The sequence below is a fragment of the Streptomyces sp. NPDC048606 genome, assembly GCF_040650855.1.
In the GTDB taxonomy this organism is placed as follows: Bacteria; Actinomycetota; Actinomycetes; order Streptomycetales; family Streptomycetaceae; genus Streptomyces.
Map to the genome: position 1 here is coordinate 114,571 of NZ_JBEZIB010000009.1, position 57,321 is coordinate 171,891.

A 57,321-nucleotide genomic window follows, 5' to 3' on the forward strand; every position below is an offset into this window, starting at 1 on the left:
CTGATGATCGCCCCGATGGTGTTCATGCCGACGTACGCGCAGACCGTGCTCGGCCTCGGACCCGTCGGCGCGGGCCTGCTGATGGCGCTCATGACCCTGAGCTGGCCCGTCTCGGCCGCCCTGTGCCAACACGTCTACCGGCGCATCGGCTTCCGCGACACCGCCGTCCTCGGCATGTCCCTGGCCGCCGTCGTCCTCTTCTCCTTCACCCTGCTGCCCCACCCCGCACGGGCCTGGCAGCCCGCGCTGGTCATGCTGCTGCTGGGCGCGGCCCTCGGACTGTTCCAACTGCCGCTCATCGTCGGGGTGCAGTCCACCGTGGGCTGGGCCGAGCGGGGCACCACCACCGCCTCGGTGCTGTTCTGCCGCACCGTCGGGCAGAGCGTGGGGGCCGCGCTGCTCGGCGCCGTGGCCAACGCCACCGTCGCGGCCCGGCTGGCGGGCGCCCCGGGGGCGGGGCTGCCCACGACGCTGGACGACGTGTCGCGGGCCCTGGCCGCGCCGGGCGAGCTGTCCCCCGCCGCGACCCGACACCTGCGCGACGCGGTGGCCGCCGCGGTGGACCACATCTTCCTCGGCGCGACCGCCGCCGCGCTCGCGGCCCTGCTGGCGCTCCTGCTGATCGCCCCGCGTCGCTTCCCGGTCCTCCCCGAACAGCGCTGAAGCCCGTCACGCCTGCCGCGCTCGCTCGTCACGCTTGCTTGTCATGCTTGTCATGCACGGAGCCGGTGGGTGACCCTCTACCCACGGACCGCACCGGGGGGACCCCATGACAGCCACGCTCTTCGCCCTGGCGTTACTCGCCGCCCTGACCCTGCCGGTCGGCCTGCGCCTGCGCCGCTCCCCGGGGTTCGTCACCGGCCGCGACGGCCGCCTGTCGACCTCCACCACCCTCGCGCTCGCCTGGACCGTCATCCTGGTCTGGCTGCTCCTCGCGATCCTCGCCCACGGGCTGACGGCGGGCGGCGGCGTCTCCTGGTTCCGGGGCCCCGACGGCCCCCTGTCCCCCCTGACCTCGGTGTACCTGCCGCTGCTCGGCGGCCCTTACCTGGCCCTGATCGGGGCGAAGGCCGTCGTGGGCCTGCGGGTGGAACACGGCAGCATGGCCAAGCCCGCCCCGAAGCCCTCCGCCGACGGGCGCCGCCCCCTGCGGGAACTCATCGCGGGCGACGGCGGGCGCGTGGACCTCGTCGACCTCCAGTACGTCGCCCTGAGCGCGGTCACCATGCTCTACGTGGTGCTGTTCTTCCTCGCGGACCCGACCGCCGGGCTGCCCCGACTGCCCTCCGAGATCTGGGCCCTGACGGGCGCGCCGGCCGGCGCCTACCTCGTCAACAAGATGGCCACCCGCGCCAATCCGGTCATCACCCGCGTCGGCGCCGCCGGCGGCCTGCTCACCGTCGAGGGCGGCGGTTTCACCGAACCCCGCCTCACCGTCGACGACACCCCCCTGGTCGCGGACGTCGACCCCGCGACCGGCGCCCTGACCGCCGCGCTGCCGCCCTCGCTCCGCCCCCCGTTCACGGTGGTCGTCACCTCGCGCGGTCTGCGCAGCGACCCGTACGCCTACGCGGGCCCGGCCGACGCCGCGCCCCTGCCCGCGCCCGCGCCCGTGTCGGTGTCCGTACCGGTGCCCGCGCCCGGGAGCCCCGCACCCGCGACCCCTTCGGCCGGACCGGCTCCCGCCCCGCCCGCACCCGACCGACCGGCCGACGACCCCCGGCCGTGACCCCGGCCCCCTCCCCGGCGGCGGCCCGGACGCGGGCCCGCGGCGCGGCTCAGGACCGGAAGCCGACGATCCCGTACCCCGCACCGCGCGGCACCCGCCGCAGCCAACCGACGACCTGCTCGACCGCCTCGGCCACGTCCCGATCCGCCACGGGGGCCAGGCCGAGGCGCCGACCCTCCTCGAACTGCACCAGCGCCCGCTCGCACTCCTCGGGCGACCACGCGCCGCAGCCCGGGACGTGCGTGTACGGCAGACCCGACGGCAGCCCGCAGGAGTCGAAGGCCGCCACGCGGACGGCGGTGACGTTCACGGCGCGCAGCCCCTCGTCCACCATCGACAGCCAGTCGCCGCGGTAGGGGCTGAAGGAGGAGTTGTCGAGGAAGGGGCCGCCCATCGCGCAGATCCGCCGGTAGGCGTAGCCGTACTGGAAGGCGTGTTCCGCCTCGTACGGCCCCCCGTTGACCACCGCCTCCAGCGCCTGTGCGGCGGTCGGGGCGCCGGCGGCTATCGCGTCGGCGAACCAGTCGTCGTCATCGGCGATCTCCGCCGCGAACTCGGCGCGGATCGCGCGCAGGAACCCCTGGTCCCCCGACCCGACCCACGCCCGGGTCCGCTCCGTCTCCAGCAGGTACAGGCTCAACGCGGTGCTCATGCCGCGATCCTAGGATCCGCCGGTGACAGCCGCCCCGGTCAGCCCTCCGCCGGCGCCCGGCCCGTCAACGCCGCCAGGCTGGAGCGGACGTGGTTCATGTGCGCCCGCATCTCCTCCTGCGCCTCCTCGTGCTCGCGCAGGATCCGGTCCGTCTCCCGGCCCGTGCGCTCCTCGCGCACCCGTGCCTGCGCGAGGAGTTCGGCGGCCCGCGCCTCCGCGTCCTCCTGGCCGTGCCGCGCCGACTCCTCGGCCTCCGCGAAGCCGCGCCGGGCCTCCGACAACCGGGCCTGCGCGTACCGTTCCAGTTCGGCCTGCCGGGCCTCCTGCTCGGCCTCGCGCGCCGCCGCCTCGCGTTCGGCGGCGTCCCACCGCTCCGTGTGCTCCTGCTCCCGCTCCGCCAGCAACGCCTCCGCGCGCCGCCGCGTCTCGACGAGGCCCGCCTGGGCCTCCGAGCGCCAACCGGCCGCGTCGGAGCGGGCCTCGGCCCGCGCCTCGTCCGCCTCCCGCTGCGCCCGCAGCAGGCCCTGCCGGGCCCGCACCTCGGTCTGCTCGCGCACGGCCTCCCCGTCGTGGCGCGCCGACTCCGCCACCCGGTCCGCGTACGCCTCGGCCGCGCCCGCCGCCTCGACGGCGTCGGCCCGCGCGTCCGCGCGCAGCACCTCGGCCTCCTCCTGGGCCAACGCCAGGATCCGCCGGGCCCGTTCGCTCAGCTCGTCGTAGGTCTGGGGGGCCAGCGCGGCCACGGCCTCCCGCAGCCGGTCCGCCTCCGCCTCCAGCTGCTTGGCCAGGACCGTCAGCCGTGCCACGCGTTCCCAGGCCTCGTCGCGGCTGCCGGCCAGCCGTGCGAGGTACCGGTCGACGTCCTCCATCCGGTAACCGCGACCGCGTACGGTCGAGAAACCCTGAGGTCCGTGAGGTGACATGGGTGCACTCATCCTGGAAGCGCCTCTCTCGCGGGGATTCCCGTCAAGGATGCGTCATTTGCTCCCCGAAGCCGGAATGGCCGGGCCGCGACCCCGTTCGGGGGCACCGGCCCGGCCAATGATCCGATCACCTGATCAGAGCAGTCCGTCCCACATCTGCTCCAGCAGCACCGACCACCAGCTCTCGGGGGAGGCCAGCGCCGCGCTGTCGAGGCCCGCCAGATTCGCCTGGAAATCGACGGTCCACCGGCCGGCCTGCTCCGGCGTCAAGTGCTGTCGCAGCCGCCACATGTGACCCAGCATCGCCAGCGAGCGCGCGAACTGCGGCAGGCTCGAATTGACGAACTGCGGCGCCACGGGCGTCCCGCCGGGCCCGGCCTCGACCGGCACCGCCACGATGTGCGCGGTGCCGTACTGCACGCACAGCGCCTTGCCGAAGTCGCTGCCGACGACCAGGTACGAGCCCGCGTCGGAGGCCGGCTGCACCCCCCGCTGCGCGGCCAGTTCGGCCAGGGTCGGCACCGGCTGCCCGGGGACGGCCTGCGCCCAGAAGAACGGCCCGAAGTCGACCGGCAGGCCGGCCCACATCAGCGTCTGCGCCACGATCTCCGGTACGCCCTGGCGGGACACCGCCCGCTGGTCGAACCGGAACACCCCCTGCGGCCCGAAGGCGCCGGCCAGCTCCTGCGCGATGGCGTCCATCGGGATCGCCGGCTGGAGCGGGACCTGGGGCAGCGGCGCCCGCACCGGCGCGGGGCGCGCCGGTCCGTCCGCCACCTGGTGCAGCTCACCCTGATGGGTGAGCAGGTGCCGCATGCCCTGCTGACGTCCCGCGTGGTCGGTCCCGTACGGGGCCACGCTCGTGATCCGCACCTGCGGCCACGTCTCCCGGATCATCCGGGCGCAGTAGCCGCCCGGCAGCTCGCAGGAGGCCAGCTCGGTGTGCAGCTCCAGCACCTGCTGCGGCGGCACGTTCATCGCGCGCAGCTCGTACAGGATCTGCCACTCCGGGTGCGGCGTGCCGGGCGCCGAGCGGCGGATCAGCTGCTGCTCGGAGCCGTCGGGGGCGCGGTAGCGGAGCACGGCCTGGTAGCCGGGGCCGACGGTGGGCACGCCGGAGGGCGCCGGGGGCTGCGCGGGACCACCGCGCGGCGGCGCCGGCGCCGCGCCCGGCGGACCGGGCGGAGCCGGAGGCTGCTGCCCACCCGGGCCGGCCAGCATCGTGGCGGCGTGCTGGGGCGCGCCACCACCCGGAGCACCGGGAGCGCCGGGGGCACCGGGCGGGCCGGGAGGGCCCACCACGGCGGGACCGGCCAACATCGTCGCGGCATGGTCGAGACCGCCGCCGGCGGCACCGGGCGCGGGGGACGTCGCGGGAGCACCGGGCGGGCCGGGCGGAGCGGGCGGAGCGGGCGGAGCGGGCGGAGCGGGCGGCGGCACCGCACCCGGGCCGGCCAGCATCGTCGCGGCGTGCTGCGGCGCGCCACCACCCGGAGCACCGGGAGCGCCGGGGGCACCGGGCGGGCCGGGAGGGCCCACCACGGCGGGACCGGCCAACATCGTCGCGGCGTGGTCGAGGCCACCGCCGGGAGCGCCGGGCGCGGGCGCGGGCGGCGCCACGGGAGCACCGGGAGGGCCGGGCGGAGCGGGCGGCGGCACCGCACCGGGACCGGCGAGCATCGTGGCGGCGTGCTGCGCCGCCCCGCCGGCGCCGCCGGGAGCACCCGCAGGCGTCGGCGCACCGGGGACGCCGGGCGCGCCCGGGACCCCGGGGCCGGCCGGCGCACCCGTACCCGGATCCGCGCCCGGACCGGCGGGACGCGACACCCGGGCCCGGCTCGTCGGCGCCTCGGCGATCTCCGCCGCCCCGGACGACGGGGCGAGCGCCGGGTGGACGGCGGTGCGCGGCAGTTGGCTGCCGCCCTCCATCAGCGTGGTCTTCGCCTCGGCGCCCACCCCGGACGGCGCCGAGGGGCGGTCGTCCAGGTCGGAGCCCGAGAGCGGCGGCGCGAACACGGTGGCGGGCAGCGGTACGGAGGCACCGTCGTCCCCGCCGGGGTTGACGTCGGTCCCGGCCCACGGCGTGGACCCGACCGGCACCCCGTCGTTCGCCGGCTCCGGCTCGCGGCGCAGCGGCATCGGCTCGGGCGCGGCGGAAGGCGCGGCCGAGGGCGCGGCGGACGGCGCCCCGGCGGCCGGGGGCGTCGCGGACGCGGGCCGGCCCGGGATGCCGGCGCGGTCGGCCGCCTCCTGGAGCCACTCCGGCGGGCTCAGCATGAAGGAGGTCTGCTCGGAGTCGATCCGCGGCGGCGGGACCGAGGCCTCCGCGGCGGCGGGGGACGCCCCGTACTCCTCCTCGTAACGGCGGATCACCTCGCCCACGGGCAGCCCGGGCCACAGCGTGACCTCACCGCTGTCCCGCGCGATGACGAGCCGCTGCCGGCCGCCACCGGAGACGGGACCGGCCGCGCGGTCCTCCGCCCACAGCACGAAACCGAGTCCGAACTCCCGTACGCGCACCTCACGGTGCTGGTACGCGGGCACGTCCCCGTTGATCCATTCCTCGGCGCGCTCCTGCGCCTGCGCGAAAGTCACCACAGCGCGATCAACCCTCCACCACGACCGGAACCGATCGCGCGAATCCGCCGTCCACCATCAGACCGGCCACCGTCTCCAGCTCCGGCGGGTTGCCCGCCAAGCGCTCCAGGAAGGCATCGAAATCGGCACCGCACGGCAGCAAGAGCCGCTCCACCCGGTCCTGCACCGACCAGCCGTCCCGGTCGCGCGCGTCGTCGTACGGGGAGAACCAGACGGAGCCGACGCCCTCGCCCCTGACCTTCACCGCGAGCAGCCCGCCCTGGACGAAGGCCACGGACAGGTAGTCCTTCGTCAGGTGGTCCCGCAGACACTTGTTGATGTAGACGAGGTCGTTGACCGCCGCCTCCTCGCGCACCGTGAAGAACGGCTGGTCCACGAGCAGGCCCAGCTCGACGAGGAGCCCCGCGCCCACCGGCGCGCAGCCGCCGGCCGCCTTCAGGAAGGCGCGGTAGGCCTCGGGCAGTCGGTAGCCGAGGTCCTCCTCCACCCCCTGGAGCTGCGTCTCCGTCACCGAGACCACCGTCTTCGGCAGTCCCAGGTGGACCGGGCGCGCCTCCTGGAGGGGCCGCGTCCCGCGCTTGTCGTGGTCGACCGGGGCCGTCACCAGTCCGGCGTGGTGCCGCAGCAGCGCCTTGACCTCGACGGGCACCAGTTCCATCCGGCGCGTGCCGGCCACGTGGTGCCAGGTCCAGCCGTGCGGGGTCGCCACCGCCCCGACCGTGTCCCACAGCGGGTGCCCGCCGGCCCGCATCGCCGCGTTCGCGGTGACGCAGTCCGTCAGGCGCAGCTCGTCGACGCCGAAGCCCTCCGGGGGCTCCGCGATCTCCACGGCCGCGCGCGCGTACCGGGAGAAGTCGGGATGGCCGTTCGCGTCCATCCGCACGCCGTGGGGATGGCGGGCGGCCCGGACCGGGTCCGGGAAGTGCACGACCTGCCCCGAGTAAGCGGCGTTGGGTGGCGCGGCCTGCTGCCCGAGCCGACCTGTCGTCATGGCGGTAGCCCCCTGCTGGATCTGGCTGGTTCACCACAGCCTGGTTCACCACAGCCTATGTGGTCCGGCAAGACCCTCCTCCGCCCCCGACACCGGTACACGCGGACAGGGCGGGAACATCCGAATTGATACGAATATTCGACCCCGCTTCCACACGGCAGCCGACATTTGACAGGCTGTCCCGCAGCACGGGGGCGTGCGCGACACCGGACACCACCGCCGCCACGGGAGGGAAGAGAGCATGCACACGGCGACACCACACGGCGCGACACCACACACAGCGGCAGCGACCGCGGCCGAGACCCGCGGCGACCGCGCGGAGGCCGGCGCCGCGGAGGCCGCCGCCGGCGATCCCCGCCTGCGCTGGAGCGGGGCGGGCGACCCGCGCACCCCGCCGGTCCTGCGCTTCCGGCGCGACGGCATCCTGCCCACGGTCGCCGCCGCCCTGTCGGTCCGCGGCGAGACCCTGACCGGCACCGCCGGCAAGGCCGACCGGCCGCCGACCCTGCACCCGCTGGTCCAGGACTTCCTCGACACCCTCACCAGCGGCCAGCGGGAACGCTTCACCGGGCGATGTCCGGAGGCGATCCTGCTCTCCCGCCACCTCACCACCGTCGAGGGCGCCCGCAGCAGGCGCGCCTCCCGCAAGCCGTTGACGGCGAGCGAGGCCCGCCGTTCGCTGAAGCACTCCCGCATCACGGCCCGCCGCATCCGCGAGGACGGCGACCCCCTGCACGGCAGCTACGCGCCCCCCTGCCGTTCCTGCGACGCGCTCCTCACCCACTTCGGCGTACGCCCCGTCGACCTCACCCACCCCGAGTAGCCGCCATGACCCCCTCCTCCGCCTCCTACGACCGCTCCTCGGCCACCCGGTTCACCGGCGCCGTCGACTCCGCGCTGCGCACCGCCGGCTGGGAGCCCGGCCGCTGGGACATCAAGCAGGCCGAGTACTGGGCCGACGCCCTGCGCGACCACACCACGCCCGCCGGGCACCGGCACACGGTCTTCCCCGCGGCCGTCGAGGCCTGGGCGGAGTTCGGGGGGCTGAACCTGACCGCGCCGGGGCCGGGCCGGCAGATAGCGCCCGCCCGGGTCCGCATCGACCCCCTGACGGGCCTGCACCTGGCCCGCACCTTCGCCGACCTCGGCCGCGCGCTGTCCACGCAGCTGTGCCCGCTGGGGGCCGACGCCGACGGCGGCTCCCACCTCGCGATCGACCGCGAGGGCCGCGTGTACGGCATCGACCACACCGGCGACTGGTACCTCGGCGCGGGCCTCGACGACGCCCTGGTGCTGCTGCTGACCGGCCTCCAGCCGGCCCGCCTCACCACGACCCCCTGACACCCGCCCGCGCGAGGCGGCGACCCGCCCCGCGCGAGGCCTACCGCGCGGGCAGCACCGCCGACACCTTGAACCCGCCCGCCTCGGTGGGACCGGACACGAACACCCCGCCGAGGCCGCAGACGCGCTCGCGCATCCCCACGAGCCCGTTCCCCCCGCTCGGCAGGCCGGGTCGCGGCGCGTCCGCGCCCGTGGGCCCGTTCTCCACCTGGGTGGCGACCTCCCCGTCCCGATGGGCGAGGCGTACGACGACCCGTGCGCCGGGAGCGTGCTTGTGGCAGTTGGTGAGCGCCTCCTGCACCACCCTGTACGCCGTCTGCTCCACCTCGGCCGGGTAGGCGCACCTGTCCCCCTGCACCACCACCTCGACGCTCATCCCGGCCGCCCGGGACTGCTCCACCAGCGCGTCCAGCTCGTCCAGCGTGGGTCCCTCCTCGGCGCCGGCCGGCGCGAGCACGACGGCCGCCCCGGCGGCCCCCACGATCCCGGCGGCCCCGACCACGCCGGCCGCCTCGGTGTGCCCGGCCGCCGGCTGCGGCCGGGGCGGCGCGGACCGCAGCACGCCGAGCATCTCCCGCAGCTCGGTCAGCGCCTGCCGCCCCATGTCCCCCACCAGAGCCGCGTTGCGCGCCGCCTTGGCGGGGTCCTTGACCGCCACCGCCTGCAGGGCCGCCGCGTGCACCACCATCAGCGACACCCGGTGCGCCACCACGTCGTGCATCTCGCGCGCGATGCGCGTGCGTTCCTCCGTACGGGCCCACTCGGCGCGTTCCTCGGCCCGGTCGGCGAGCAGCGACAGCTCGCGTTCCAGCGAGTCGGCGCGTTCCTGGAGGCTCTCCATCAGCCGGCGCCGCGCGCCGACGTACATCCCGAGCAGGACGGGCGGCACGGTCAGCGCCACCGCCATGAACCCGGAGAGCACGATCACCAGCGCGCCGTCGGCCTCGACGTCCCCGCGGGTGCGCAGGTAGGTCACCGCGAAGGTCCCGGCGAGCGACATCGAGCCCAGCGTCGCTATGACGCGCCGCGGCACCTCGCACGCGGCCAGGGTGTAGAGGCCGACCACGCCGAGGAGGAAGCCCATCATGGCCGGCGCGACGCCGATGCCGACGATCACCACCGCGACGGGCCACCGCCGGCGCAGCAGCAGCGTGGCCCCCACCACCAGCCCGAACAGCACCCCGACGGCCACCGGGAGCCCCGATTCCCGGGCGAAGGGCACCCCTTCCAGCGCACACTCGGCGGCGGACAGTGCCGCGAGTCCCACGTCCAGGGCGGCCGCCCGCCGCCTCTCCCACCACCAGGGCCCGTCCCGCCCTGCTCCGTCCTTCTCTTCCCCCGTATCGGTCATGCCGTCCAGCGTACGGATCGCGGTCCGGCGAAGCGCCGCTCGATACCGTCGCGCCCGGGGCGGCCGGTGCGGCATAGTAGGGGCTGCAACCGAATCCGATCAACGAAATCGGACTCAAAGGGCGAACCATCCCGGATCGTCTAAGGGCAGGACAAATGGTTTTGGTCCATTGAATGAGGGTTCGAATCCTTCTCCGGGAGCTCACCGAACACGCGCGTTCGGGTTCCGGGTCCTGACCTCCACGGTCGGGACCCGCGTTCGTTGAGCGGTACGGGGCCCCCGCTATCCTTCACGGGTCCACCCCCGAAGCCGAAGGGCACACCCGTGAGCGCAACCCGCCCGGCAGCCGTCGTCGTACTCGCAGCGGGTGAGGGCACCCGCATGAAGTCGGCCACTCCCAAGGTCCTGCACGAGATCTGCGGGCGCTCGCTCGTCGGTCACGTGGTCGCCGCCTCCCGCGAGCTGGACCCCACGCACCTGGTCGTCGTCGTCGGCCACGCCCGCGAGCAGGTCACCGCGCACCTGGCCGGCATCGACGCCGAGGTCCGCACCGCCGTGCAGTACGAGCAGAACGGCACCGGGCACGCCGTCCGCATGGGCCTCGAAGAGCTCGGCGGCGCGGTGACCGGCACGGTCGTCGTCGTGTGCGGGGACACCCCGCTGCTGACCGGCGACACCCTCGCCCGCCTCACCGCGACCCACGAGGCCGACGGCAACGCCGTCACCGTGCTCACCGCCGAGGTCCCCGACTCCACCGGCTACGGGCGGATCGTGCGCGACGAGGCCACCGGCGCGGTGACCGCCATCGTCGAGCACAAGGACGCCACCGACGCCCAGCGCGCCATCTCGGAGATCAACTCCGGGGTGTTCGCCTTCGACGGCGCCCTGCTGACCGAGGCCCTCGGCAAGGTCCGCACCGACAACAGCCAGGGCGAGGAGTACCTCACCGACGTCCTCGGCATCCTGCGCGAGGCCGGCCACCGCGTCGGCGCGGCCGTCGGCCCCGACCACCGCGAGATCCTCGGCATCAACAACCGCGTGCAGCTCGCCGAGGCGCGCGCCCTACTGAACGCGCGCCTGCTGGAGCGGGCGATGCTCGCGGGCGTCACCGTCGTGGACCCGACCGGCACCTTCGTGGACGTCACCGTCACCTTCGGGCAGGACGCCCTGATCCACCCGGGCACCCAGCTGATCGGCGACACCCACATCGGCGAGGGGGCCGAGGTCGGCCCGAACACCCGCCTGAAGGACACCCGGGTGGGCGCCCGCGCCCGCGTGGACAACACGGTGGCGGACGGCGCCGTGATCGGCGAGTCCGCCTCGGTGGGCCCCTTCGCCTACCTGCGGCCCGGCACCAACCTGGGGCTGAAGGCGAAGGCCGGCACCTACGTCGAGATGAAGAACGCGACGATCGGCGAGGGCACCAAGGTCCCCCACCTCTCGTACGTCGGCGACGCGACCATCGGCGAGTACACGAACATCGGCGCGGCCAGCGTGTTCGTGAACTACGACGGCGAGCACAAGCACCACACCACCGTCGGCTCACACTGCAAGACGGGTTCGGACAACATGTTTGTGGCTCCCGTCACCATCGGGGACGGCGCCTACACGGCCGCCGGCTCGGTGATCACCAAGGACGTGCCGCCCGGCGCCCTGGCCGTGGCCCGTGGCCAGCAGCGGAATATCGAGGGTTGGGTGGCCCGCAAGCGCCCCGGCAGCGCGGCCGCCACGGCCGCGCAGTCGTCGGCCGACGAGGACTCCGGACGCCGTTGAGGTGAACTGACCGGAAACAGGTACGCCCGGGACGGCGTACCGTGATAGGTGCACGCAATTCGGCTGGCTCACCGTGTGCGGGACGGACGCACACGGGGGCGAGCAGCTTTCCACACGTCTGAGGAGACAGTGCTGTGACCGGGATCAAGACGACCGGCGAGAAGAAGCTGATGCTCTTCTCCGGCCGCGCCCACCCCGAGCTGGCCGAGGAGGTCGCACACCAGCTGGGAGTCGGCCTCGTGCCGACCAAGGCTTTCGACTTCGCGAACGGTGAGATCTACGTCCGCTTCCAGGAGTCGGCTCGCGGCGCGGACTGCTTCCTGATCCAGAGCCACACGGCTCCGATCAACAAGTGGATCATGGAGCAGCTGATCATGATCGACGCGCTGAAGCGCGCGTCGGCGCGTTCCATCACCGTGATCATCCCCTCCTACGGCTACGCCCGTCAGGACAAGAAGCACAAGGGCCGCGAGCCGATCTCGGCCCGCCTGGTCGCCGACCTGCTGAAGACCTCGGGTGCCGACCGCATCCTCACGGTCGACCTGCACACCGACCAGATCCAGGGCTTCTTCGACGGCCCCGTCGATCACCTCTCGGCCCTGCCGGTCCTCGCGGACTACGTGGGCGCCAAGGTCGACCGCACCAAGCTGACGATCGTCTCCCCGGACGCCGGCCGCGTGCGCGTCGCCGACCGCTGGTGCGACCGCCTGGACGCGCCGCTGGCCATCGTGCACAAGCGCCGCGACAAGGACGTCGCCAACCAGGTGACCGTCCACGAGGTCGTCGGTGAGGTCAAGGGCCGCGTCTGCGTCCTGGTCGACGACATGATCGACACCGGTGGCACCATCTGCGCCGCCGCCGACGCGCTGTTCGCACACGGCGCCGAGGACGTCATCGTCACGGCCACGCACGGCATCCTCTCCGGCCCGGCCGCCGACCGCCTGAAGAACTCCAAGGTCAGCGAGTTCATCTTCACGAACACCCTGCCGGACCCCTCCGACCTGGAGCTCGACAAGATCACGGTCCTGTCGATCGCCCCGATGGTGGCCCGCGCGGTGCGCGAGGTCTTCGAGGACGGTTCGGTCACGAGCCTCTTCGAGGAGCAGGGCTGATCGGCCCCCGGTAGATCCTTTTGGTGCGGCCTCCCCCGCCGGGTACACTCTGTGAGTTGCTCGGCGAGGGAGGCCGTACCTGTTTTCCGGTACGGAGGCTCCGTTATCGACGCGCTCTTCGTAGCAGGCCGTTCAGGCCGGGTGACTTTCGTCCGTTCCGTCACCCCACGAGGAGTGAGCATGTCCGAGATCAAGCTTTCCGCTTCCACGCGCACCAACTTCGGCAAGGGCGCCGCCCGTCAGGCCCGTCGCGACGGCCTGGTCCCCGGTGTCATCTACGGTCACGGCACCGCCCCGAAGCACGTCGACGTCGAGGGCCACGGCCTGATGATGGCCCTGAAGACCCCGAACGCCCTGCTCTCCCTGGACATCGCGGGCGACGGCACCGAGCTGGTCATCCCCAAGGCCGTCCAGCGCCACCCCGTCAAGCGCACCCTGAGCCACGTCGACTTCCTCATCGTCAAGAAGGGCGAGAAGGTCACCGTCGAGGTTCCCGTCGTGACCGAGGGCGACCTGGCCGCCGGCGGCAACCTGCTGGAGACCCTCCTGACGACCGTCTCCGTCGAGGCCGAGGCCACCCACATCCCGACCGAGATCACCGTCTCCATCGCGGGCCTGGAGGCCGGTGCCACCGTGCACGCCTCCGACCTGGTCCTGCCGGCCGGCACCACCCTGGCCGTCGACGGCGAGACCGCCGTCCTGCAGGTCGTCGCCCCGCAGGCCGAGGAGCCGGCCGCCGAGGCCGCCGAGGGCGACGAGGCCTGAGCCTCGCCCCACCCCCTCAGCAGTTGCTGACCGACCGCCGTCCGGCTCCACTGGAGCGGGACGGCGGTCGTTCTCGTTCACGGTATTGAGGAGCTTTTGATGTCGGACGACGCGGCACCCTGGCTGATCGTCGGCCTCGGGAACCCCGGCGCGGAGTACGCGGGCAACCGCCACAACATCGGGTTCATGGTCGCGGACCTGCTGGCCGAGCGCATCGGCGGCCGGTTCAAGGCCCACGGCAAGGCACGGGCCCAGGTCGTCGAGGGCCGCATCGGCCCGCCCGGGCCGGCGAGCCGCCGGATCGTGCTGGCCAAGCCCATGTCGTTCATGAACCTGTCGGGCGGGCCGGTCACGGCGCTGCGCGACTTCTACAAGGTGCCCACCGACCGGATCCTCGCGATCCACGACGAACTCGACATCGACTACCCGACCCTGCGCCTGAAGCTGGGCGGCGGGGACAACGGCCACAACGGGCTGAAGTCGATGACGAAGGCGATGGGCCCCGACTACCACCGCGTGCGCTGCGGCATCGGCCGCCCGCCGGGCCGCATGCAGGTCGCGGACTTCGTGCTGAAGGACTTCTCCTCCACGGAGCGCAAGGACCTCGACTGGTTCGTGGACCGCTCCGCCGACGCGGTGGAGTGCCTCCTCGCGGAGGGCCTGGAACGCGCGCAGTCGACGTACAACTCCTGACCCCACCTCCCCGTACGGCGTACGAAGTACAGTGCACGAAGTACGGCGTACGGAGAGACGCGAAGGCCCCCGCACCCCGGGAGACCGGGTGTGCGGGGGCCTTCGCGCGTACGGGGAGCGTCAGCCGGTGTTGCGCAGACCGGCGGCGACACCGTTGACGGTCAGCAGCAGGGCGCGCCCCAGCAGCGGGTCCGCCTCCTCGCCGCGGGCGGCGGCGGCGCGCTGACGGGCCAGCAGCGAGACCTGGAGGTAGGAGATCGGGTCCAGGTAGGCGTCGCGGACGGCGAACGTCTGCTGGAGGACGGGCTGGGAGTCCAGCAGCTTCTCCCCGCCGGTGATGCGCAGCACCTCGCGGACGGTCAGCTCGTGCTCGGCCTCGATGCGGGCGAACACGTGCTTGAGGTTCTCCGGCACCAGCGTGTCGACGTAGTGGCGGGCGATCCGCAGGTCCGTCTTGGCCAGCGTCATCTCGACGTTGGACAGGAAGTTGCGGAAGAAGTGCCAGCGCTCGCCCATCTCCGCCAGCGCACCGTCCTGACCGGCCTCGCGCAGCGCCTTCAGGCCGGAACCGACGCCGTACCAACCGGGGACGATCTGACGGGACTGGGTCCAGCCGAACACCCACGGGATCGCGCGCAGGCCGTCGAGGCCGGCGCCCGAGTCGGGCCGGCGGGAGGGCCGGGAGCCCAGGTGCAGGTCGGCGAGCTGGTCCACCGGGGTCGCCGCGAAGAAGTACGCCGGCAGGTCCGGGTCCTCGACGAGCGCGCGGTACGCGCCGTGCGCGGCGTCCGAGACGACGTCCATGGCGGCGTCCCAGCGGGCCAGGTCGTCGTCGGACTGGCGGGGGGCCGTGTGCAGGGCGGAGGCCTGGAGGGTGGCCGCGACGGTCAGCTCCAGGTTCTCCCGGGCCAGCGACGGCACCAGGTACTTGTCGGAGATCACCTCGCCCTGCTCGGTGACCTTGATCTCGCCCTCCAGGGTGCCCCAGGGCTGGGCGAGGATCGCGTCGTGCGAGGGGCCGCCACCACGGCCGACGGTGCCGCCGCGACCGTGGAAGAGGCGCAGGCGCACGCCGTAGCGGTGGGCGACGTCGCGCAGCCGGCGCTGGGCGCGGTGGATCTCCCACTGCGAGGTGGTGATGCCGCCGAACTTGGAGGAGTCGGAGTAGCCGAGCATGACCTCCTGCACGTCCCCGCGCAGCGAGACGAGGCGGCGGTAGGACGGGTCCGCGAGCATCTCGTCGAGGATGACGTCGGCGGCGCGCAGCTCGTCGGTGGTCTCCAGGAGCGGGACGATGCCGATCTTGGCCCAGCCGGCGTGCAGGTCGAGCAGACCGGCCTCGCGGGCGAGGACGGCGGCGGCGAACACGTCGTCGGCGCCCTGGCACATCGAGATGATGTACGACTCGATGACCTCGGGGCCGAACTTCTCGAAGGCGTCCTTGATCGCGCCGAAGACGCCGAGGGTCTTGGCGCCGGCGGCGTCGAGCGGGGCCGGGGTGGGGGCCAGCGGGCGGCGCGAGCGCAGCTCCTTCGCCAGCAGCTTCTGCCGGTAGTCGCGCGGCATGTCGGCGTAGCGCCACGACTCCTCGCCGAGCCGGTCGAAGAGCTGGCCGAGGGCGTGGTGGTGGGCGTCGGCGTGCTCGCGCACGTCCATGGTGGCGAGCTGGAGGCCGAAGGCGGCCAGCGTGCGGATGGTGCGGTCCATGCGGCCGTCGGCGAACAGGGCGCCGCGGTGCTCGCGCAGGCTGGTCTGGATCAGCGTGAGGTCGGTGAGCAGCTCGGCGGTGCCGAGGTAGTCGCGACCCTCCTCGTGCGGGATGCCCTTGGCGAGGCGCTCGCGGGTGTTGAGGAGCTTCTGGCGGATGCAGGTGGCCTTGAGCCGGTACGGCTCCTCGGCGTTCAGCCGCTTGTAGCGGGGGCTGATCTCCGGGAGGCGCTCCAGGTCCGCCTGGAGGGAGGTGAGGAGCTCCTCGGTGGCGCCGGTGTAGCGGATCGAGTTCGACAGCAGGCCGCGCAGGAAGTCGACCAGTTCGAGGGCGTCGGTGATGCCGTGCTCGTGCTGGAGGATCAGGACGTCGCGGGTGACCTCGGGGGTGACGTTCGGGTTGCCGTCGCGGTCACCGCCGATCCAGGTGCCGAAGGTCAGCGGACGGGTGCCCGCGGGCAGCTCGACGCCGACGCGCTGGAGCTCGGCGGCGAGGTCCTCCAGGACGTCGCCGACGGCGCCCGCGTGCAGCTCGTCGAGGTAGTAGATGGCGTTGCGGGCCTCGTCGGCCGGCTCGGGGCGCACGACGCGCAGCTCGTCGGTCTGCCAGACGAGGTCGATGTTCTCGGCGAGCCGCAGGTCGTGGCGGCGGCGCTCGCCGGCGCCGGAGACGGGCTCCTCCAGCAGGGCGGCGATGCGGCGCAGCTTGTTCAGGACGCTGCGGCGCGCGGCCTCGGTGGGGTGCGCGGTGAAGACGGGCCGGACGTTGAGGTTGCGGACCGTGTCGCGCAGGTGCTCGGGGTCGGCGTCCTTCAGCATGTCCGCGGTGCGGGCCAGGAGGCCGCCCTCGGCGGCGCGGTGGGCGCGCAGCTCCTTGCCGCGGTGCACCTGCTCGGTGACGTTGGCGAGGTGGAAGTAGGTGGAGAAGGCGCGCACCAGCTTGGCGGCGGTCTCCAGGTCGGTGTCGCCGAGCAGCGCCGCAGCGGCTTCGCCGTCGGTGCGGGTCAGGGCGCGTACTTGCTCGACGAGGTCGAGGAGGTCCTGCCCCTCCTGGCGTACGAGCGTCTCGCCGAGGAGGTCGCCGAGGCGACGGATGTCCGCGCGCAGCTCCGCGTTGGCGTTCTCGGCGGAGGTCGTCGGCGCCGACGGGGCGGCGGGGGTGGCGGGGACCTGGTCAGCACTGCTCACAGGTGCGGCTCCTTGCAGTGTTCGAGCGCTACTGGGCGGTGGGTTCCCGGCTGCGCGCGGCGGCGCCGCTTCGATGTGCAGCCCGGACTACCCGTGCGGACCGCGCTGTCCGACGACACCAGGATAGGTGTCCCGTACCTGTGCCCCGGCAGAGCCCGCCCGTCCGGGCCCGGCGCGGGTCGCGACGGGGGTGCGGCGCGGCGCCTGCGCGGGTCGTGGCAGGGGGGTGGTGCGGGGGCGGGTCCTCTTGCCGGGTGCCGGAGCTTTGCCATACTTACGATGCCGTAGGTTACGGATCCGTAGGGTCCGTGGGCCCGGCACCTGCCGACTCTCACCCCCCAGGGGACCCCCATGACCATCAGTCCCGATCTCATCGAGGACGCCTCGTCGTCCTCCCCGACCCCGGGCGCGGCGGACGACGCCTCCGCGACCCGCGGCGGTGAGCAGAAGCGGTCCGTCGAGCAGATCGCGCTGCTGCTGTTCATCACCGTGCCCTTCCTGGCGTTGCTGGCGGCGATCCCGCTGGCCTGGGGCTGGGGGGTGAGCTGGCTGGACGTCGGCCTGATGGTGTTCATGTACTTCCTGGCCTGCCACGGCATCACCATCGGCTTCCACCGCTACTTCACGCACGGTTCCTTCAAGGCGAAGCGGCCGCTGCGGATCGCGCTGGCGATCATGGGGTCGATGGCGGTGGAGGGGCCGCTGGTGCGCTGGGTGGCGGACCACCGCAAGCACCACAAGTACTCCGACCACGAGGGTGACCCGCACTCGCCGTGGCGGTTCGGCGAGACCGTGCCGGCGCTGATGAAGGGCCTGTGGTGGGCGCACATCGGCTGGCTGTTCGACGAGGAGCAGACCAACCAGCAGAAGTACGCGCCCGACCTGATCAAGGACCCGGCGATCCGGCGGATCTCGCGCGACTTCGTGTTCTGGACGATCTTCTCGCTGGCGATCCCGCCGGTGGTCGGCGGTCTGGTGACGATGTCGTGGTGGGGCGCGTTCACCGCCTTCTTCTGGGGCTCGCTGGTGCGCGTGGCGCTGCTGCACCACGTGACGTGGTCCATCAACTCGATCTGTCACGCGGTGGGCAAGCGGCCGTTCAAGTCCCGCGACCGCTCCGGCAACGTGTGGTGGCTGGCGGTGCTCTCCTGCGGCGAGTCCTGGCACAACCTGCACCACGCCGACCCGACTTCGGCACGGCACGGGGTGCTGCGCGGTCAGGTCGACTCCAGCGCACGGCTGATCCGCTGGTTCGAACAGCTGGGCTGGGCCACGGACGTGCGGTGGCCGTCCGAGGCGCGCATCGACGCCCGGCGCAAGGAAAAGACGTCGAACGCGGCATGATGGGGGACGTGGCGATCGACGGCAGCAGTTCCAGCAGCGACAAGCCCCGGCGGGGCCGCCGGGTCCGGATGACGGGCGCCGAGCGGCGCCAGCAACTGCTGGACATCGGCCGCACCCTGTTCGCGGAGAAGGGGTTCGAAGGCACCTCGGTGGAGGAGATCGCGGCGAAGGCCGGGGTGTCCAAGCCGGTGGTGTACGAGCACTTCGGCGGCAAGGAGGGCCTCTACGCGGTGGTCGTGGACCGCGAGATGCGCCAGTTGCTGGACGGCGTGACCGGGGCGCTGACGGCGGGGCACCCGCGTGAGCTGCTGGAGCAGGCGGCGTTCGCACTGCTCGACTACATCGAGAACTACACGGACGGCTTCCGGATCCTGGTCCGGGACTCGCCCGTGGCCCAGTCGACGGGTACGTTCGCCTCGCTGATCAGCGACATCGCCACGCAGGTGGAGGACATCCTCGGGCTGGAGTTCAAGGCCCGGGGCTTCGACCCCAAGCTGGCCCCGCTCTACGCGCAGGCGCTGGTCGGGATGGTGGCACTGACCGGGCAGTGGTGGCTGGAGACGCGGCGGCCGAAGAAGGCCGAGGTCGCGGCGCACCTGGTGAACCTGGCCTGGCACGGGCTGGAGAACCTGGAGGCCAAGCCCCGCCTGGTGGGCCACCGCAAGAGCTGAGCGCACGCGAGGGCGGCGGCGCGCACGCCCCGAACGCGACGGCGCCCCGTCACCGGAGGTCCGGTGGCGGGGCGCCGTCGCGTCGGGCGGCGGTCAGATCGCGACCGCCTCCAGGAACTCCAGCCGGTTGCCGACGGGGTCCTCGGTGTGGAACCGGCGCTCACCCGGGAGGTTGTCGTCCCACAGCACCTCGACGCCGGCTTCCCGGAGTCTGCGCGCGATCCCCTCGATGTCGACGACCCTCAACCCGGGGTGCGCCTTGCGGGCCGGCCTGAAGTCCTCTTCCACCCCCAGGTGCAGCCGGACGTCGCCCGCGGCGAACCAGCAGCCCCCGCGCGCGGCGAGGACGGGCGGTTTGGAGACCTCGGTCATGCCCAGGACGTCGCGGTAGTAGGCGCGCAGCCTCTCCTCGGACCCCGGTGGCGCGGCGAGTTGGACGTGGTCGACGGCGATCAGCACGGTCAGGCCTCCTTGCGGGCGACGGCGAAGATCCGCCGGAACGGGAAAACGGTGCCGCGCGGCCCCGTCGGGTAGGCCTGGCGCAGCAGGTCCCGGTACTCGGACAGGAAGCCCTCCACGGCCTCGTGGTCCTCGCCGAGGGCGGTGAGCACGGGCCGCAGCGCCGTCCCCTTGACCCAGTCGAGCACCGGGTCGGCGCCCTGGAGGAGCTGGTGGTAGGTGGTCTCCCAGACGTCCACGGCGCATCCCAGCTCGGTGAACCGGGCGAGGTACTCGGCCGGTTCGAGGAGGTGGACGTAGCGGGCGCCGTGCCCGGCGAGCCGGTCGCGCCACCTGGGCGTGTCGCACAGTTCGGCGAGCAGCCGGTGGCTGGGGGCGGTGAAGTTGCCGGGGATCTGGAAGGCGAAGGTCCCGCCGGGGCGCAGCCCGTTGATCCAGGCGGCGAAGGAGCCGGGGTGGCTGGGCACCCACTGGAGGGCGGCGTTGGAGACGATGAGGTCGTAGGTCTCCTCGGGCATCCAGTGCGCGAGGTCGGCGTGGCGGAAGTCGAGCCGGCCCCCGCCGGGGGTGGGGCCCCCGTACTCGGCGCCGGCGCGGTGGAGCATCTCCGGGGAGAGGTCGAAGCCGGTGATGTGGGCGTCGGGCCAGCGCTCGGCGAGCAGGGCCGTGACGTTGCCGGGGCCGCAGCCGAGGTCGGCGATGCGCGCGGAGCGGTCGGCGCCCGCGGCGGCGTGGGGGAGCTCGGGTATCCGGGTCAGCAGGTCGAGGAAGGGGCGGGTCCGGTGACCCGCGTGCCGCAGGTACTGCTGGGGGTCCCAGACGGGCGCGGAAGGGCCGGAGTCCTGGAATGCCGTGGGGTGCGGCACGGCCGGCGCGATGTCGGAATGCATGTTCGAGCCTCCCTACTGGTGGGGCGGTCGGAAGCGGAAGCGTTTCCGGCACCCTCCATGCCCCATGGTCGCCCAGACTATATCTCGATGTCAAGATTCTCGACTTCAAGAGACTTCACATCGACAGACCCCTTACACTGATCGGCATGGAGGACGAGGTCGACCGACTGGTCGCGGCATGGCGGCGAGAGCGCCCTGACCTCGACGTGGAACCGCTCGAAGTGCTCAGCCGGGTCAGTCGGCTCGCGCGCCACCTCGACCGCGCCCGCAGGCTGGCCTTCTCCGAGCACGGCCTGGAACCGTGGGAGTTCGACGTCCTGACCTCGCTGAGGCGCGCGGGAGCGCCCTACCAGCTCTCCCCCGGCCAATTGCTGACGCAGACGCTCGTCACCTCGGGCACCATGACGAACCGCATCGACCGGCTCGCCAAGAAGGGCCTGGTCGAGCGCCTGCCCGACCCCAGTGACCGGCGCGGGGTACTCGTGCGGCTCACCCCCGAGGGGCGCGACCGCGCCGACCAGTCGCTCGCCGGGCTGCTGGCCCAGGAACGCGCGATCCTGGCCCAGCTCTCCACGGCCCAACGGGTCGACCTCGCGGGACTGCTACGCCAGTTGACCGCTCCGTTCGACAACATCCCCGGCTAGCTCCGCCGGCCGCACGCCCGCCCTGCGGGCCAGCGCCACGGCGGCGAGCGTCGAGTGCACGCCGAGCTTGCCCAGCACGTTCTGCATGTGGGTGCGGACGGTGTGCGGGGACAGGAACAGGCGCGCGGCCACGTCCTTGCGCCCCAGCCCGGCCACCATGCAGCGCAGCACCTCGTGTTCGCGCGGCGTGAGGGACTCCACGAGCCGTTCGCTGTCGCTGCGGTGCTTGCGCGCGGCCGTCAACTCCCGCAGCACCCCGGTGAGCAGCGCGGGCGGCAGGTGCGTCTCCTCCCGCAGCACCCCGCGTACGACGGCCAGCAGGCGGGACAGCGAACAGTCCTTGGCGACCCAGCCGGAGGCCCCCGCCTGGAGGGCGAGCGCCGCCCGCCGGGGATCGTCGCGCTCGGCGAGGACCACCGTACGGACGCCCGGATGGGCCGCGCGCACGCCCGCGACCAGCGCGATCCCGTCGGACGGCGGCGCGGGCCCCGGACCCGGCACGGGACCGGAGCCGGGCGCGCGCTGGATCGGCAGGCCGACGGCGGCCACGCCCGCGCCGAGGTCGGCGTCGACGAGCAGCACGTCGAAGCGGCGCCCTTCGGCCGCTGCGCGATCCAGGCAGCGCGAGGCGGCGGGACCGCTGCCCGCCGCGGACACGTCCACGTCGGGCTCGGCCGCGAGCGCGGCTGCCAGAGACTCGGCGAAGATGCGGTGGTCGTCGACCACCAGGACCCGGATACGAACCACAAAACCCCCAAGGGTCGGGGAACGGACGACTACGGGTACGACGCCCGGACCAGGTGGCCCACAAGGAGTCGCGGCCGCCGCCGAGACATCTGTGCAACTACCCCGGACCGGACGCCGTACCCGGCGTGTCTCGACCCCTGAATCAACACCGGCCCCCACCGGTGTCACGCATCAGCGTAGAGCCGCCCGCGCCTCGCGGTTGGCCGAATAGCAGAAGTTTTTCCAGCGATTTTCCCGTGGGTGGGTACGCAACGGCCGCCCGGGTGGCCGGATTTCGCCGGTCAGGCGAATACCGGGGGCGATACGTCGACCGGCGCGTGCCGCGGGCAGTTGCACGGAGGTCGATTCACCCGGCGTACGCACGCCGGGCGCCCGCGCACGGCGCCCGACCACCGCGCCCGCCGCACGCACGCGCGCCCCCCGTACCGCAGTACGAGGGGCGCGGGGCGCGGAGCCGTTCGCGGTCAGCGCCGGCGGCGGGCGAACTCCCAGGCGTCGGTGACGATGCGGGTGAGGTCGGAACGGGTGGGCGTCCAGCCGAGGCGCTCGTGGGCGGCGCGCGCGGAGGCGACGAGGACCGCCGGGTCGCCGGCCCGGCGCGGGGCGACGACCTCCGGGATCTCCCGGCCGGTGACCTTGCGGACGGTCTCGATGACCTCCCGGACCGAGAAGCCGTTGCCGTTGCCGAGGTTGCAGACCAGGTGCTCGCCCGGGGCCGCGACGCGCAGCGCGGACAGGTGGGCCTCCGCGAGGTCGGCGACGTGGATGTAGTCGCGTACGCAGGTGCCGTCGGGGGTCGGGTAGTCGTCGCCGAACACCGAGATCGACTCGCGCTCGCCCAGCGCGACCTGGAGGACCAGCGGGATCAGGTGGGTCTCGGGGTCGTGGCGTTCGCCGAACGCGCCGTACGCGCCGGCCACGTTGAAGTAGCGCAGGGAGACGGCGGCGAGGCCGTGCGCCGCGCACTCCCCCGCGATCATGTGGTCGACGGCCAGCTTCGAGGCGCCGTAGGGGTTGGTGGGGGCGGTGACGGATTCCTCGGTCAGCACGCCGTCGACGGGCTCGCCGTAGGTGGCCGCGGTGGAGGAGAAGACGAGCGTGCCCACGCCGGCCTCCCGCATCGCGGTGAGCAGCGCCAGGGTGCCGCCGACGTTGTTGTCCCAGTACTTGCCGGGGTTGACCACGGACTCGCCGACCTGCGAGGAGGCGGCGAAGTGCAGCACCGCGTCGTAGGAGGGGTCCAGGTGGGCCGCGGCGTCCTGGACGCGCCCGTTGACCAGGCGGGCGCCGGGGGGCACGCCCTCGCCGAAGCCGGTGGACAGGTCGTCGAGGACGGTGACCTCGTGGCCGGCCTGCAGGAGGTGGGCCGCGACGACGCCGCCCACGTAACCGGCGCCGCCTGTGACCAGGTACTTGCTCACTCGCACTCCCACTGTTCGCGGACGCACGCGGACGCGCGTGCACGCACTGGCTTACCGGATGACGCGCCTCCGGGGAAATTCGCGGTCGGGGCGTCTCACACGCCCGAGGGCCGCGCCTGCCGCGGCACGCCGTCGCGCGCCGGCAGACCGTCCCGTGCCGGTACGCCGTCCCGCGCCGGCTCGGCGCTCTGCTCCCGCCCCGGCAGCACCGCCCGTTCCAGCAGCCCCGTACGGGCGGCGAGTGCGGCGGCCTCCAGGCGCGATCCCACGCCCAGCTTCATCAGGACCCGCTGGACGTGCGTACGGGCCGTGCTCGGCGCGATCTCCATCCCGGCGGCGATGAGTCGGGTGTCCTCGCCCTCCGCGACCCGTACCAGCACCTCCACCTCGCGCGGGGTGAGCAGCCGCAGCAGCCGGCTGCCCTCGTCGTCGGGCTGGGCGGAGGGGTTGAGCAGTTCGGCGAAGGCCGCCTGCAGGAGCGGCGGGGAGATGGCCACCTCTCCGCCCCGCGCCTTGGCCAGGGCCCGCTCGACGCCCTCGATGCGCTCGTCCTGGCGTACGTAGCCGCAGGCCCCGGCGGCGAAGGCGGCCGCGATCCCGCGCGGGCTCGGGACGGGTCCCAGGACGACGACGGCGATCTGCGGGCGTTCGCGTCTGATGCGGACGACGGGCTCGAACACCCCCGGTTCGGCGGGGGTCGCGGTGCCGAACAGACAGACCTCGGGGGCCCGGCTGATGACCAGTTCGGCCGCGCCCGCGGCCGGTGCCGCGGCGGCGAGCACCCGGTGCCCGCGCAGTTTCAGGGCCGAGGCGAGCGCCTCGGCCAGCAGCCGGTGCTCGTCGACCACCATGACCCGTACGCCCATCAAGGCTCCCACCCCAGATCCTTCTGACCCGGCAAGCTACACGCTTGTTCGACGGAGCGTGCCCGATACCGCGCGAAAGCCCCCGGAAGGGCTGACCTTCCGGGGGCTTCGTGGCGCGTGTTCGACGGTGCTCCGTCAGCTGGCGGTGAAGGAGATGAAGAGGAACTCCGGATCGCCGTTGTCGGAGTACGGCTTGCGCACGTTGGTGCGCGAGATGAAGAACTTGCCGTTGTGGTAGCGGAACTCCGAGTGGTTCAGGGAGAAGCCGGACTCGGCCCGCTGGCTGGCCTTGTCGGCCGGGTTCTGCATCAGCAGGGTCTGCTTCATCGTCACCGGGTCGATGCTGACGACCTGACCGCCCGCGTTGTAGGGGGCGAGCTTGTGGGCGATGATCTGCGACCCGTCCATGCGCAACGGGTACATGGTGTACCGCTCGCCGGCGTCGGCTCGGTCGGTGGTGGCCTTGCCGGTCTCCAGGTCGAAGGAGACGATCTCGTTGGTGCGGCCGGAGGAGGTCGCGCCCTGGTGCTCGTACGAGGGCAGGTAGACCTTGCCGTTGCCGACGACGATGTTGCGGCACTGCTCGACCTCGGTGGCCGGGCACTCGGGGGCGTAGTTGCCCTCGGACAGGCCGATGCGGGTCTTCAGCTGACCGGCGTCGTCGACGACGAACAGGTCGCTGACGCCGGTGGCGTTCTTGGCGGTCTTGCCGACGTCGGCCGCGACGATGAGCGGCTTGGTGGAGATGATGCTCGCCCACTCGATGCCCGGGGACAGCTTGTAGGAGGACTTCGGGGCGCCGCTGGTCGGGTCGAGGACCTGAGCCAGCAGGCTCTGGTTGGGCGAGCGGCCGCACTTGCGCAGGACGGCGAGGGCCTCGCCGCCCGCGTAGCCCATGTCGTAGCAGCCTTCGCCGTCGACCTTGGGCAGCCACAGGGACTTGCCGTCGGCGAGGTTCCAGGCGGCGCCGCCGCTGGTGCCGGCGGCGGCGACGGTCTGGCCGCTGATGGTGACCTCGGAGAGCCGCACCGGCTTGTCGCCGCCGGTGGCCGACTTCGCGGAGGCGGACCACAGCAGCTTGCCGGTGTTCAGGTCGATGACGCCGACCTGGGTGCACTGGGGGTACTTCTGCTGCTCGGTCGCCGGGCCCTCCTCGAAGAGGATGGCCGACTTGTTGTCGCTGATGTGCTTGGTCGCGCCGCAGACGTTGGCGGGAAGCGGGGTCTCCCACTTCTTGCCGCCGTCGACGAGGTTGTAGCCGACGACCTTGCCGATGTCCGACTTGATGTAGGTGGTGTCGGTCAGCCAGGAGCCGTCCACGGAGATCACTTCGGCCGGCGTCGGGCTCGGCACGTTGACCAGCGTCTTCGACTTGGGGTTCGCCGGGACCTTCTCGGTGCCGGGCGCGCCGGCCGGGGGCTTGTCCCCGTCGGGCGAGCCGCTCGGGCCGCCGTCGGCGGAGGGCCGGTCGGCGCCGGACTCGTCGCCGGAGACGTACCAGAAGCCGGCGCCGACGATCAGGACCATGGACAGCAGGGCCGCGCCGACGATCATCAGCTGGGTGCGCTTGTCACCGCCGCCGCCCGACGTACCGCCGCCGACCGGCGGCACCGGCGGGGCCTGCACCGTGGCCGGCTGCTGCGGGTAGCCGTAGCCGGGCTGGTCCTGCGGGTAGCCGTACGCGGGCTGCGCCGTCGGCTGCGGGACCGTCGGCGGGACGGGCGGCGCGGCCGGCGGCATGGGCGGCTGCGCGGGCGGCGTCGGGGTGGGGCCGCCGAAGCCACCGGCGGGCGGCGCCGGCGGGGGCCCGCCGAAACCGCCGGAGGGCGGCTGGTTCGGGGGCTGCCCGGGGGGCGGCGGGGTGCTCGGGGTACTCATCGGGGGGTGTACTGCCTCTCGGTGGGCGGCGCGGTGGGCGGCTGGGTCGACTCGGTGGACTCGTTCACTTGCCGAAGGCCATGAGGAGCTTCTCGTCCTTGCCGTTGGCGGTCAGATCGGTGACGGACAGGAAGAAGCGCCCGTCCACGTAGGCCCGCCGGGAGAACATGAAGGAGCTCTCGATCTTCGCGGCCGGTCCCGAGGGCAGCTTCAGGAGCGTCTTGGGCGCGCCCCCGGCCGCCGCCAGGGAGACGATCTCGCCGGGTTCGTTGTAGGCGCCCAGGCGGTAGGCGGTCACCTGGCCGTTGCCGGCGCTCAGGTTGAAGATGCTCTTCTTCTCACCGGCCGCGTGGCGCCACTTGACCTTGCCGGAGCCGATGTCGAAGGCGACGACCTCGTTGTTCTTGCCGTTGTCCGTGGTGGTGTTGAGGTAGAGCGTGTCCCCGTCGACGGCGGAGGTGCCGCAGGCCTGGAGGTCCTCGCTGCTGCCCACACCGCAGTTGATCTCGAAGGAGCCCTGGGCGTCCATGCTGGCGCGCTTCTGCCCCGTGTCGGTCAGCGCGAGGACGGCGCGCTTGTTGGCGTCGCGGTCGCGCAGGTCGAGGACGGGCGGGGAGACGGAGTAGACGCCCGCGACGTCGTAGCCCTTGGGCAGCTTGTAGGACCAGGTCTTCTTGCCGGTGACCGGGTCGGCGTCCTGGATCTCGACGGTGCGGTCCGCGTCGGCGCAGTAGGAGAAGCCGAGCATCCGGCCGTTGCCGGCGGCGTACCGGTCCGGGCGGCAGCCCTCCTTGACGTCCTTGCCGGCGAACAGCTTGTCGCCGGTGCTGATCCGGTAGGCGCTGGTGCCGCCCATCCGGTTGAAGGCGACGGTGTCACCGGTGAGGGTGACGTCGGCGTTGATGTCGCCGTCGAAGATGCCTTCCTTCTCCAGCGGCTTCGTCCAGATCTCCTTGCCGGCCTTCAGGTCGACGAGCTTGATCTGGTTGCAGTTGGCGTTGGCGCCCTCGCCGCCGTCCTGGACCATGACGACGGTCCTGCCGTCGGGCGTGATCTGGTCGGTGAAGCCGCAGATCTCCGCCTTGAGGTCGAGCTTCCACTTCTCCTTGGCGTCGGTGACCGCGTAACCGACGATCGATTTGTCGACCGTCTTGATGACGGTGTCGCCGAGCACCCACATGCCCTTGGTCGGGATGCCGGCGCCGGGGCCCTGGAGCGCGGCCGTCTTCAGCCACAGCACCTTGTCCTCGCCGGGCTTGCGGCCGGCGTTGAGGTCGGTCTGCTCGACGGAGCCGTTGCCGCCCTTGCCGTCGCCCTTGTCGACGCTCGCGGAGGCGGACGGCTGCGGGTCGGCGGAGGCCGGACCCTGCGCGACCGGCTTGTCGGAGCCGGAGTCGCCGAACGCGAACCAGGCCCCGGTGCCCAGGACGAGGACGCCCGCGACGGCCGCGGCGATCACGACGGCGGTCTTGCGCCGGCCGGCGCCCGGAGCGCCGGGACCGCCCGGAGCGCCGGGAACCGGCGGACCCGGGGGCATGCCGGGCGGCGTACCGGGAGGCGGGAAGCCGTAGCCGCCCTGCTGCTGGGCCATCGGCACCGTCGGCGGCTGCGGCTGCGCGTACGGGTTGGCGCCCTGCGGCGGGAAGCCGTAACCCTGCTGGGGCGGACCCGGCAGGTGGCCGTAACCGGAAGGCGTGGGCGGCTGGTTCGGCGGCTGGGGCGGCTCGGTCATCAGCGCATACCTTCGGCTTCGGCGTGATCGGAAAGGACACGGGGGTCGAGAAGAACCGAACCTTTCTATCACTGGTGGCCGACATGCGACGGGCCGGTCGCACCCCTGTTCCCAAGGTCGGACCGGCCCGTGACGCGGCCGTTATCACGCCCCCGGGCGTCCTCGCGGACGCTCCGGGGCGCCGGAAATCAGGCCTCCTCGGCCAGTTCCAGCCAGCGCATCTCCAATTCGTCCCGCTCCGCGATGAGTTCGCGCAGCTCCGCGTCGAGCTTGGCGACCTTGTCGTAGTCGGTGGAGTTCTCGGCGATCTGCGCGTGCAGGTTCGACTCCCGGTCCGACATCTTGTTGAGCTGCCGCTCGATCTTCTGGAGCTCCTTCTTCGCGGCGCGCGAGTCGCCCGAGGAGGAGGTCTTCGCGGCGGCCGGGGCGGGCGCCGGGGCGGCCGCCTCGATCATCCGCTGCCGGCGCTCCAGGTACTCGTCGAGACCGCGCGGCAGCATCCGCAGGGTGGCGTCCCCGAGGAGCGCCATCACCGTGTCGGTGGTGCGCTCGATGAAGAACCGGTCGTGGGAGATCACGATCATCGAGCCGGGCCAGCCGTCGAGGAGGTCCTCCAGCTGGGTCAGGGTCTCGATGTCGAGGTCGTTGGTGGGCTCGTCGAGGAACAGGACGTTCGGCTCGTCCATCAGCAGGCGCAGGATCTGCAGCCGGCGCCGCTCGCCGCCGGAGAGGTCGCCGACGGGCGTCCACTGCTTCTCCTTGGTGAAGCCGAACTGCTCGCACAGCTGGCCCGCCGTCATCTCGCGGCCCTTGCCGAGGTCGACCCGGTCGCGGACGCGCTGGACGGCCTCCAGGACGCGCAGCGAGGGGTCGAGTTCGCCGACCTCCTGCGAGAGGTAGGCGAGCCTGACGGTCTTGCCGACGGTGATCTCGCCGGCCGCCGGCTGGGTCTCGCCCTGGGTGCGGGCGGCCTCGGCGAGGGCCCGCAGCAGGGAGGTCTTGCCCGCGCCGTTGACGCCGACGAGACCGACGCGGTCACCGGGGCCCAGGTGCCAGGTGAGGTGCTTGAGGAGGGTCTTGGGCCCGGCCTGGACGGTCACGTCCTCCAGGTCGAAGACCGTCTTGCCCAGGCGGGCGTTGGCGAAGCGCATCAGCTCGGACTTGTCGCGCGGCGGCGGCACGTCGGCGATCAGCTCGTTCGCCGCCTCGATGCGGTAGCGCGGCTTGGAGGTGCGGGCCGGGGCGCCGCGGCGCAGCCAGGCCAGCTCCTTGCGCATCAGGTTCTGCCGCTTGACCTCTTCGGTGGCGGCGATCCGCTCGCGTTCGGCGCGGGCGAAGACGTAGTCGCTGTAGCCGCCCTCGTACTCGAAGACGTCACCCCTCTGGACGTCCCACATACGGGTGCAGACCTGGTCGAGGAACCAGCGGTCGTGGGTGACGCACACCAGGGCCGAGCGACGGGTCTGCAGGTGGCCGGCCAGCCAGGAGATGCCCTCGACGTCGAGGTGGTTGGTGGGCTCGTCGAGGACGAGGAGGTCCTGGTCGGCGATGAGGAGCTTGGCCAGGGCGATGCGGCGGCGCTCGCCACCGGACAGCGGGCCGATGACGGTGTCGAGGCCCTGGCCGAAGCCGGGCAGGTCGAGGCCGCCGAAGAGACCGGTGAGCACGTCACGGATCTTGGAGTTGCCGGCCCACTCGTGGTCGGCCATGTCGCCGATGATCTCGTGGCGGATCGTGGCCCGGGGGTCGAGGGAGTCGTGCTGGGTGAGCACGCCCATGCGCAGGCCGCCGTTCTGGGTGACCCGGCCCGTGTCGGGTTCCTCCAGCTTGGCCAGCATGCGGATCAGGGTGGTCTTGCCGTCGCCGTTGCGGCCGACGACACCGATCCGGTCCCCCTCGGACACGCCGAGGGAGATGCCGTCGAGCAGGGTACGGGTTCCGTACACCTTGCTGACTGCCTCGACATTGACCAGATTGACGGCCATCAGACGCGCTCCAGGGAAGGGGTGTGGATCAGCCCCTCAGCCTAACCCTCCGCGCGGGGCCCCGACCGTTCCACCAGGAGCCGGCCGCCGACCGCCATCGCGATCGCCACCGGCGCGGTGATCGGGAAGGCGATCAGGGTGGCGCTGTGCCCCTCCAGCAGGCCGCCGAGTCCGGTCATGGACAGTCCCAGGACCCCCAGCAGGCACAGGGTCACCCCGACGGCGGCGACGGGACCGCGACCCGACCCGCGACCGGGGGCGGGGGCGGAGGTGCGCCCGTCCCGGTGGACGGGGTTCTCGAAGCGGCGGAAGCAGGCCACCAGCAGCGCGGTCAGGGCGGCGGCGAGCAGGATCCGTACGGGCACCTGCGCCCACCAGCCGGCGGTGGCCGGCTCGGGCAGGGCCAGACCCAGGGCGAGCTGGGCGGCGTACACGCCCAGCATGGCGGTGAGGTGCCACAGGAAGCCGGTCATCGCGACCCCGTTCGCGGCGACGACGCCCCGCCACACCCGCGGCCGCTCCAGCCACGCCCCGGCGGGCCGGGCGAGGAGCTGCACCGCGCCCACGAGCCACACGCCGTGGCACAGCAGGACCAGCGTGGGCGGGGCCATGTTGGAGACCTTCTCCCCCGGCATCCCGACCATGGACAGCGGATACGGGCCGAGGGCGACGAGCGCCACGGCGCCGGCGAGACCGGCGACCGCCAGGAGCGCGGGCCGGCGCAGGCGCCCGTCGGCGCGCAGGAAGCCGAGCTGGTGCACGGCGAGCCACACCAGGGCGAAGTTCAGGAACTCCACGTACGGGACCCCGTAGGCGAACCGCAGGACGTCGACCAGCGCGGCCGCGCCCGCCAGGGCCGCGAAGGCCGCCCAGCCGTGGCGGGCGTGCAGCCTCAGCATCGGCGGCGTGAGGGCGACCATCGCCAGGTAGATCCCGATGAACCACAGCGGTTGGGTGACCATCCGCAGCGCGGCCCCGGCCAGCCGGCCGTCGTCCGCGCCGGCGAGCTGCACGAGGAGCGCGCCGGCCGTCCAGACGAGGACGAAGACCAGCGTGGGCCCCAGCAGTCGGCGCAGCCGCGCCCGCAGGAAGGCGGCGTAGACGGGCCGGCCCTCGGCGCGACGCTCCGTCGAGCGGTACGACAGGGCGTGCGAGAACCCGCCGACGAAGAAGAACACCGGCATGACCTGCAGCCCCCAGGTGAGGACCTGGAGCGGCGGGACGAGCGCGAGCAGGTTCCCTATGCCGTCGGCGCCGACCGCGGCCATCAGCCAGTGACCGAGCACGACCGTGGCGAGGGAGAGGACCCGCAGCAGGTCGACGTAGCGGTCCCGGGAGGCGGGCGTGGCCGCGGCCATGGCGCGTGCGCTGACTGTCATGGCGCCACGATCGCCCCGGGCGCCCTCCCGCCGACAGGGCGCTCGTACTCATTTCCGCCTGGGTACCCCTCAGGCCAGGACGGTCGCCCCCGGGGCGGGCGAGGACGTGACGCGGGTGGCCCGGCAGGTGCCGGAGGCCTCCAACGCCGCCGCGACCTTCGCCGCGGACTCGGCGTCGCGCACCAGGAACGCCGTCGTGGGCCCGGAACCGGACACCAGCGCGGCCAGCGCGCCCTCGGCCGTGCCCGCGGCCAGCGTGTCGGCGAGCCGCGGGCGCAGCGAGACGGCGGCCGGCTGAAGGTCGTTGGCCAGGGTGGCGGCGAGGGCGTCCGGGTCGCCGGAGGCCAGGGCCGCCAGCAGCGCCGGGGAGGCCTCGGGGGCGGGGACGGCGGTGCCTTCGGTCAGCCGGTCGAACTCGCGGAACACGGCCGGGGTGGACAGCCCGCCGTCGGCGACCGCGAACACCCAGTGGAAGGTGCCCGCCTCGACGGGGGTGAGGACCTCGCCGCGCCCGGTGCCCAGCGCGGCCCCGCCGACGAGGCTGAACGGCACGTCGCTGCCGAGTTCCGCGCAGATGTCGAGGAGCTCGGCGCGGGGGGTGTCGAGGCCCCACAGCGCGTCGCAGGCCAGCAGGGCGGCGGCGCCGTCCGCGCTGCCGCCGGCCATGCCGCCGGCGACGGGGATGTTCTTGGCGATGTGCAGGTGCACGTCCGGGGCCAGCCCGTGGCGGGCGGCCAGCAGCTCGGCGGCCCGCGCGGCCAGGTTCGTACGGTCCAGGGGGACCTGGTCGGCGTCGGGGCCGGCGCAGGTGACCGTCAGCGCGTCGGCGGGCGTGGCGGTGACCTCGTCGAAGAGGGAGACGGCCAGGAAGACGTTGGCGAGGTCGTGGAAGCCGTCGGGGCGGGCGGCGCCCACGGCGAGCTGGACGTTGACCTTCGCGGGGACGCGTACGGTCACGCCTCGGGGGGCGTCGGCGTTCACGGCCTCGGCGTTCACGCCGCGGGGGGCGTCGGCGCGGTCGCTCACAGCGCGGGCCTCTCCGCCGCCGGCTTGTGCTCGGCGATCGCCGCGAACTCCTCCACCGTCAGGGACTCCCCGCGGGCCTGCGGCGAGATCCCGGCGGCGACGAGCGCCTCCTCGGCGCCCGCGGCCGAACCGGCCCAGCCGGCCAGCGCGGCGCGCAGGGTCTTGCGGCGCTGCGCGAAGGCGGCGTCGACGACGGCGAAGACCTCGGCCTTGGAGGCGGTGGTCTTGATCGGCTCCGTCCGGCGCACCAGCGAGACCAGGCCGGAGTCGACGTTGGGGGCGGGCCAGAACACCTTGCGGCCGATGGCCCCGGCGCGCTTGACGTGCGCGTACCAGTTGGCCTTGACGGAGGGGACGCCGTAGACCTTGTTGCCCGGTTCGGCGGCGAGCCGGTCGGCGACCTCGGACTGCACCATGACGAGGGTCCGCTCGATGCTCGGGAAGCGGTCGAGCATGGTCAGCAGCACGGGCACGGCCACGTTGTACGGCAGGTTCGCGACGAGCGCGGTCGGCGCGGGGCCGGGCAGCTCGGTCACCAGCATCGCGTCGGAGTGCACGAGCGCGAAGCGGTCCGCGCGCTCGGGCATGCGCGCCGCGATGGTGGCGGGCAGCGCGGCGGCGAGGATGTCGTCGATCTCCACGGCGACCACCCGGTCGGCGGCCTCCAGCAGGGCGAGCGTCAGCGAACCGAGGCCCGGTCCGACCTCGACGACCACGTCGTCCGGCCGCACCCCGGCGGTGCGCACGATCCGGCGGACCGTGTTGGCGTCGATGACGAAGTTCTGGCCCTTCTGCTTCGTCGGCCGTACGCCGAGGACCTCGGCCAGTTCCCGGATGTCGGCCGGCCCGAGGAGGGCCTCGAAGGCGCTCTCCCCGCCCTGCCCGGACGGCTCGGCCGAGCCGGTCGGGCCGGTCTGGCCGGACGTCTCGTCGGACGGCTGTGCTGACTGCTGCTCTGCGGTGCTCACCGGTAAAGCCTACGGCCGCAGTGGGGCCACGGACTCGCCCCCCGCTGCACGTACAGCTTCTTCGCCCGGTACGTCTGCTCGCTGCCCGACGCGTCCTGCGGGCGGCCGTCGCCGCCGAGGGACCTCCAGGTCGCGACGTCGAACTGGTAGAGGCCGCCGTAGGTGCCCGACGGATCGGTGGCCGAGGCCCGGCCGCCGGACTCGCACTGGGCGAGCGCGGCCCAGTCGAGCCCGTCGGCGCCGGCGACGGAGGTGGGGAGCTGCTTCGTGCCCACCCTGACGAGCTGGTGCACGGGCTCGCGCACGACCTCCTCGGCGACCTTGCGCGGCTGCTGGCGCACCCCGTTGACGGTGCGCAGGCTGTACGTGACGCGGCGCGCCCCGGGTCGTCCGGCGCGTTCGACGACCTCGGTGCCGGCGAAGACCGTGTCGTCCTCGACGCGTTCGGTCGTGTACGGGATGCGTTCCTCGCGGACCTCGCGGGCGCCGGTGATGCGCAGGACGGTGACGGTCTGGCCGTCGCGGGGGAAGGAGTCCGGGGCGACGGAGGTGGTGTCCTCGCCGTGGAGGCTGATGCCGGCCTGGTCGAGGGCCTCGCGGACGGTGGCGGCGTTGGTGCGGATGGTGCGTTCGCGGCCGTCGGCCATGAAGGTGACGCCGCGTTCGGTGCGGACGCTGAGGTCGATCCCGGAGCGCGGCACGGGCGCGGTGCGCGGGGCGGACAGGAAGGCGCCCTCGACGCGTACGCCGAGCTGGCGCAGGGCGCCGTCGACGGTGCGGGCGGTGGTCCACACCTGGCGGGAGGTGCCGTCGAGGGTCAGGCGCAGGGGGCGGCCGTAGCGGACGACGATCTCCTCGCCGTCGTCGAGGTCGGAGCCGCGGGCGGGGGCGACGAGGTCGTGGGGGCCGACGCCGAGGCCTTCGGAGGCGAGGAGTTCGTCGACGCTGCCGGCGAAGGTGTGCAGGGTGCGCGGAACCCCGTCGACGGAGAGGCGTACGGCCTTGTCGGCGGCGACGAAGGCGCTGGTGCCGCCCGCGAGGAAGGCGACGACGAGGGCCTGGGGGACGAGGCGTCGCCAGTTGTCGCCGGCTCCGGCGCCGGGGGGACGGCCGGTGCGGGTGCGGCCGGCCCGCTTGCGCCGGCCGCCGGAGCGGGGGCCGGGAACGGTACCGGCCGCGGGGGTGGGGGCGGGGGGTGCGGCGGGGTCCCGGTCGGTGGTCGCGTCGGGCGGGCCGAGGGTGGGGCGCGGGGCGCGGCGCCGGCCGGAGGGGCGGCGTACGTCGGCCTGCCCGTCGCCGGCCGCGTGCGCGGCCTCGGCCTCGGCGGCGGTGGCGGCGGCGGTTGTGGGGGGCGGCGTCGGGGCCGGGGCGGCTCGGCGGCGGCGGGGCGCGGGTTCCGGGGCCTTGCGGCGGCGGGCGGCACGGCCCTCGCCGCGGGGCGCCGGCACGGCGGACTCGGCGGGGGCGGGGTCCGGGTCGGCCGGGTCGGGGTCGGGGTGGAACCCGGAGTCGAGGCCGGCGTCGAAGGCGGGGTCGAGGCCGGAGTCGAAGGCCGGGTCGAAGGCGGAGTCGAGGCCGGGGTCGAAGGCGGGCGCGTCCGGGGTCAGGAGCGGGCCGGGCCGGCCCCCGTCGCCGGAGCGGGGGCCGTACTCCCCGTCGGGGTGGGGCAGGGGGCCGGGGTCCGGTGCGGTCCCCGGCCAGGAGGCACGGCGGTGACTGCCCTGGGTTTCGCTCACGTCGCTCGCTCCACTGGTCCGGCCCCGGCGGGTTGGGGCACGGCACCCTAGCGGGAGCGACCGTCACGCGCCAAAGCCGTTCGACTACCCAGCGTGTCGGACGAACGGGCGTGTCAGTAGTCGAAAGCGCGCGCCGTGTTGGCCGCGAGGGCCGTCGCCATGGCGTCCTCGTCGATCCCGCGGACCGCGGCCATCGCCCGGACCGTCAGCGGGATGAGGTACGGCGCGTTGGGCCGACCGCGGTACGGCGCGGGGGTGAGGTAGGGGGCGTCGGTCTCCACCAGGACGCGGTCCAGCGGGGACACCGCGAGGGCCTCGCGCAGGGCGCCCGCGTTCTTGAAGGTGACGGTGCCGGCGAAGGACAGGTAGTAGCCGGCGGCGGCGCACTCCCGAGCCATCTCCGCGTCCCCGGAGTAGCAGTGGAAGATCGTCCGCTCGGGGGCCCCCTCCTCGCGCAGGACGCGCAGCACGTCGGCGTGAGCGTCGCGGTCGTGGATGACGAGCGCCTTGCCCCGGCGCTTGGCGATCTCGATGTGCGCCCGGAAGGAACGCTCCTGCGCGGCCATGCCCTCGGGACCGGTGCGGAAGTGGTCCAGGCCGGTCTCGCCGACCGCCTTCACGTGGTCGAGGGTCGCCAGCGCCTCGATCTCGGCCAGGGCCTCGTCCAGGGCCGCCTGGCCGCCGCCGGGTCGGGCGCCCTGCCGCGACCAGCCGTCGGGGTCGCCGTGGACGATCCGGGGGGCCTCGTTCGGGTGGAGGGCCACCGCCGCGTGGACGTTGTCCCAGGCGGCGGCCGTCTCGGCGGCCCATCGCGAGCCCTTCACGTCGCAGCCCACCTGGACCACGGTGGTCACGCCCACGGAGGCGGCCTTCGCGAGGCCCTCCTCGACGGTGCCGGCCTGCATGTCGAGGTGGGTGTGCGAGTCCGCGACCGGCACGCGCAACGGCTCGGGGAGCGGCGGCGGGGTGTCCTTGGAAGCCTTCGAGGAGGAGGCGGGGGCGCCGGCGGAACCGGAGGGAGAAGGGGAGGAGGAAGGGCTGGGGCTCATACGGCCGATCTTATGACCGGCCGCACGAGCCCGTCGGGGCCGAGGATCCGCACGGCACCCCGTACGCCGTACGTCGTGCACCGTACGTCGTACACCGCACGGAGAGGGTCGGCGGGACTACCCGCGGCGCAGGAATCCCAGCAGGCGGGCGAAGGGTCCGCGGCGCTCCTGGGAGGCGTCGACGGCCACCGGCCCGGGGGAGTCGTGCTGCGGCCGGGCCTTCGGCGGCTTGTGCGCCTTGGGCGTGCGGGGCTCGGAGGCGCCCGCCGGCACCGGACCGGCTATCCCGGGGGCAACGCGGTGGTGGTAGAGCCGGTCGAGGGTGCCGAGCACCGAGGAGACCTGTCCCTCGCGCATGATCCGCACGACGTGGCCGCCGCAGTTCATGCAGGTCGGGTTGGAGAGCGGCGACGGGACCCGCTCGCCGTCGGCGGTGTACACGATGAACGCCTCGCCCCGCGCGTCGACGTGGTGCTCGATCTCGTAGCCCTGCTCCCACGCGTAGCCGCACTTCATGCAGGCGAAGGAGTAGGCCTCGTGCACGGTCGGCACGGCGCCCGCGGCCGGCGCGGGAGTCGTGGCGGGCGCGACGGCGGGCGCGGGAACGGGTACGGACGCGGGTACCGGGGTCTCTGCGATCTCACTCATGCCAGCTCCTCTTGTTCCACTGGTGCCACTGCCAGTGGACGCCTCTTCGGGCGGGAGCGCATCAGGCCCTGTCTACTGTTGGACGGTCTTTGGGTGACTCATTCCCAAAACGCCCGGTGCGCGGTCTGAGCTTTGCCATTCAGGTTAGCTCTTTACCGACTTACGGCACCTTTTGTGCCGCGTTCTTTGCCGCCACGACCGCGTCGAAGACCTCGCGCTTGGGTAGGCCGACCTCGGCCGCGACGGCGGCGATCGCCTCCTTGCGCCGCTCGCCCGCCTCCTCGCGTACCCGTACGCGGCGCACGAGTTCCTCCGCGTCCACATCGCCGGGGACCGCCGCGGGCGCCCCCTCGACGACGATGGTGATCTCCCCGCGCACGCCCTCGGCGGCCCACTGCGCGAGCGCGCCGAGCCCGCCGCGCTTGACCTCCTCGTAGGTCTTGGTCAGCTCCCGGCACACGGCCGCCCGCCGGTCCGCGCCGAACACCTCGGCCATGGCGGCCAGGGTGTCGTCGAGCCGGTGCGGGGCCTCGAAGTAGACGAGGGTGCGCCGCTCGTCGGCCACCTCGCGGAGCCGGCCGAGGCGCTCGCCCGCCTTGCGCGGCAGGAAGCCCTCGAAGCAGAAGCGGTCCACGGGCAGCCCGGACAGGGCGAGCGCGGTCAGCACGGCGGAGGGCCCGGGGACGGCGGTGACCCGGATGTCCTTCTCGACGGCGGCGGCGACGAGCCGGTAGCCGGGGTCGGAGACCGAGGGCATCCCGGCGTCGGTCACCAGCAGCACCCGCTTGCCGGCCTCCAGGGCCTCCACCAGCTCCGGGGTGCGGGCGGACTCGTTGCCCTCGAAGTACGACAGGACACGCCCGGTCGTGTACACGCTGAGGCCCTGCGTCAGGCGGCGCAGCCGTCGGGTGTCCTCGGCGGCGATCACGTCGGCGCGTTCCAGCTCGGCGCCCAGGCGCGGCGGCGCGTCGGCGAGGTCGCCGATCGGGGTCCCGGCGAGGACGAGCACGCCGGATCCGTCGGACCCGCCGGCGCCGGACGGGGTGGAGGGGGACGCTTCGGTGCGGCGCGGCTGCTCATCTGTCACCGGTGCATTGTCTCATCGGCGCCCGCACCGCCCCCGGGCGCCGCCGGGGCCCCTCCGCGAGCCCGCGCGGCGGCGACCGGCGCGCACGGGCCGGGCACGCGGGGCGCACGAGGTGCATGGGGTGCATGGGGTGTGCGGGGCACCGGAAAGCGGTACCGCGACGTCCGCCCCGCCCGGGAAGGGACGGGAAAGGGACGGGAAGGGACCGGAACCGCCGGAATTGCGCGGGAACACGGCCGGCGCCCGCACCCCATGGAGGCTGGGGTTCCCACAGGCGGGTTCCCTACGATGACCCGGTGACCAGTACCGCGCCGCCGCCGCCCAGCCCCGCGGGGGCCCCGCCCGTCCCCCCCGGCGGGCGCGACCTCGACCCCGAGAGCCCCGGATGGCTGCGCCGCCTGCGCGGCTTCGGCTACGTGCCGCCGGCGCCGGGGGTGGACGTCCGCACCCGCCTCGTGCCCCCGTACGCCCGCCCCTCCGCTTCGCTGTGGACGGCGCTCGGCGTCCCGCGCGGGAGCCGGGAGTCCTGGGAGCGCGTCATGGCCTGGGCGGGGCCGCTGCTGATCACGCTGGTCGCCGGGGTCCTGCGGTTCACCCATCTGGGCAGCCCGAAGGCGGTGATATTCGACGAGACGTACTACGCCAAGGACGCGTGGGCCACGGTCAAGCAGGGCTACGAGGCCAGTTGGCCCAAGGATGTCGACAAGTCGATCCTCGCCGACCCGAACTCGGTGACCCTGCCCCTCGATCCGGGCTACGTCGTCCACCCGCCCGTCGGCAAATGGGTGATCGGCCTCGGGGAATGGATGTTCGGCCTCACCCCCTTCGGCTGGCGGTTCATGACGGCGGTGCTCGGCACCCTGTCCGTCCTGCTGCTGTGCCGGATCGGCCGGCGCCTGTTCCGCTCGACCTTCCTCGGCTGCCTCGCCGGCGCCCTGCTGGCCGTCGACGGCCTCCACCTGGTCATGAGCCGCACCGCGCTCCTCGACCTGGTCCTGATGTTCTTCGTGCTCGCCGCGTTCGGGGCGCTGGTCGTGGACCGGGACAGGGCGAGGGCCAGACTCGCCGCGGCGCTGCCGCTCGACGAGGACGGCCGCGCACGCCCCGACCCCCACATCGCCCGGACGCTGAAGCTGGGGTGGCGCCCGTACCGGATCCTGGCCGGCGTCTGCCTCGGCCTGGCCTTCGGCACCAAATGGAACGGCCTCGTCGTCCTCGCGTTCTTCGGGATCCTCACCGTCCTGTGGGACGCCGCCGCGCGCCGCACCGCAGGCGCGGGCGCCCCGTACGCGGCGATGCTGCGCCGCGACGCGCTGCCCGCCTTCCTCTCGACGGTCCCGGTGGCGATCGCCGTCTACCTGGCCTCGTGGCTCGGCTGGATCCTCTCCCCCGACAACGGCAAGGGCGGCTACTTCCGCGACTGGGCCGCCAAGTACGACCAGAACAGCGCGCTGTCCTTCCTCCCCGAGTGGCTGCGCAGCCTGTGGCACTACGAGACGGAGGTCTACAAGTTCCACGTGGGCCTGACCTCCGGCCACACGTACGAGTCGAACCCGTGGAGCTGGCTGGTCCTGGGCCGGCCCGTCTCCTACTTCTACGAGTCCCCCGCCCCCGGCACCGACGGCTGCCCCGCCGGCGAGGCCGGCAAGTGCGCCCGCGAGGTGCTGGCGCTCGGCACGCCGCTGCTGTGGTGGGCGGGCTGCTTCGCGCTGCTGTACGTCCTGTGGCGGTGGTTCTTCCGCCGCGACTGGCGGGCGGGCGCCATCGCGTGCGCGCTGGCCGCGGGTCTGCTGCCCTGGTTCAACTACCAGGAACGGACGATCTTCTACTTCTACGCGGTGGTCTTCGTCCCGTACCTGTGTCTGGCCGTGGCCATGATGATCGGCGCCCTGCTGGGCCCGGCCGGCTCGTCGGAGCGGCGCCGGGCGGTCGGCGCGATCGGCGCCGGCGTCCTGGTGCTGCTCATCGTCTGGAACTTCATCTACTTCTGGCCGATCTACACGGGCCAGACCCTGCCGATGGACTCCTGGCGGGCCCGCATGTGGTTCGACACCTGGATCTGACGAGCGCCCGGAGGGAGCGCCCGGAGAAGGGCGGCCGAGACGACGGCCCGGCACCGCGCGGTGTCGGGCCGTCGCGCGTTTCGCGCCGCCTCGCGCGGCTCCGTCGCGGGAATCCCTTCGGGGCGGCCGGGGTTGGGCACTTGGAACGGAGCCGTCGCACAGCGTAGGGTCCGGGCTACGGGGAAGTTTGAACATGTTCAGGGGGATGGGATGAACGGGGCGGCCAAGGGTGCCATCATCGGCGGGGTGTTCCTCGCCATGGTCGGCGGTGCCGGGTACGGCGTGTACGCGCTCGTCGGGGACGAGACCGGCGGGAGCGACGGCGCCGCCGGCACCCGCTCGGCCTCCGCGCCCGGGAAGACCGGGCCCGTCACCGAGAAGGAGGCGACCGAGGCCGCCCGGGCCTTCCTCGCCGCCTGGGCGGCGGGCGACGACGGCGCGGCGGCCGACCTGACGAACAACGCCGAGGCCGCCCGCACCGCGGTCGCCGACTACCGCGCCAAGGCCTACGTCTCCAAGGCCGTCATCACCCCCGGCGCCCCGGACGGCACCGCCGTCCCCTTCAAGGTCGAGGCCGAGGTCACCTACGAGGGCACCACCAAGCCCCTCGTCTACGACTCGCGCCTGACCGTCGTACGCGGCGTCAGCACCGGCAAGGCGCTCGTCGACTGGCAGCCGTCGATCGTCCACCCGGACCTGCGGGCGGGCGAGAGGCTGCGCGCCGGCGTCCCGACGAGCCCGCCCGTCAAGGCCGTCGACCGCGACGGCCGGGAGCTGACGGCCGAGCTGTACCCCTCGCTGCGGCCCGTACTGGACGCGCTGCGCAAGACCTACGGGCAGAAGACGGGCGGCACCCCCGGCGTCGAGCTGTGGATCGAACCGGCCGCCGCGACCGCGTCCACGACCGCACCCGCGGAGGGCGCCGGCCGGGACGCCGCCAAGCGGACCCTGTTGACGCTGGTGCAGGGCAAGCCCGGAGAGATCCGCACGGTGCTCGACGCCGACGTGCAGGCGGCGGCGGAGAAGGCGGTGGCCGCGTACGCGGAGGCCTCCGTCGTCGCCGTCCAGCCGAGCACCGGCGACATCCTGGCGGTGGCCAACCACCGCCGCGACGGTTTCAACGCCGCGATGCAGGGCCGGCGCGCCCCCGGCTCCACGATGAAGATCGTGACGGCGGCGATGCTGCTCGACAAGGGGCTGGTGGCGGCGGACAGGACGGCCGCGTGCCCGCCCTCCGTCTCCTGGGACGGCAAGGCCTTCCGCAACCAGGGCGGCTTCAGCCTCGACGGGAAGCCCTTCTCCACCAGCTTCGCCCGCTCCTGCAACACCGCCTTCATCGGCCTGATCGACGAGGTGAAGGACAACGCCGCGCTGCCGCGCGAGGCCAAGGAGGTCTTCGGTATCGGGCTGGACTGGAAGACCGGCGTGCCCTCGCAGGACGGTTCGGTGCCCGAGACCTCGGGCACCGCCGCGGCGGCCGAGTACATCGGGCAGGGGCCGATCCTGATGAACCCGCTGAACGTCGCGTCCATCACGGCCACGGCGCGCACCGGGGTGTTCCGTCAGCCGGTGCTCGTGAAGGCCTCGTTGGACGACCGCCCGCTCGCGCGCGCTCCGCGGAGCCTGCGGCCGGGCGTGTCGGCGCAGCTGACCCAGATGATGCGGCAGGCCGCCATGACCGGAGGTACCGCGGCCGGGGCGATGGCGGCGGTCCCCGGCTCCGACAAGGGCGCGAAGACGGGTTCGGCGGAGGTGGACGGCGCGGCGAGCCCGGACAGCTGGTTCACCGCCTTCAGCGGTGACGTGGCGGCGGCCGCGATGGTCGAGGGCGGCGGGCACGGCGCCGACACGGCGGGCCGGATCGTCGCCGGCGTCCTGTCCGGCTCCTGACCGGGGCGACGCGGCGCCGGGCCGACGCCACCGGGCCGGCCCGGCGCCGCCCGGGCCGGGCCGGTGCCCCGTCGGCCGCACCCGGCCCGTCCCGGCCCGCGAAACCGGCTCGCGCGGGCGCCCTCGGCGGCGCTAGCGTCCCCGCATGACGACGTCCTCCCCCGCCCCGCATCCCCTCTTCGCCCGTGCGCTCGCCGACCTCGGCCTCGACGCCCTCGACGTGCGGACCTTCCCCGAGGGGACCCGTACCGCCGCCGACGCGGCGTCCGCCATCGGCTGCGAGCTGAGCCAGATCGTGAAGTCGCTGATCTTCGCCGCCGACGGGGTCCCGGTGCTGGTGCTCATGGACGGCTCCTCCCGCGTGGACGTGGAGGCCGTCCGCCGTGAGCTCGGGGCCGAACGGGTGACCCGCGCCGACGCCGCGCTCGTCCGCGAGACGACGGGCTACGCCATCGGCGGGGTTCCGCCCTTCGGCCACCGCACCCGCACCCGGGTGGTCGCCGACCGCGCCCTGCTGACGCACGAGGTGGTCTGGGCGGCGGCCGGCACCCCGCACACGGTGTTCCCCATGGCCCCGGCGGAGCTCATCGACCACGCGGGCGCGGCGCTGGCCGACGTACGGGAACCCTCCGCGCGACCGTGACACGTACGCCGTACGCCGTACGCCGTACGGCATGGTGGGCCGGACGTGAGCCGTCGGCCGTGACGAGCGGGCGGCGAAGGCGCCTCAGCGCGCCTGCGCCAGGCTCGCCCGAAGCGCGCGGACCAGGGCCTGGGCGCGCGGGTCCGCCGTGACGGACTTGGCCAGGGCGTTGGTGACGTAGCCGAAGCCGACGCCCGCCTCCGGGTCCGCGAACGCCAGCGAGCCGCCCCGCCCCGGGTGCCCGAACGAGGCCGGGGACAGCAGGGGCGACGCCGGTCCGTGCAGCATCCAGCCGGGACCGAAGCGGGTGTTGACGACGAGCACCCGGTCGGGGCCGGCCGCGAGCTCCCGGCCCGCGAGCGCGGTGGTCGCCGGGGTGAAGACGCGGCCGCCGTCCTCGACGACCCCGATCGTGGCGGCGTAGAAGCGGGCCAGGGAGCGTGCCGTGCCGATGGCGGCGGAGGCGGGGAGTTCGGCGGCCCGGTAGGCGGGGTCGTTCTCGTCGGGCTGCGGGTCGATGGCGGCGAAGGCGCGGCGGGTGAGGGAGTCGGGGTCGGCGTACGCCTCCGAAACGTTTCTCTTCGGCCTGATCTTCAGCGAGCCCGCGCTCTGCGGCGGTTCCACGGGCGCCACCCGGCCCACCCGGTGCGCCTCGGTGTCGGGCAGGCCGATCCACAGGTCCAAGCCCAGCGGCTCGGCGATCTCCTCCGCGAGGAAGTTGCCCAGGGTGCGACCGGTCACCCGCAGCACCAGCTCGGACAGCAGCCAGCTGAAGGTCTGCGCGTGGTAGCCGTGCGCGGTGCCGGGCTCCCAGAAGGCCCGCTGCGCGGCGATGGCGCGCGGCCCGGTGGTCCCGTCGGCCGCCTCGCCGGCGCTCAGGGGCTGGTCCAGGGCGGGGACGCCGGCCTGGTGCGCGAGGAGGTGGCGGACCAGGGCCCGGTCCTTGCCGCCGGCCTTGAACTCGGGCCAGTACGAGCCGACGGGCGCGTCGAGGTCCAGCAGTCCGCGCTGCTGGAGCAGCAGCGGGACGGCGGCCGCGACGCCCTTGCCGGCGGAGCGGACGATCTGCGCGGTGTCCTCGGTCCAGGGGTCGCTCGCGGCGTCGCCGTCGGCGTCCTTGGCGCCGGCCCACAGGTCGACGACCTTGCGGCCGTCGCGGTACACGGCGACGGCCGCGCCCCGGTCGCCGAGCACCTCGAAGTTGCGTACGAAAGCGTCCTTGACCGGCTCGAAGCCTTCGGCCACCACACCCTGGATGTTCACGAGCAGCCCAACAACGCGCGGCCTGCGCTTATGCCGCGCCGGCCGCGGCGGTGGCCCCCGTCACGGCCCCGCCCTGCGTCACGGCCCCGCTGCCCGTCACGGCCCCGCCCGCCGGCGGGGCGGGCACCGAGCGCGGGTCGAAGCCGAAGGGCAGCTCCAGGCGGTGCGCTCCCATCAGCTCCTCGTCGCAGAGCAGGTCCCGGGTGGGGCCGTCGGCCGCGATGACGCCCTCGCTGAGGATCACCGCGCGCGGGCACAGCTCCAGGGCGTAGGGCAGGTCGTGCGTGACCATCAGGACGGTGACGTCCAGGGAGCGCAGGATGTCGGCGAGCTCGCGCCGCGAGGCCGGGTCCAGGTTGGAGGAGGGTTCGTCGAGGACGAGGATCTCGGGGCGCATCGCCAGTACGGTCGCCACGGCCACCCGGCGGCGCTGGCCGAAGGAGAGGTGGTGCGGCGGCCGGTCGGCCCAGGCGGTCATGCCCACTTGGTCGAGGGCCTCGCGTACGCGGGTCTCCAGCTCGGCGCCGCGCAGGCCGGCGGCGGCCGGGCCGAAGGCGACGTCCTCCCGGACGGTGGGCATGAACAGTTGGTCATCGGGGTCCTGGAAGACGATGCCGACGCGGCGGCGGATCTCGGCGAGGTTGCGCTTCTCGACGGGCAGGCCGGCGACGGTGACGGTGCCGACCCCGCCGCCGAGGATGCCGTTGAGGTGCAGGACGAGGGTGGTCTTGCCGGCGCCGTTGGGGCCGAGGAGGGCGACGCGTTCGCCGTGGCCGACGGTGAGGTCGACGCCGAAGAGGGCCTGGTGGCCGTCGGGGTAGGCGTAGGCGACGCCGGACACCTCCAGGGAGGGGGCGGCGGTGGGGGCGGCGGAGGCGGCGGTGGGGGCGGCGGAGGCGGCGGGGGTCGTCACAGCGTCCATCCCATCAGACAGACGGCGAGGGCCGTCACCGGGAGTGCGGCCGCGTACGCCCACTGGGCGCGGGTGGCCGTCACTTCGTCGATCACCGGCATGGAGCCGGCGTAGCCGCGGCTGACCATCGCGAGGTAGACCCGCTCGCCGCGCTCGTAGGAGCGGATGAACAGGGCTCCGGCGGTCTTGGCCAGGACGCCCCAGTGGCGGATGCCGCGCGCCTCGAAGCCGCGCGAGCGGCGGGCGATGGACATGCGGCGCAGCTCGCCGGTGATCACGTCGCCGTAGCGGATCATGAAGGAGGCGATCTGGACGAGCAGGGGCGGCAGCTTCAGGCGCTGGAGGCCCAGCAGCAGGGCGCGCAGTTCGGTGGTGGAGGCCAGCAGGACGGAGGCGGCGACGCCGAGGGTGCCCTTGGCCAGGACGTTCCAGGCGCCCCACAGTCCGGAGACGCTGAGGGACATGCCGAGTACGTCGACCCGTTCGCCTTCGGCCACGAAGGGCATGAGCACGGCGAAGGCGACGAACGGGACCTCGATCAGCAGCCGGCGCAGCAGGAGGCCGGCGGGGACGCGGGCCGCAGCGGCGACGGCGGCGATGAGGGCGGCGTAGAGGCCGAAGGCCCACATCGCCTCGCGCGGGGTGGAGACGACGACGAGGACGAAGGCGAAGGTCGCGGCGATCTTGCAGTGAGGCGGCAGCTCGTGCACGGGCGAGTGTCCGTGCCGGTAGAGCCGGTGTGCGTGGCCCGCTCCCATGTCAGTGGGGGGCGGGCACGTTCGTGGCGGAGGTGGCCTGGTCGTCCGCGCGGCGGCGGCGCACGGTCCAGAAGATCCCGGTGCCGACGGCGACGGTGGCGCCCACGCCGATGACGCCGGCGAGGCCGCCGGACAGGCGGGCGTCCTCGACGTCCTTGACGCTGTAGTCGGCGAGCGGGGAGTCGGCGGCGGCGTGCTCCTCGACCTTCTGGTCGATGCCCTTGTCGGCGGCGACCTTCTCCAGGCCGTCGGGGTTGGCGGAGGCGTAGAAGGAGACGAAGCCGGCGAGGACGAGGGCGGTGACGAGGCCGGTGATCCACACGGGGCGGGTGGAGCGGGCGGCGGCGGGCACGGCCGCCGGGGCGGCGGCGGGGGCGTCGACGAGTTCGCCGCCGACGCGCAGCTTCAGGGGGGTGGCCAGGCCGCGTGCGGCGTGGACGAGGTCGGGGCGTACGGCGATGACGGCGCCGACGGTGGCGGCGGTGATGAGCGCCTCGCCGATGCCGATGAGGACGTGGACGCCGACCATGGCGGTGAGGACCTTGCCGAGGGGTACGTCGGTGGTGCCGCCGATCGCGTAGACGGCGGTGAAGGCGGCGGCCGCGGCGGGCACGGAGAGCAGGGCGCCGACGAAGGCGGCGACGGTGACCGTGCGGCGGCCGGCCGGGAGCACCTTGAGGAGGCCGCGGAAGACGCCGTAGGCGACGAGGACGGTGACGACGCCCATGACGGTGATGTTGACGCCGAGGGCGGTCAGGCCGCCGTCGGCGAAGAGGATGCCCTGCATGAGCAGGACGACGGAGACGCACAGCACGCCGGTGTAGGGGCCGACGAGTATCGCGGCCAGGGCCCCTCCGAGGAGGTGGCCGCTGGTGCCGGCGGCGACGGGGAAGTTCAGCATCTGCACGGCGAAGATGAAGGCGGCGACGAGTCCGGCCAGAGGTGCGGTGCGTTCGTCGAGCTCACGGCGTGCGCCGCGCAGGCTGACGGCGACGGCTCCGGCGGCCACCACTCCGGCGGCCACCGAGACGGGCGCGTTGATGAATCCGTCGGGCACATGCATGGAGGGCTCCGCTTCTCACACAGTCTTTAACCGTTCAAGAATAGTGCTCAGTTGCAAACCGTTGGCAAGAGCGCCCGCATCACAAATAGGAACGCGCGGTTTCGTCGGAATGTGCGAGGCTGGACGGACAAACGGACTCAATTGTTCCGATTTCGAGGAGTCGTTCCGATGTCAGCGACCGCCGAGAATCCACCGTCCACGGCGACCCCCTCCGCCGTCGAAGTGCGGGTACGCGCCCGTGTGATCACCGACGACCCCCTCTACCGGGCCATTCCGGTGGCCCTGCGCTTCACGCCCGAGGAACCGTTGGCCGTGCGCGTCGTCTTCCCCGCCGAGCTGTCCCCCGAGGGCACCGACAACGAGTGGGTCTTCCCCCGCGCCCTCCTGGAGGCGGGCCTGAGCGCCCCGACGGGCACGGGGGACGTACGCGTCTGGCCGTGCGGCCGGGTCCAGGCCGTCGTGGAGTTCCACTCCCCCGAGGGCGTCGCGGTCATCCAGTTCGACATCGCCTCCCTGCGCCGCTTCCTGCGCCGTACGTACGCGGGAACGGGAGCGGGTGCGGGAGCCGGAGCGGGTGCGAGCGCGGGCGCCGGCGCGGGCGCGGCCGTCGGCCGCTAGGCGCGCCTCACCCGGACGACGCGGGCGTCACCCGTACGGCGGGGCCTCACCCGTTCGGCGGGACGGAGCACGACGGGGCACGACGGAGCCGGCCCCGCACCCGAGGTCGGGTGCGGGGCCGGCGGTGTCGCGGCGGGCACGGGTCGGCGGTCGCCCGCCGACGGTCGCGCCCCGCCGGTCACGCGTTGACGAGCTCGCGGTCCTTGTCCGGCCCGTGGCCGTCGCCGGAACCGGAGTCGGACTCGCCGAGGTGCTTGCGCAGGCTCTCGCCCTCGACGTCCACGTTCGGCAGGATCCGGTCGAGCCACTTCGGCAGCCACCAGGCCTTGTGGCCGAGGAGCGCCAGGACCGCCGGGACGATGGCCATGCGGACCACGAAGGCGTCGAAGAAGACGGCGACGGCCAGACCGAAGCCGATCATCTTCACCATCTGCTCGCTGGCCCCGATGAAGCCGGCGAACACCGCGATCATGATGACGGCGGCGGCCACGACCACGCGGGCGCTGTACTGGAAGCCGGTCACGACGGCCTGGCCGGGACGCTCGCCGTGGACGTACGCCTCACGCATGCGGGTGACCAGGAAGACCTCGTAGTCCATCGCGAGACCGAAGACCACGCCGACCATGAAGATCGGCATCATCGACATGATCGGACCGGTCTGCTCCACCCCGAAGAGCGAGCCGAGCCAGCCCCACTGGAAGACCGCGACGACCGCGCCGAGAGCGGCGACGACCGACAGCAGGAAGCCGAGGGCCGCCTTGAGCGGGACCAGGATCGAGCGGAAGACGAGCATCAGCAGCAGGAAGGCGAGGCCGACGACGAGCGCGAGGTAGGGCAGCAGCGCGTCGTTCATCTTCTGCGAGAAGTCGATGTTCATCGCGGTGGCGCCGGTGACGAACACGTCGTCCCCGCTGCCGTCGCGGATCGTGTGGACCAGGTCCTCGGTCTGCTTGGAGGACGGACGGTCCTTCGGGATCACGCTGATGACGGCCGCGTCCTTGGCCTGGTTCTGCATCGGCGGGGTCACCGCGACCACGCCCTCCAGCCCCTTGATCCGCTCGGCGGTCTTGTCGGCGAGCGCCTTGTCGCCGTCGACGACGATCATCAGCGGGCCGTTGAAACCGGGGCCGAAGCCCTCGGACAGCAGGTCATAGGCCTTGCGCTGGGTGGTGGAGACCGGCTGGGCGCCGTCGTCCGGCAGGCCCATCTCCAGCTTGCTCGCGGGGATGGCGATCGCGCCGAGGCCGATCACACCGACCAGCAGCACCATGACGGGGCGGCGCAGGACGAAGCGGGCCCAGCGGGTGCCGCCGTTGGGCTTCGACTCGGCACCCTCGCCGGCCTTGGCTCCCTTGCCGGCCTGGGCGCCCTTGCCGCCCTTGCCGAAGATCTTGCTCTTCTCGCCCGCCGGCAGGACCTTCTTGCCGGCGAAGCCGAGGATGGCCGGGACCAGGGTGAGGGCCACCAGTACGGCGATGACCACGGTGCCGGCGGCCGCGACGCCCATCTTCGTCAGCATCGGGATGTTGACGACGGCCAGGCCCACGAGGGCGATGACCACGGTCAGACCGGCGAACACCACGGCGGAACCGGCGGTACCGGCGGCCCGGCCGGCGGCCTCGTCACGCGCGCGGCCCTCGGCGAGCTCCGCGCGGTAGCGGGAGACGATGAAGAGGGCGTAGTCGATGCCGACCGCGAGGCCGATCATCATCGCGAGGGTGGAGGTGGTGGAGCCGAGGTCGAGGACGTTGGCGAGCGCGGTGATGGAGGAGACGCCGATGCCGACGCCGATCAGCGCGGTCAGCAGCGGCAGCCCGGCGGCGACCAGCGAACCGAAGGTGATGACGAGGACGATCGCGGCGACCAGGATGCCGATGATCTCACCGGAGCCGGTCTCGGGGGCGGCCATCAGCGCGTCACCGCCGATCTCGACCTGGAGACCGGCCTGCTGGGCGGCGTGGCCCGAGTCCTTCAGCGCCTCGCGGGTGTCGTCCTTCAGCTCCATCCCGCTGACCTTGTACTTGACGCTGATGAAGGTGGTCGAGCCGTCCTGGCTGACCGCCTGCGTCTGGTACGGGTCCTCGACGGAGGCCACCTGGTCGGCGCCGGCGCCGCCCTTCAGCCCCGAGATGATCTTCTCGACCTCGGCCTTGGTGCCCGGGTCGGTGACCTTGGCGCCCGCCGGGGCCTTGACGACGATGCGGGCGGTCGCGCCGTCGGCGGACATGCCCGGGAACTTCTTGTCCAGCAGGTCGAAGGCCTTCTGGGCCTCCGTGCCGGGTATCGAGAACGAGCCGGAGGTGGGCGCGGAGGCCGTCGCGGCGCCGAAGCCCGCGGCGAACAGCAGCGCCACCCACAGCAGGGCGACGAGACCGCGGCGCCGGAAGGCGCCGCGGCCGAGCCGATAGAGGAAGGTGGCCACGTCGTGGTTCTCCCGTTTCAGGTCGTGGGATGGATCCGGGACGGATCAGGGCGTGAGGAGCCGGCCCGACGACGAGAGCGGCGTGTCAGGAACAGCGGGTGGGGAGACGGTGCGGGGACGTGCGGACCGTACGGCGTACGAGGTACGGCGTACGGGGTTCTTCTGTCCGTTGTTCTTCTGTCCGTGCTTCAGACACCGAGGGCGGGGAAGACCACGGCGTCGATGAACTCACCGAGGAACGCCCGGTCGACGGACCGGTCCTCGATCAGCGGGAGCGCGATGAACGCCCCGATGAGCATGTGCGGCACGAAATCCAGGGCCGGACAGTCCGACCGGATCTCGCCCCGGTCGACCGCACGCCGGAGCATGGCCTGGAGACCGTTGATCTCCGGGTCGACCAACAGGTCGCGCAGCGCCCTGTGGAGCTCCGGGCTCTCGTGGACGGCATGGGCCAGACCCCGCATGAGCGCGGTGTCCTTGGCCATCTGCGCGTCGTCCGAACGCTCGACCATGAGTGCGAAGTCCCCGCGCAGGCTGCCCGTGTCGATCTCCCGCAGGGAGACCGGCTGGGTACATCGCAGGGCCCGCGCGACCAGCTCCGGCTTGCTCCCCCACTGGCGGTAGAGGGTGGCCTTGCTGGACTTCGTACGGGCGGCGACGGCGTCCATGGTGAGGGCCTCGTAGCCGACCTCGCGCAGGAGGTCGAGGACCGCGCCGTGGAGCTCCGCCTCGCGCTCGGGGGTGATGCGGCTGCGCCGGCCCGCCATCGGCTCGGTCATGCCCGCCCCTTCCCCTTCGCGTCGCGCGTGGACCCGTCCACCCGGATGGGTGAGCGAGGCCGTTCCGTACTCCACAGACGATACCCGGCCACCAAGCGAAACGAAACCGTTCCGTTTCGATAGGGCAGTGGTATGGATCACGCCACGAAGCCCCCTCCCCGATCAGGCCACGCGTCGGGCCGCGAGGCACGCCACGCGCCGGCCGCGACACATGCCGTGGCACACGCCCCGGGCGCGACGCCGCCACCCGCGCGCGCGACACGTGGATCACCTGTACGAGTTGCCGCGCCCCCCTGGCGCGGAAAGCATTGGGGGGTGAGTCACGACGTCGCGTACCTCCGTTTCCCGCACCTGCACGACGACCTGCTGTGTTTCGCCACCGAGGACGACCTCTGGGTCGCCCCGCTCGTCCCCGACGGCCGAACCCCCGGCCGGGCCTGGCGGATCACCGTCGACCGGACCCGCGTCGGCCACCCGCGGTTCTCCCCGGACGGGCGGCACATCGCCTTCACGACCTGGCGCAGCCTCGACCCCGAGATCCACCTCGCGCCCGTCGACGGCGGCCCCGCACGCCGGCTGACCTACTGGGGCGCCACCGACACCCGCGTCTGCGGCTGGACCCCGCCCGACGAGGAGGGCCGCAGCGACATCCTCGCCGTCTCCTCGCACAGCCAGCCCTTCTCCTACTTCTCCTGGGCCCACAGCCTGCCCACCGACGGCAGCCCCGGCGGCCGCCTGCCCTGGGGCCCCGTCTCCGACATCGCCGTCCACGACGGGGCCGACGGCGAACGCCGCACCCTCCTGCTCACGGGCAAGCCCCCGCACGAGCCCGCCGCCTGGAAGCGCTACCGCGGTGGCGCCACCGGCCGGCTGTGGCTGCACGGGCAGCGCCTGCTGGAGGACATCGAGGGCCACCTCGACTCCCCGATGTTCGTGGACGGCCGCATCGCCTTCCTCTCCGACCACGAGGGCATCGGCAACCTCTACTCCTGCCTGCCCGACGGCACCGACCTGCGACGCCACACCGACCACGACGCCTTCTACGCCCGGCACGCCTCCAGCGACGGCTCCCGCGTCGTGTACCAGTGCGCGGGCGACATCTGGCTCGTCGACTCCCTCGCCCCCGACGCCCTCCCCCGCAGGCTCCCCGTCCGCCTCGGCGGACCGCGCGCGGGGCGGCGTACGTACCAGGTGCCGGCCGCCAGCCACGTCGACTCGCTGTCCGTCGACACCACCGGGCGGGCCAGCGCCGTCGTCGTGCGCGGCAGCCTGTACTGGCTCACCCACCGCGACGGCCCCGCCCGCACCATCGCCGACACCCCCGGCGTGCGGGTGCGCCTGCCCGAGATGCTCGGCAGCGGCGGCCAGATCGCCTACGTCACCGACGCCGAGGGCGAGGACGCGATCGAGATCGCCTACCTGCCCCGCGCCTCCGGCGACCGCGAACCGCGCCGGCTGGCCTCCGGCGAGCTGGGCCGCGTACAGGAACTGCTCTCCGACCCCGACGGGGAACGCCTCGCCGTCGCCTCCGACGACGGCCGCCTCCTGCTCCTCGACGCGACGGAGGAGTCCAACGGGGAGGTGACCGAGCTGATCCGGTCCATCAACGGGCCGGTGACCGACCTCGCGTTCTCCCCCGACGGCTGCTGGCTGACCTGGTCCCACCCGGGCGTGGGCCGCTCCCTGCGGCAGATCAAGATGGCCCGGATCGCCGGCCCCGGCGCCCGTACGATCGTCGACGTCACCAACGGCCGCTTCGACGACGAGAGCCCCGTCTTCACCCGCGACGGCCGCTACCTCGCCTTCCTGTCCTGGCGCGGCTTCGACCCCGTCTACGACGTGCACACCGGCGACCTGTCCTTCCCGCTGGGCTGCCGCCCCTACCTGGTGCCGCTCTCCTCGGCCACGCCCTCCCCCTTCGCCTTCACCCCCGACGGCCGGCCCGCCGCCGGCGGCCTGGACCCCGTCGAGGGCGAGCCCGGCGAGGGCGACGGCTCGGTGACCGTCGAGGTCGAGGGCCTCGAAAGCCGGGTCACGCCCTTCCCGGTGACGGCGTCGAAGTACTCCGCCCTCCACCCGGTCAGCGGCGGCGGACTGGTGTGGCTGCGCTGGCCCATCTCGGGCGCGCTCGGCGAGACCTTCGCCAACCCGACCGACACCAGCGGCAAACCCACCCTGGAACACTTCGAGATCACCAAGGCCCGCAAGAGCGAACTGGCCTCCGGACTGGACTGGTTCGCGGTCAGCGGCGACGGCACCCGCCTCGTCCTCAACGACGACGGCGACCTGCGCGCCGTCCCCGCCACCGAGTCCGGCGACGGCGACTCCACCGTCTACCTCGACCTGCGGCGCATCCTGCACGAGGTGGACCCGGCCGCCGAGTGGCGCCAGGCCTACGAGGAGGCCGGCCGGATCATCCGCGCCTACTTCTGGGAGCCGAGGATGTGCGGCATCGACTGGGACGGGGTGCTGCGCCAGTACCGCTCCCTGGTCGAATCGGTGGCCTCCCCCGACGAGTTCGCCGACCTGCTGCGCGAGGTCCTCGGCGAGCTGGGCACCTCGCACGCCTACGTCTCCCCCGCCCGCCGCAACGAGGGCCCGCCCCACTACCAGCGGGCGATCGGCCTGCTCGGCGCGAACCTGGTGTGCCGGGAGGACGGTTGGATGGTCAAGCGGATCCTGCCCGGCGAGTCCTCCGACTCCAAGGCCCGCTCCCCGCTCGCCGGCACCGGCATCCGCGAGGGCGCGATCCTCACCCACGTCGACGGCCGCCCCGTGGACCCGGTGGCGGGCCCCTACCCGCTGCTGTCGGCGGCCGGGGGCACCACCGTCGAGCTGACGTTCCGGCCGGCGGAGGGCGAGGGCCGGGCCCGCCGGGTCGCGGTCGTCCCCCTCATCGACGAACGGCCGCTGCGCTACCAGGACTGGGTGTCCAAGCGCCGCGCCGTGGTCCGCGAGCTGAGCGGCGGACGCTGCGGCTACCTCCACATCCCCGACATGGGCGGCTCCGGCTGGGCGCAGTTCAACCGCGACCTGCGCCTGGAGGTGTCACGGCCCGCCCTGATCGTCGACGTGCGCGGCAACGCGGGCGGTCACATCAGCGAGCTGGTGGTGGAGAAGCTCACCCGCTCGATCCTCGGCTGGGACCTGACCCGGGGCGCGCAGCCCGTCTCCTACGCCTCCAACGCGCCCCGCGGACCCATCGTGGCCCTGGCCGACGAGGCGACCTCCTCCGACGGGGACATGATCACCGCCGCGTTCAAGCTGCTGGGGCTGGGCCCGGTGGTGGGCCAGCGCACCTGGGGCGGGGTGGTCGGGATGACCGGCCGGCACACCCTGGGGGACGGCACCGTGATCACGGTGCCGATGAACGCCGCCTGGTTCCCCGAGTACGGCTGGTCCGTCGAGAACCACGGCGTGGAGCCCGACCTCGCGATCCTGCGCACCCCCCTGGACTGGGCGGAGGGTCGGCACGCGCAGCTGGACGACGCCGTGCACCTGGCGCTGGAACTGCTGGAGCAGGATCCGGCGGCCGTCCCGCCCGGCTACACGGACGTACCGGACCGGCGACGCCCGAAGCTGCCGCCGCGCCCGTAGACCGGCGCGGCGAGCGCGACGAACGCGGCAAGCGGGACGAGGAAGGGACGGGACGAGGAAGGGGCGCCACCCGTGCACGACACGGACGGCGCCCCTCGGTTCTCGTCGGGCTCGTGGTTTCTCGTCGGGTTGTCGTTCTTCCCTCAGTCCTCGAAACGGTCGTCGAAGACGTCCCGGGCCCGGTCGGCGCGCTCGGTCGCCCGCGGTGCGGAGGGGGCGGCCGATGTCCCGACCGGCGCCGACGCGGCGTCGGCGGAGGCGGAGACCTGCTCCCGACCCTCGCGCGCGGCGGCCTCGGCCCGCTCGGCGAGCCGCCTCGCCTTGTCCTGGAACTGGTCCTTGAGACCCATGGCGTTACCTCCTGGAGGGTGTCGGGGCGTGGCCCCGCCCAGCCTGGCACGCGGCGACATTCCGCGCATTTCGGCCGGTCGGCTACGGGAGGTGCCGGGCGCGTTCCCGTTCGTCGGCGGCGCCTCCGGCGCCCACCAGCCCCTTGGCGACGCCCGCGAGCCTCGGCTCGAACCGCCGCATCTCCCGCTTGCCGGCGGCCGCGATGATCCCCGGCAGGTAACCCCGGGTGCCCTGCATGCCGCGCAGCCACCACTGCGCGTAGACGTGCGGCGAGCGCCGCTCGATGCCGGCGACGATCCGGTCGACGGCCGGGCCCAGCGGGTAGGTGCGGTTCGAGGGCCAGGGCAGCCGCTGCCGCAGCTCGCGCATGACGTCGTTCTCGTCCGCCCCGCGCACCATGTCGGTGTCGGTCCAGGAGAGGTAGCCGACGCCGACGCCGACGCCCTTGTACCCGACCTCCGCGCGCAGGCAGTGCGCGAACGCCTCGACCCCGGACTTGGAGGCGCAGTAGGCGGTCATCATCGGCGCGGGGGTGATCGCGGCGAGGGAGGCGATCTGGAGGAAGTAGCCGCGGCTCTCGGTGAGGACGGGCAGGAAGGCGCGGGCGGTGACGGCCCCGCCGATGAGGTTGACCTCGATCACGCGCCGCCAGGCCACCGGGTCGGAGTCGCCGAAGGGGCCGCCGGCGGCGACGCCCGCGTTGGCGACGACGACGTCGACCTTCCCGAACCGCTCCTTGACCTCCCCCGCGACGCGGGCCATCGCCTCGTGGTCGGTGACGTCGGCGTGCCAGTGCTCGCTGTCGGTGTGGAGCCGTTCGGAGACCTCCTTGAGGGCTTCGGGCTCCAGGCCGACCAGCGCGATCCGGGCGCCGCGCGCGGACAGCTTGCGGGCGAGCAGTTCCCCGACGCCGCGGGCCGCCCCGGTGACGACGACGACCTGGCCTTCCAGACTCCTGCGAGCGCTCACTGCGTCTTCTCCTTCTCGGGGGCGGAAAGGTACAGGGCGGTCAGTTCGCGGACGGCGGCGGTGACGGCCTCCGGCGCTTCGACGGGGGTCATGTGGCCCGCGCCGGTGAGTTCGGTCAGGCCCACGCACCGCGGCAGGGCGGCCGCGATGCGGCGGGCGTGGGCGATGGGGGTGAGGCGGTCGGAGCGGCCCGCGAGGACGGCGGTGGGCAGGGTGAGTCGGGCGAGCCCGGCGTCCAGGTCGAGTCCCTCCAGGACGTGGGACCAGGCGTGGCGTACGTCGGCGGGGCAGGCGTGCACGATGCGGGCGCAGGCCTCGACCCGGTCTGGCGCGGAGCCGGCGGCCATGGTCGCGTACTTGAGGACGGCCCGCGTGAGGGGTGTGACGGGGCCGAGGGGGAAGCGGGATCCGAGGACGGCCGAGGTGACGCGGGTCCGCGCGCGTCCGGGGCGCAGCGGCAGGACGGTGGACTCGGCGACCAGGCGCGAGCTGCCAGTGCTGCACAGCAGGGCGGCCGCGGCGTGCTCGGTGAACTCGGGGCGGTCGGCGGCGGCCATCACCGTCATGCCGCCCATGGAGTGGCCGGCGACGACGGCCCGCTCGCCGGGGGCGAGGCCGGCCTTCAGTACGGCGGCCAGGTCGTCGGCGAGGGCTGTGGTGCTGTACCCGTCGGCGCCGGCCGGGGCAGCGGGGCTGCGGCCGTGGCCGCGCTGGTCGTAGGCGATGACGCGGTGGTCGACGGCCAGTTCCCGTATCTGCGCGGCCCAGAAGGCGGTGGAGCAGGTCCAGCCGTGGGACAGGACCACGGCCGGGGCTCCTTCGGGGCCGTGCAGTTCCACGTGCAGGCGGGCGCCGTCGGCGGAGACGGCGGTCAGTTCGCGCGCCGCGACCGGGGGCGCCCAGGGCCCGGAGGTGACGTGCCCGGGGCGGCTCACGCGGCGCCCTCCCCGCCGGCGGCGGCGCGGCGGGTCGGACGGGTCCTGGCGGCGGCCGTCGCCGCGGCGGCCTTCCCGGCAGCGGTCGTACGGGCGGCGGTCGTACGGGCGGCGGCGGTCGCGTGGGCGGGTTCGCGGCGGCGTACGACCTCGTACTCGGACAGGTCCACGCCGCGGGTCTCGCGGCGGAACTCCCCGGTGGTGCCGGGCCAGACGGTGGTGTTGCGGCCCTGCGCGTCCAGGTACCAGCTGGTGCAGCCGCCGGTGTTCCAGACGGTGCGTTCCATGCGGGCCTGGACCCGCCGGTTCCACTGGTTGACGGCGGAGGGGCGCGCGGCGAGGGCGGTGCGGCCCCGGGTGCCGCCGGCGTCGAGGAGGGAGAGCTGGCGGAGGTAGTCGGCCATGTAGTTCAGCTGGGACTCGATCATGAGGATCATCGAGCTGTTCCCGAGTCCGGTGTTCGGGCCGATGATCGTCATCCAGTTGGGGAAGCCGGCGGCGGTCGCCCCGCGCAGGGCCTGCATCCCGTCCTTCCAGCTCTCGGCGAGGGTGCGGCCGTCGGCGCCCACGACGCGGTCGGCGATCGGCATGTCGGTGACGTGGAAGCCGGTGCCGAGGATGATCGCGTCGACCTCGGTCTCGGTGCCGTCGGCGGCCACGAGCACCGAGCCCCGGACCTCCTTGAGGCCGGAGGCCACCAGGTCCACGTCGGGGCGGGCCAGCGCCGGGTAGTACTCGCTGGAGAGCAGGATCCGCTTGCAGCCGATGCGGTAGGACGGCGTCAGCTTGGCGCGCAGCGCGGGGTCCTTGATCGACCGCGCCATGTTGGCCTTGGCCAGCGATTCGATCAGTCCGAGCCGGTCGGGGTACTTGGTGAACGCGCTGACCTGGAGTTCGCGGATCCCCCACAGCAGCCCGCGGCGCGCGGCCCCCGTGAAGGGCAGTCGGCGGTGCAGGCCGCGCTCCAGCGCGCTGATGGCCCGGTCGGTGCGGGGCATGACCCACGGCGGGGTCCGCTGGAAGAGCGTCAGGTGCTCCACGTCGGGGGCGATGGCGGGCACGATCTGGATCGCGGAGGCGCCCGTACCGATCATGGCGACGCGCTTGCCGCGCAGGTCGTAGTCGTGGTCCCAGCGCGCCGAGTGGAAGACCTTGCCGGGGAAGTCGGCGAGGCCGGGGATGTCGGGCAGCTTCGGGTCGGACAGCGGCCCGGTGGCGGAGACGACCACGTCGGCGGTGAGGTCGCCGGCGGAGGTCTCGATCTCCCAGCGCAGTTCCCGCTCGTCCCAGCGCATCATCCGCACCTCGTGGCGCAGGCGGATGTGCGGGCGCAGCCCGAAGGTGTCGGCGACGTGCTCCAGGTACTCCCGGATGGCCGGCTGCCCGGAGAAGGTGCGGGGCCAGTCGGGGTTGGGGGCGAAGGAGAAGGAGTAGAGGTGGGACGGCACGTCGCACGCGCATCCCGGATAGCTGTTGTCGCGCCAGGTGCCGCCGACGGAGTCGGCCCGTTCGAGGACCACGAAGTCCGTGATCCCCTCGCGCCGCAGCCGTACGGCCGCCCCGAGCCCGCCGAATCCGGACCCGATCACCGCCACCCGTACGTGGTCGCGTCCGTCCGTGTTGACCTTGCCGTCCCCGCCGCTGCCCATGCCCGCCGCCTTCCGCTTCCGCAGTCGTCCCAGCCACCACACCCGCAACACTGCC

The 57,321-nt window shown here is 73.5% G+C and carries 47 protein-coding genes and 1 tRNA gene (1 of these 48 only partly in view); 17 read left to right on the plus strand and 31 right to left on the minus strand.

The genetic code is table 11. From position 1 onward, the window contains the following. Together AB0D01_RS12270 and AB0D01_RS12275 are read left to right on the plus strand one after the other, a co-directional pair. A protein-coding gene (locus tag AB0D01_RS12270) for an MDR family MFS transporter (protein WP_363055049.1) crosses the window boundary here: on the plus strand, window positions 1–663 show its 3' end. It extends 990 nt beyond the left edge of the window; the window shows 663 of its 1,653 coding nt (coding positions 991–1,653); its start codon lies beyond the left edge, outside the window; its stop codon occupies window positions 661–663. Window positions 664–769: 106 nt separating this feature from the next. Beyond that, entirely contained in the window at window positions 770–1,729 is a 960-nt protein-coding gene (locus tag AB0D01_RS12275) for a hypothetical protein (protein ID WP_363055050.1), read from the plus strand. 49 nt (window positions 1,730–1,778) lie between these two features. Here the strand turns inward: AB0D01_RS12275 and AB0D01_RS12280 are convergent, their stop codons facing one another. The 4 genes from AB0D01_RS12280 to AB0D01_RS12295 form a co-directional block, all read right to left on the minus strand. After that, complete coding sequence (locus AB0D01_RS12280; protein WP_363055051.1) at window positions 1,779–2,381, minus strand: hypothetical protein; 603 nt, start codon at window positions 2,379–2,381, stop codon at window positions 1,779–1,781. Window positions 2,382–2,419: 38 nt separating this feature from the next. Then, a complete protein-coding gene (locus AB0D01_RS12285) occupies window positions 2,420–3,316 on the minus strand; it encodes a DivIVA domain-containing protein (RefSeq protein ID WP_363055052.1) in 897 nt (298 codons plus the stop codon). Window positions 3,317–3,439: 123 nt separating this feature from the next. After that, a complete protein-coding gene (locus AB0D01_RS12290; protein ID WP_363055053.1) occupies window positions 3,440–5,902 on the minus strand; it encodes an SUKH-4 family immunity protein in 2,463 nt (820 codons plus the stop codon). Window positions 5,903–5,909: 7 nt separating this feature from the next. Beyond that, window positions 5,910–6,893 (minus strand): SMI1/KNR4 family protein, encoded by a 984-nt coding sequence (locus AB0D01_RS12295; protein WP_363055054.1) that lies wholly within the window; start codon window positions 6,891–6,893, stop codon window positions 5,910–5,912. A gap of 241 nt (window positions 6,894–7,134) precedes the next feature. On the opposite strand from AB0D01_RS12295, the gene AB0D01_RS12300 reads away from it, so the two are divergent. Both AB0D01_RS12300 and AB0D01_RS12305 read left to right on the plus strand, forming a co-directional pair. Beyond that, a complete protein-coding gene (locus AB0D01_RS12300; protein ID WP_363055055.1) occupies window positions 7,135–7,716 on the plus strand; it encodes a YwqJ-related putative deaminase in 582 nt (193 codons plus the stop codon). Between the two features lie 5 nt (window positions 7,717–7,721). Beyond that, on the plus strand, window positions 7,722–8,234 hold the full coding sequence (locus AB0D01_RS12305; protein WP_363055056.1) for an SUKH-3 domain-containing protein: 513 nt from the start codon (window positions 7,722–7,724) through the stop codon (window positions 8,232–8,234). 40 nt (window positions 8,235–8,274) lie between these two features. On the opposite strand, the gene AB0D01_RS12310 is transcribed toward AB0D01_RS12305, so the two are convergent. Then, a complete protein-coding gene (locus tag AB0D01_RS12310) occupies window positions 8,275–9,585 on the minus strand; it encodes a histidine kinase (protein WP_363055057.1) in 1,311 nt (436 codons plus the stop codon). 129 nt (window positions 9,586–9,714) lie between these two features. On the opposite strand from AB0D01_RS12310, the gene AB0D01_RS12315 reads away from it, so the two are divergent. The 5 genes from AB0D01_RS12315 to pth all read left to right on the plus strand — a co-directional run bounded on the left by AB0D01_RS12315 (window position 9,715) and on the right by pth (window position 13,928). Beyond that, window positions 9,715–9,785: transfer RNA gene (locus AB0D01_RS12315), tRNA-Gln, on the plus strand. A gap of 124 nt (window positions 9,786–9,909) precedes the next feature. Next, window positions 9,910–11,358, plus strand: coding sequence for a bifunctional UDP-N-acetylglucosamine diphosphorylase/glucosamine-1-phosphate N-acetyltransferase GlmU (glmU, locus tag AB0D01_RS12320; RefSeq protein WP_363055058.1), 1,449 nt, complete (start codon window positions 9,910–9,912; stop codon window positions 11,356–11,358). Window positions 11,359–11,492: 134 nt separating this feature from the next. Further along, complete coding sequence (locus AB0D01_RS12325; RefSeq protein WP_363055059.1) at window positions 11,493–12,470, plus strand: ribose-phosphate diphosphokinase; 978 nt, start codon at window positions 11,493–11,495, stop codon at window positions 12,468–12,470. Between the two features lie 180 nt (window positions 12,471–12,650). Continuing rightward, entirely contained in the window at window positions 12,651–13,235 is a 585-nt protein-coding gene (locus AB0D01_RS12330; protein ID WP_363055060.1) for a 50S ribosomal protein L25/general stress protein Ctc, read from the plus strand. Between the two features lie 99 nt (window positions 13,236–13,334). Then, window positions 13,335–13,928: an aminoacyl-tRNA hydrolase gene (gene pth, locus AB0D01_RS12335; protein WP_363055061.1), complete on the plus strand. Its 594-nt coding sequence runs from the start codon at window positions 13,335–13,337 to the stop codon at window positions 13,926–13,928. A 120-nt stretch (window positions 13,929–14,048) separates the two neighbouring features. On the opposite strand, the gene ppc is transcribed toward pth, so the two are convergent. Beyond that, window positions 14,049–16,742 (minus strand): phosphoenolpyruvate carboxylase, encoded by a 2,694-nt coding sequence (ppc, locus tag AB0D01_RS12340; protein ID WP_363055167.1) that lies wholly within the window; start codon window positions 16,740–16,742, stop codon window positions 14,049–14,051. 432 nt (window positions 16,743–17,174) lie between these two features. Here ppc and AB0D01_RS12345 point away from each other — a divergent pair, with 432 nt between their 5' ends. Both AB0D01_RS12345 and AB0D01_RS12350 read left to right on the plus strand, forming a co-directional pair. Further along, window positions 17,175–18,167, plus strand: coding sequence for an acyl-CoA desaturase (locus tag AB0D01_RS12345; protein WP_363055062.1), 993 nt, complete (start codon window positions 17,175–17,177; stop codon window positions 18,165–18,167). Beyond that, window positions 18,164–18,838 carry a TetR/AcrR family transcriptional regulator gene (locus AB0D01_RS12350; protein ID WP_363055063.1) on the plus strand — a complete coding sequence of 225 codons (675 nt, stop codon included), beginning with the start codon at window positions 18,164–18,166 and terminating at the stop codon, window positions 18,836–18,838. The genes AB0D01_RS12345 and AB0D01_RS12350 overlap by 4 nt, the downstream gene beginning before the upstream one ends. 93 nt (window positions 18,839–18,931) lie before the next feature. On the opposite strand, the gene AB0D01_RS12355 is transcribed toward AB0D01_RS12350, so the two are convergent. Then, on the minus strand, window positions 18,932–19,297 hold the full coding sequence (locus tag AB0D01_RS12355; protein ID WP_363055064.1) for a VOC family protein: 366 nt from the start codon (window positions 19,295–19,297) through the stop codon (window positions 18,932–18,934). Window positions 19,298–19,299: 2 nt separating this feature from the next. Further along, complete coding sequence (locus AB0D01_RS12360) at window positions 19,300–20,187, minus strand: trans-aconitate 2-methyltransferase (RefSeq protein ID WP_363055065.1); 888 nt, start codon at window positions 20,185–20,187, stop codon at window positions 19,300–19,302. A gap of 146 nt (window positions 20,188–20,333) precedes the next feature. Between AB0D01_RS12360 and AB0D01_RS12365 the strand changes: the two genes are divergently transcribed. Beyond that, window positions 20,334–20,831 carry a MarR family transcriptional regulator gene (locus tag AB0D01_RS12365; protein ID WP_249766361.1) on the plus strand — a complete coding sequence of 166 codons (498 nt, stop codon included), beginning with the start codon at window positions 20,334–20,336 and terminating at the stop codon, window positions 20,829–20,831. Here AB0D01_RS12365 and AB0D01_RS12370 read toward each other — a convergent pair. The 13 genes from AB0D01_RS12370 to rsmI form a co-directional block, all read right to left on the minus strand. After that, entirely contained in the window at window positions 20,790–21,578 is a 789-nt protein-coding gene (locus AB0D01_RS12370; protein WP_363055066.1) for a response regulator transcription factor, read from the minus strand. The genes AB0D01_RS12365 and AB0D01_RS12370 overlap by 42 nt on opposite strands. A gap of 464 nt (window positions 21,579–22,042) precedes the next feature. Then, window positions 22,043–23,005 carry a UDP-glucose 4-epimerase GalE gene (gene galE, locus AB0D01_RS12375; RefSeq protein WP_363055067.1) on the minus strand — a complete coding sequence of 321 codons (963 nt, stop codon included), beginning with the start codon at window positions 23,003–23,005 and terminating at the stop codon, window positions 22,043–22,045. A gap of 89 nt (window positions 23,006–23,094) precedes the next feature. Then, a complete protein-coding gene (locus AB0D01_RS12380) occupies window positions 23,095–23,865 on the minus strand; it encodes a LuxR C-terminal-related transcriptional regulator (RefSeq protein WP_363055168.1) in 771 nt (256 codons plus the stop codon). A 135-nt stretch (window positions 23,866–24,000) separates the two neighbouring features. After that, window positions 24,001–25,743, minus strand: coding sequence for a PQQ-binding-like beta-propeller repeat protein (locus AB0D01_RS12385; RefSeq protein WP_363055068.1), 1,743 nt, complete (start codon window positions 25,741–25,743; stop codon window positions 24,001–24,003). 64 nt (window positions 25,744–25,807) lie between these two features. Further along, on the minus strand, window positions 25,808–27,475 hold the full coding sequence (locus AB0D01_RS12390; protein WP_363055069.1) for a PQQ-binding-like beta-propeller repeat protein: 1,668 nt from the start codon (window positions 27,473–27,475) through the stop codon (window positions 25,808–25,810). A gap of 188 nt (window positions 27,476–27,663) precedes the next feature. Beyond that, entirely contained in the window at window positions 27,664–29,460 is a 1,797-nt protein-coding gene (locus tag AB0D01_RS12395; protein ID WP_363055070.1) for an ABC-F family ATP-binding cassette domain-containing protein, read from the minus strand. A gap of 41 nt (window positions 29,461–29,501) precedes the next feature. Continuing rightward, complete coding sequence (locus tag AB0D01_RS12400) at window positions 29,502–30,839, minus strand: acyltransferase (RefSeq protein WP_363055071.1); 1,338 nt, start codon at window positions 30,837–30,839, stop codon at window positions 29,502–29,504. 69 nt (window positions 30,840–30,908) lie between these two features. Then, on the minus strand, window positions 30,909–31,796 hold the full coding sequence (locus AB0D01_RS12405; protein ID WP_363055169.1) for a 4-(cytidine 5'-diphospho)-2-C-methyl-D-erythritol kinase: 888 nt from the start codon (window positions 31,794–31,796) through the stop codon (window positions 30,909–30,911). A 65-nt stretch (window positions 31,797–31,861) separates the two neighbouring features. Next, a complete protein-coding gene (rsmA, locus tag AB0D01_RS12410) occupies window positions 31,862–32,701 on the minus strand; it encodes a 16S rRNA (adenine(1518)-N(6)/adenine(1519)-N(6))-dimethyltransferase RsmA (protein ID WP_363055170.1) in 840 nt (279 codons plus the stop codon). 128 nt (window positions 32,702–32,829) lie between these two features. Then, on the minus strand, window positions 32,830–34,569 hold the full coding sequence (locus tag AB0D01_RS12415) for a ubiquitin-like domain-containing protein (RefSeq protein WP_363055072.1): 1,740 nt from the start codon (window positions 34,567–34,569) through the stop codon (window positions 32,830–32,832). Window positions 34,570–34,682: 113 nt separating this feature from the next. Beyond that, window positions 34,683–35,618 (minus strand): TatD family hydrolase, encoded by a 936-nt coding sequence (locus AB0D01_RS12420; RefSeq protein ID WP_363055073.1) that lies wholly within the window; start codon window positions 35,616–35,618, stop codon window positions 34,683–34,685. Window positions 35,619–35,735: 117 nt separating this feature from the next. Then, window positions 35,736–36,134 (minus strand): hypothetical protein, encoded by a 399-nt coding sequence (locus AB0D01_RS12425; protein WP_363055171.1) that lies wholly within the window; start codon window positions 36,132–36,134, stop codon window positions 35,736–35,738. 292 nt (window positions 36,135–36,426) lie between these two features. After that, the gene (gene rsmI / locus AB0D01_RS12430) at window positions 36,427–37,275 is read right to left on the minus strand and encodes a 16S rRNA (cytidine(1402)-2'-O)-methyltransferase (RefSeq protein ID WP_363055172.1); all 849 of its coding nucleotides are present in this window, start codon (window positions 37,273–37,275) and stop codon (window positions 36,427–36,429) included. 467 nt (window positions 37,276–37,742) lie between these two features. On the opposite strand from rsmI, the gene AB0D01_RS12435 reads away from it, so the two are divergent. The 3 genes from AB0D01_RS12435 to AB0D01_RS12445 all read left to right on the plus strand — a co-directional run bounded on the left by AB0D01_RS12435 (window position 37,743) and on the right by AB0D01_RS12445 (window position 41,949). Next, on the plus strand, window positions 37,743–39,416 hold the full coding sequence (locus AB0D01_RS12435) for a phospholipid carrier-dependent glycosyltransferase (protein ID WP_363055173.1): 1,674 nt from the start codon (window positions 37,743–37,745) through the stop codon (window positions 39,414–39,416). Between the two features lie 210 nt (window positions 39,417–39,626). Beyond that, window positions 39,627–41,306: a penicillin-binding transpeptidase domain-containing protein gene (locus tag AB0D01_RS12440; protein ID WP_363055074.1), complete on the plus strand. Its 1,680-nt coding sequence runs from the start codon at window positions 39,627–39,629 to the stop codon at window positions 41,304–41,306. A gap of 145 nt (window positions 41,307–41,451) precedes the next feature. After that, window positions 41,452–41,949: a YbaK/EbsC family protein gene (locus AB0D01_RS12445; RefSeq protein WP_363055075.1), complete on the plus strand. Its 498-nt coding sequence runs from the start codon at window positions 41,452–41,454 to the stop codon at window positions 41,947–41,949. Between the two features lie 84 nt (window positions 41,950–42,033). Here the strand turns inward: AB0D01_RS12445 and AB0D01_RS12450 are convergent, their stop codons facing one another. The 4 genes from AB0D01_RS12450 to AB0D01_RS12465 are packed head-to-tail and all read right to left on the minus strand — an operon-like array spanning window position 42,034 to window position 45,946. Beyond that, entirely contained in the window at window positions 42,034–43,212 is a 1,179-nt protein-coding gene (locus tag AB0D01_RS12450) for a serine hydrolase domain-containing protein (protein ID WP_363055076.1), read from the minus strand. A 28-nt stretch (window positions 43,213–43,240) separates the two neighbouring features. Further along, entirely contained in the window at window positions 43,241–44,134 is an 894-nt protein-coding gene (locus tag AB0D01_RS12455; RefSeq protein ID WP_363055077.1) for an ABC transporter ATP-binding protein, read from the minus strand. Further along, window positions 44,122–44,883: a cobalt ECF transporter T component CbiQ gene (cbiQ, locus tag AB0D01_RS12460; protein WP_363055078.1), complete on the minus strand. Its 762-nt coding sequence runs from the start codon at window positions 44,881–44,883 to the stop codon at window positions 44,122–44,124. Before cbiQ ends, AB0D01_RS12455 begins: the two co-directional genes overlap by 13 nt. Window position 44,884: 1 nt before the next feature. Beyond that, window positions 44,885–45,946 (minus strand): energy-coupling factor ABC transporter permease, encoded by a 1,062-nt coding sequence (locus AB0D01_RS12465; protein ID WP_363055079.1) that lies wholly within the window; start codon window positions 45,944–45,946, stop codon window positions 44,885–44,887. 168 nt (window positions 45,947–46,114) lie between these two features. Between AB0D01_RS12465 and AB0D01_RS12470 the strand changes: the two genes are divergently transcribed. Continuing rightward, window positions 46,115–46,564, plus strand: coding sequence for an SsgA family sporulation/cell division regulator (locus AB0D01_RS12470; RefSeq protein WP_363055080.1), 450 nt, complete (start codon window positions 46,115–46,117; stop codon window positions 46,562–46,564). Between the two features lie 178 nt (window positions 46,565–46,742). Here AB0D01_RS12470 and AB0D01_RS12475 read toward each other — a convergent pair whose 3' ends face one another. Continuing rightward, window positions 46,743–48,986, minus strand: coding sequence for an MMPL family transporter (locus tag AB0D01_RS12475; protein ID WP_363055081.1), 2,244 nt, complete (start codon window positions 48,984–48,986; stop codon window positions 46,743–46,745). 188 nt (window positions 48,987–49,174) lie between these two features. Next, window positions 49,175–49,753 carry a TetR/AcrR family transcriptional regulator gene (locus AB0D01_RS12480; RefSeq protein WP_363055174.1) on the minus strand — a complete coding sequence of 193 codons (579 nt, stop codon included), beginning with the start codon at window positions 49,751–49,753 and terminating at the stop codon, window positions 49,175–49,177. Window positions 49,754–50,080: 327 nt separating this feature from the next. Here AB0D01_RS12480 and AB0D01_RS12485 point away from each other — a divergent pair, with 327 nt between their 5' ends. Continuing rightward, on the plus strand, window positions 50,081–53,362 hold the full coding sequence (locus tag AB0D01_RS12485) for a S41 family peptidase (protein WP_363055082.1): 3,282 nt from the start codon (window positions 50,081–50,083) through the stop codon (window positions 53,360–53,362). A 143-nt stretch (window positions 53,363–53,505) separates the two neighbouring features. Here the strand turns inward: AB0D01_RS12485 and AB0D01_RS12490 are convergent, their stop codons facing one another. The 4 genes from AB0D01_RS12490 to AB0D01_RS12505 all read right to left on the minus strand — a co-directional run bounded on the left by AB0D01_RS12490 (window position 53,506) and on the right by AB0D01_RS12505 (window position 57,266). Next, entirely contained in the window at window positions 53,506–53,712 is a 207-nt protein-coding gene (locus AB0D01_RS12490; protein ID WP_363055083.1) for a hypothetical protein, read from the minus strand. An 82-nt stretch (window positions 53,713–53,794) separates the two neighbouring features. Beyond that, the gene (locus AB0D01_RS12495; protein ID WP_363055084.1) at window positions 53,795–54,682 is read right to left on the minus strand and encodes an SDR family oxidoreductase; all 888 of its coding nucleotides are present in this window, start codon (window positions 54,680–54,682) and stop codon (window positions 53,795–53,797) included. After that, a complete protein-coding gene (locus tag AB0D01_RS12500; RefSeq protein WP_363055085.1) occupies window positions 54,679–55,617 on the minus strand; it encodes an alpha/beta hydrolase in 939 nt (312 codons plus the stop codon). The genes AB0D01_RS12495 and AB0D01_RS12500 overlap by 4 nt, the downstream gene beginning before the upstream one ends. Beyond that, window positions 55,614–57,266, minus strand: a complete 1,653-nt coding sequence (locus AB0D01_RS12505; protein WP_363055086.1) for an NAD(P)/FAD-dependent oxidoreductase — start codon at window positions 57,264–57,266, stop codon at window positions 55,614–55,616. Before AB0D01_RS12505 ends, AB0D01_RS12500 begins: the two co-directional genes overlap by 4 nt. Between the last annotated feature and the right edge of the window lie 55 nt (window positions 57,267–57,321).

Excerpts from the sequence above, each read along its gene's own strand:
- AB0D01_RS12275 (WP_363055050.1), top strand. The coding sequence starts at position 770 with ATGACAGCCACGCTCTTCGCCCTGGCGTTACTCGCCGCCCTGACCCTG.
- AB0D01_RS12280 (WP_363055051.1), bottom strand. The coding sequence starts at position 2,381 with ATGAGCACCGCGTTGAGCCTGTACCTGCTGGAGACGGAGCGGACCCGG.
- AB0D01_RS12285 (WP_363055052.1), bottom strand. The coding sequence starts at position 3,316 with ATGAGTGCACCCATGTCACCTCACGGACCTCAGGGTTTCTCGACCGTA.
- AB0D01_RS12295 (WP_363055054.1), bottom strand. The coding sequence starts at position 6,893 with ATGACGACAGGTCGGCTCGGGCAGCAGGCCGCGCCACCCAACGCCGCT.
- AB0D01_RS12300 (WP_363055055.1), top strand. The coding sequence starts at position 7,135 with ATGCACACGGCGACACCACACGGCGCGACACCACACACAGCGGCAGCG.
- AB0D01_RS12305 (WP_363055056.1), top strand. The coding sequence starts at position 7,722 with ATGACCCCCTCCTCCGCCTCCTACGACCGCTCCTCGGCCACCCGGTTC.
- AB0D01_RS12310 (WP_363055057.1), bottom strand. The coding sequence starts at position 9,585 with ATGACCGATACGGGGGAAGAGAAGGACGGAGCAGGGCGGGACGGGCCC.
- AB0D01_RS12330 (WP_363055060.1), top strand. The coding sequence starts at position 12,651 with ATGTCCGAGATCAAGCTTTCCGCTTCCACGCGCACCAACTTCGGCAAG.
- pth (WP_363055061.1), top strand. The coding sequence starts at position 13,335 with ATGTCGGACGACGCGGCACCCTGGCTGATCGTCGGCCTCGGGAACCCC.
- AB0D01_RS12345 (WP_363055062.1), top strand. The coding sequence starts at position 17,175 with ATGACCATCAGTCCCGATCTCATCGAGGACGCCTCGTCGTCCTCCCCG.
- AB0D01_RS12350 (WP_363055063.1), top strand. The coding sequence starts at position 18,164 with ATGATGGGGGACGTGGCGATCGACGGCAGCAGTTCCAGCAGCGACAAG.
- AB0D01_RS12360 (WP_363055065.1), bottom strand. The coding sequence starts at position 20,187 with ATGCATTCCGACATCGCGCCGGCCGTGCCGCACCCCACGGCATTCCAG.
- AB0D01_RS12365 (WP_249766361.1), top strand. The coding sequence starts at position 20,334 with ATGGAGGACGAGGTCGACCGACTGGTCGCGGCATGGCGGCGAGAGCGC.
- AB0D01_RS12380 (WP_363055168.1), bottom strand. The coding sequence starts at position 23,865 with ATGGGCGTACGGGTCATGGTGGTCGACGAGCACCGGCTGCTGGCCGAG.
- AB0D01_RS12385 (WP_363055068.1), bottom strand. The coding sequence starts at position 25,743 with ATGAGTACCCCGAGCACCCCGCCGCCCCCCGGGCAGCCCCCGAACCAG.
- AB0D01_RS12390 (WP_363055069.1), bottom strand. The coding sequence starts at position 27,475 with ATGACCGAGCCGCCCCAGCCGCCGAACCAGCCGCCCACGCCTTCCGGT.
- AB0D01_RS12395 (WP_363055070.1), bottom strand. The coding sequence starts at position 29,460 with ATGGCCGTCAATCTGGTCAATGTCGAGGCAGTCAGCAAGGTGTACGGA.
- AB0D01_RS12400 (WP_363055071.1), bottom strand. The coding sequence starts at position 30,839 with ATGACAGTCAGCGCACGCGCCATGGCCGCGGCCACGCCCGCCTCCCGG.
- AB0D01_RS12420 (WP_363055073.1), bottom strand. The coding sequence starts at position 35,618 with ATGAGCCCCAGCCCTTCCTCCTCCCCTTCTCCCTCCGGTTCCGCCGGC.
- AB0D01_RS12425 (WP_363055171.1), bottom strand. The coding sequence starts at position 36,134 with ATGAAGTGCGGCTACGCGTGGGAGCAGGGCTACGAGATCGAGCACCAC.
- AB0D01_RS12440 (WP_363055074.1), top strand. The coding sequence starts at position 39,627 with ATGAACGGGGCGGCCAAGGGTGCCATCATCGGCGGGGTGTTCCTCGCC.
- AB0D01_RS12445 (WP_363055075.1), top strand. The coding sequence starts at position 41,452 with ATGACGACGTCCTCCCCCGCCCCGCATCCCCTCTTCGCCCGTGCGCTC.
- AB0D01_RS12455 (WP_363055077.1), bottom strand. The coding sequence starts at position 44,134 with ATGGACGCTGTGACGACCCCCGCCGCCTCCGCCGCCCCCACCGCCGCC.
- cbiQ (WP_363055078.1), bottom strand. The coding sequence starts at position 44,883 with ATGGGAGCGGGCCACGCACACCGGCTCTACCGGCACGGACACTCGCCC.
- AB0D01_RS12465 (WP_363055079.1), bottom strand. The coding sequence starts at position 45,946 with ATGCATGTGCCCGACGGATTCATCAACGCGCCCGTCTCGGTGGCCGCC.
- AB0D01_RS12470 (WP_363055080.1), top strand. The coding sequence starts at position 46,115 with ATGTCAGCGACCGCCGAGAATCCACCGTCCACGGCGACCCCCTCCGCC.
- AB0D01_RS12480 (WP_363055174.1), bottom strand. The coding sequence starts at position 49,753 with ATGGCGGGCCGGCGCAGCCGCATCACCCCCGAGCGCGAGGCGGAGCTC.
- AB0D01_RS12490 (WP_363055083.1), bottom strand. The coding sequence starts at position 53,712 with ATGGGTCTCAAGGACCAGTTCCAGGACAAGGCGAGGCGGCTCGCCGAG.
- AB0D01_RS12505 (WP_363055086.1), bottom strand. The coding sequence starts at position 57,266 with ATGGGCAGCGGCGGGGACGGCAAGGTCAACACGGACGGACGCGACCAC.